Source organism: Shimia gijangensis (assembly GCF_900142085.1).
Taxonomy (GTDB): domain Bacteria; phylum Pseudomonadota; class Alphaproteobacteria; order Rhodobacterales; family Rhodobacteraceae; genus Shimia; species Shimia gijangensis.
The window spans coordinates 57,672-115,342 of the sequence record NZ_FQZQ01000002.1 but is presented as its reverse complement, the minus strand read 5'-3'; the positions used below and the strand labels follow the sequence as shown (position 1 = coordinate 115,342).

The 57,671-nt window shown below is 55.3% G+C and carries 51 protein-coding genes and 4 pseudogenes (2 of these 55 cut by a window edge); 30 read left to right on the top strand and 25 right to left on the bottom strand.

The window, feature by feature from the left end:
- Positions 1-1,417 carry the 5' portion of a trimethylamine methyltransferase family protein gene (locus BUC32_RS02045; RefSeq protein ID WP_073248899.1) on the bottom strand. It extends 137 nt beyond the left edge of the window, so the window shows 1,417 of its 1,554 coding nt (coding positions 1-1,417); the start codon lies at positions 1,415-1,417; its stop codon lies beyond the left edge, outside the window.
- Positions 1,418-1,510: 93 nt separating this feature from the next.
- Positions 1,511-2,431, bottom strand: a complete 921-nt coding sequence (locus tag BUC32_RS02040; protein WP_073248897.1) for a LysR substrate-binding domain-containing protein — start codon at positions 2,429-2,431, stop codon at positions 1,511-1,513.
- 81 nt (positions 2,432-2,512) lie between these two features.
- Here BUC32_RS02040 and BUC32_RS02035 point away from each other — a divergent pair.
- Positions 2,513-2,704, top strand: a pseudogene (locus tag BUC32_RS02035) (hypothetical protein); the annotation flags it as partial.
- A 122-nt stretch (positions 2,705-2,826) separates the two neighbouring features.
- On the opposite strand, the gene BUC32_RS02030 reads toward BUC32_RS02035, so the two are convergent.
- Together BUC32_RS02030 and BUC32_RS02025 are read right to left on the bottom strand one after the other, a co-directional pair.
- Positions 2,827-3,888 carry a Hint domain-containing protein gene (locus BUC32_RS02030; protein WP_073249226.1) on the bottom strand — a complete coding sequence of 354 codons (1,062 nt, stop codon included), beginning with the start codon at positions 3,886-3,888 and terminating at the stop codon, positions 2,827-2,829.
- 96 nt (positions 3,889-3,984) lie between these two features.
- Positions 3,985-4,938 (bottom strand): lipid A-modifier LpxR family protein, encoded by a 954-nt coding sequence (locus BUC32_RS02025; protein WP_073248895.1) that lies wholly within the window; start codon positions 4,936-4,938, stop codon positions 3,985-3,987.
- 506 nt (positions 4,939-5,444) lie between these two features.
- On the opposite strand from BUC32_RS02025, the gene BUC32_RS02020 reads away from it, so the two are divergent.
- On the top strand, positions 5,445-5,723 hold the full coding sequence (locus tag BUC32_RS02020) for a M20/M25/M40 family metallo-hydrolase (protein WP_073248893.1): 279 nt from the start codon (positions 5,445-5,447) through the stop codon (positions 5,721-5,723).
- Positions 5,724-5,906: 183 nt separating this feature from the next.
- Here BUC32_RS02020 and BUC32_RS02015 read toward each other — a convergent pair.
- The 4 genes and pseudogenes from BUC32_RS02015 to BUC32_RS02000 form a co-directional block, all read right to left on the bottom strand.
- Positions 5,907-6,053 (bottom strand): annotated as a pseudogene (locus BUC32_RS02015) (cytochrome P460 family protein); the annotation flags it as partial.
- A 159-nt stretch (positions 6,054-6,212) separates the two neighbouring features.
- Positions 6,213-6,410, bottom strand: a pseudogene (locus tag BUC32_RS20890) (IS3 family transposase); the annotation flags it as partial.
- Positions 6,411-6,630: 220 nt separating this feature from the next.
- Positions 6,631-6,774: a WGR domain-containing protein gene (locus BUC32_RS21195; protein WP_083599206.1), complete on the bottom strand. Its 144-nt coding sequence runs from the start codon at positions 6,772-6,774 to the stop codon at positions 6,631-6,633.
- Positions 6,775-6,798: 24 nt separating this feature from the next.
- On the bottom strand, positions 6,799-7,677 hold the full coding sequence (locus BUC32_RS02000; protein ID WP_073248891.1) for a LysR family transcriptional regulator: 879 nt from the start codon (positions 7,675-7,677) through the stop codon (positions 6,799-6,801).
- Positions 7,678-7,787: 110 nt separating this feature from the next.
- Between BUC32_RS02000 and BUC32_RS01995 the strand changes: the two genes are divergently transcribed.
- On the top strand, positions 7,788-8,375 hold the full coding sequence (locus BUC32_RS01995; protein ID WP_073248889.1) for a short chain dehydrogenase: 588 nt from the start codon (positions 7,788-7,790) through the stop codon (positions 8,373-8,375).
- A gap of 100 nt (positions 8,376-8,475) precedes the next feature.
- Positions 8,476-9,012 carry an ester cyclase gene (locus tag BUC32_RS01990; protein ID WP_073248887.1) on the top strand — a complete coding sequence of 179 codons (537 nt, stop codon included), beginning with the start codon at positions 8,476-8,478 and terminating at the stop codon, positions 9,010-9,012.
- 311 nt (positions 9,013-9,323) lie between these two features.
- Here the strand turns inward: BUC32_RS01990 and BUC32_RS01985 are convergent, their stop codons facing one another.
- A complete protein-coding gene (locus BUC32_RS01985) occupies positions 9,324-11,243 on the bottom strand; it encodes an acyl CoA:acetate/3-ketoacid CoA transferase (RefSeq protein WP_073248885.1) in 1,920 nt (639 codons plus the stop codon).
- Between the two features lie 254 nt (positions 11,244-11,497).
- Here BUC32_RS01985 and BUC32_RS01980 point away from each other — a divergent pair, with 254 nt between their 5' ends.
- Positions 11,498-12,331, top strand: coding sequence for a universal stress protein (locus tag BUC32_RS01980; protein WP_073249224.1), 834 nt, complete (start codon positions 11,498-11,500; stop codon positions 12,329-12,331).
- On the opposite strand, the gene BUC32_RS01975 is transcribed toward BUC32_RS01980, so the two are convergent.
- On the bottom strand, positions 12,328-12,813 hold the full coding sequence (locus BUC32_RS01975) for an SAM-dependent methyltransferase (RefSeq protein ID WP_073248883.1): 486 nt from the start codon (positions 12,811-12,813) through the stop codon (positions 12,328-12,330). The two genes, BUC32_RS01980 and BUC32_RS01975, sit on opposite strands and share 4 nt — an antisense overlap.
- A gap of 136 nt (positions 12,814-12,949) precedes the next feature.
- Positions 12,950-13,981, bottom strand: a complete 1,032-nt coding sequence (gap, locus tag BUC32_RS01970) for a type I glyceraldehyde-3-phosphate dehydrogenase (protein ID WP_073248881.1) — start codon at positions 13,979-13,981, stop codon at positions 12,950-12,952.
- A 181-nt stretch (positions 13,982-14,162) separates the two neighbouring features.
- Here gap and BUC32_RS01965 point away from each other — a divergent pair, with 181 nt between their 5' ends.
- From BUC32_RS01965 to BUC32_RS01945, 5 genes are all read left to right on the top strand, one after another.
- The gene (locus BUC32_RS01965) at positions 14,163-15,167 is read left to right on the top strand and encodes a LacI family DNA-binding transcriptional regulator (RefSeq protein ID WP_073249222.1); all 1,005 of its coding nucleotides are present in this window, start codon (positions 14,163-14,165) and stop codon (positions 15,165-15,167) included.
- A gap of 177 nt (positions 15,168-15,344) precedes the next feature.
- The gene (gene xylB, locus BUC32_RS01960; protein WP_073248879.1) at positions 15,345-16,799 is read left to right on the top strand and encodes a xylulokinase; all 1,455 of its coding nucleotides are present in this window, start codon (positions 15,345-15,347) and stop codon (positions 16,797-16,799) included.
- Positions 16,796-18,100 (top strand): xylose isomerase, encoded by a 1,305-nt coding sequence (gene xylA / locus BUC32_RS01955; protein WP_073248877.1) that lies wholly within the window; start codon positions 16,796-16,798, stop codon positions 18,098-18,100. Before xylB ends, xylA begins: the two co-directional genes overlap by 4 nt.
- The gene (locus tag BUC32_RS01950; RefSeq protein ID WP_073248875.1) at positions 18,100-19,086 is read left to right on the top strand and encodes an aldose epimerase family protein; all 987 of its coding nucleotides are present in this window, start codon (positions 18,100-18,102) and stop codon (positions 19,084-19,086) included. The genes xylA and BUC32_RS01950 overlap by 1 nt, the downstream gene beginning before the upstream one ends.
- A 20-nt stretch (positions 19,087-19,106) precedes the next feature.
- The gene (locus tag BUC32_RS01945) at positions 19,107-20,396 is read left to right on the top strand and encodes a cytochrome-c peroxidase (protein WP_175556884.1); all 1,290 of its coding nucleotides are present in this window, start codon (positions 19,107-19,109) and stop codon (positions 20,394-20,396) included.
- Here BUC32_RS01945 and BUC32_RS01940 read toward each other — a convergent pair.
- A complete protein-coding gene (locus BUC32_RS01940; protein ID WP_073248873.1) occupies positions 20,390-21,937 on the bottom strand; it encodes a CRTAC1 family protein in 1,548 nt (515 codons plus the stop codon). The genes BUC32_RS01945 and BUC32_RS01940 overlap by 7 nt on opposite strands.
- Positions 21,927-23,120 carry an ROK family transcriptional regulator gene (locus BUC32_RS01935; RefSeq protein WP_073248871.1) on the bottom strand — a complete coding sequence of 398 codons (1,194 nt, stop codon included), beginning with the start codon at positions 23,118-23,120 and terminating at the stop codon, positions 21,927-21,929. The genes BUC32_RS01940 and BUC32_RS01935 overlap by 11 nt, the downstream gene beginning before the upstream one ends.
- A gap of 204 nt (positions 23,121-23,324) precedes the next feature.
- On the opposite strand from BUC32_RS01935, the gene xylF reads away from it, so the two are divergent.
- The 4 genes from xylF (at position 23,325) to BUC32_RS01915 (ending at position 27,437) form a co-directional block, all read left to right on the top strand.
- Positions 23,325-24,353 (top strand): D-xylose ABC transporter substrate-binding protein, encoded by a 1,029-nt coding sequence (xylF, locus tag BUC32_RS01930; RefSeq protein WP_073248869.1) that lies wholly within the window; start codon positions 23,325-23,327, stop codon positions 24,351-24,353.
- Between the two features lie 84 nt (positions 24,354-24,437).
- Positions 24,438-25,736 carry a sugar ABC transporter permease gene (locus BUC32_RS01925; RefSeq protein WP_073248867.1) on the top strand — a complete coding sequence of 433 codons (1,299 nt, stop codon included), beginning with the start codon at positions 24,438-24,440 and terminating at the stop codon, positions 25,734-25,736.
- Positions 25,736-26,488 carry an ATP-binding cassette domain-containing protein gene (locus BUC32_RS01920; RefSeq protein WP_073248865.1) on the top strand — a complete coding sequence of 251 codons (753 nt, stop codon included), beginning with the start codon at positions 25,736-25,738 and terminating at the stop codon, positions 26,486-26,488. Before BUC32_RS01925 ends, BUC32_RS01920 begins: the two co-directional genes overlap by 1 nt.
- 4 nt (positions 26,489-26,492) lie before the next feature.
- A complete protein-coding gene (locus BUC32_RS01915) occupies positions 26,493-27,437 on the top strand; it encodes a glucokinase (RefSeq protein WP_073248863.1) in 945 nt (314 codons plus the stop codon).
- A gap of 3 nt (positions 27,438-27,440) precedes the next feature.
- On the opposite strand, the gene BUC32_RS01910 is transcribed toward BUC32_RS01915, so the two are convergent.
- The 5 genes and pseudogenes from BUC32_RS01910 to BUC32_RS01890 form a co-directional block, all read right to left on the bottom strand.
- Positions 27,441-28,214 (bottom strand): LamB/YcsF family protein, encoded by a 774-nt coding sequence (locus BUC32_RS01910; RefSeq protein ID WP_073248861.1) that lies wholly within the window; start codon positions 28,212-28,214, stop codon positions 27,441-27,443.
- Positions 28,211-29,236: pseudogene (locus tag BUC32_RS01905) on the bottom strand (5-oxoprolinase subunit C family protein). The gene BUC32_RS01910 and the pseudogene BUC32_RS01905 overlap by 4 nt, the downstream one beginning before the upstream one ends.
- Complete coding sequence (locus tag BUC32_RS01900; protein WP_073248859.1) at positions 29,233-29,985, bottom strand: 5-oxoprolinase subunit B family protein; 753 nt, start codon at positions 29,983-29,985, stop codon at positions 29,233-29,235. Before BUC32_RS01900 ends, BUC32_RS01905 begins: the two are co-directional and overlap by 4 nt.
- 113 nt (positions 29,986-30,098) lie before the next feature.
- Positions 30,099-31,046: an agmatinase gene (gene speB, locus BUC32_RS01895; protein ID WP_073248857.1), complete on the bottom strand. Its 948-nt coding sequence runs from the start codon at positions 31,044-31,046 to the stop codon at positions 30,099-30,101.
- Between the two features lie 119 nt (positions 31,047-31,165).
- Complete coding sequence (locus BUC32_RS01890; protein ID WP_073248855.1) at positions 31,166-32,041, bottom strand: LysR family transcriptional regulator; 876 nt, start codon at positions 32,039-32,041, stop codon at positions 31,166-31,168.
- A gap of 128 nt (positions 32,042-32,169) precedes the next feature.
- On the opposite strand from BUC32_RS01890, the gene BUC32_RS01885 reads away from it, so the two are divergent.
- Positions 32,170-33,117, top strand: coding sequence for an NAD(P)-dependent oxidoreductase (locus BUC32_RS01885; RefSeq protein WP_073248853.1), 948 nt, complete (start codon positions 32,170-32,172; stop codon positions 33,115-33,117).
- A gap of 136 nt (positions 33,118-33,253) precedes the next feature.
- Here the strand turns inward: BUC32_RS01885 and comE are convergent, their stop codons facing one another.
- Complete coding sequence (gene comE, locus BUC32_RS01880) at positions 33,254-33,808, bottom strand: sulfopyruvate decarboxylase subunit beta (RefSeq protein ID WP_073248851.1); 555 nt, start codon at positions 33,806-33,808, stop codon at positions 33,254-33,256.
- A complete protein-coding gene (locus BUC32_RS01875; RefSeq protein WP_073248850.1) occupies positions 33,805-34,311 on the bottom strand; it encodes a thiamine pyrophosphate-binding protein in 507 nt (168 codons plus the stop codon). Before BUC32_RS01875 ends, comE begins: the two co-directional genes overlap by 4 nt.
- 419 nt (positions 34,312-34,730) lie before the next feature.
- Between BUC32_RS01875 and BUC32_RS01870 the strand changes: the two genes are divergently transcribed.
- Together BUC32_RS01870 and BUC32_RS01865 are read left to right on the top strand one after the other, a co-directional pair.
- Positions 34,731-35,381: a GntR family transcriptional regulator gene (locus BUC32_RS01870; RefSeq protein ID WP_073249218.1), complete on the top strand. Its 651-nt coding sequence runs from the start codon at positions 34,731-34,733 to the stop codon at positions 35,379-35,381.
- A 17-nt stretch (positions 35,382-35,398) separates the two neighbouring features.
- Positions 35,399-35,788 (top strand): VOC family protein, encoded by a 390-nt coding sequence (locus tag BUC32_RS01865; protein ID WP_073248847.1) that lies wholly within the window; start codon positions 35,399-35,401, stop codon positions 35,786-35,788.
- Here BUC32_RS01865 and BUC32_RS01860 read toward each other — a convergent pair.
- A complete protein-coding gene (locus BUC32_RS01860) occupies positions 35,785-36,495 on the bottom strand; it encodes a type 1 glutamine amidotransferase (protein WP_073249216.1) in 711 nt (236 codons plus the stop codon). The two genes, BUC32_RS01865 and BUC32_RS01860, sit on opposite strands and share 4 nt — an antisense overlap.
- Before the next feature lie 96 nt (positions 36,496-36,591).
- Between BUC32_RS01860 and BUC32_RS01855 the strand changes: the two genes are divergently transcribed.
- The 3 genes from BUC32_RS01855 (at position 36,592) to BUC32_RS01845 (ending at position 39,557) form a co-directional block, all read left to right on the top strand.
- The gene (locus BUC32_RS01855) at positions 36,592-37,854 is read left to right on the top strand and encodes a cytochrome P450 (RefSeq protein ID WP_073248845.1); all 1,263 of its coding nucleotides are present in this window, start codon (positions 36,592-36,594) and stop codon (positions 37,852-37,854) included.
- An 11-nt stretch (positions 37,855-37,865) separates the two neighbouring features.
- Positions 37,866-39,155, top strand: a complete 1,290-nt coding sequence (locus BUC32_RS01850; RefSeq protein ID WP_073248843.1) for a type I glutamate--ammonia ligase — start codon at positions 37,866-37,868, stop codon at positions 39,153-39,155.
- A gap of 87 nt (positions 39,156-39,242) precedes the next feature.
- Entirely contained in the window at positions 39,243-39,557 is a 315-nt protein-coding gene (locus BUC32_RS01845; RefSeq protein WP_073248841.1) for a 2Fe-2S iron-sulfur cluster-binding protein, read from the top strand.
- Between the two features lie 74 nt (positions 39,558-39,631).
- Here the strand turns inward: BUC32_RS01845 and BUC32_RS01840 are convergent, their stop codons facing one another.
- Both BUC32_RS01840 and BUC32_RS01835 read right to left on the bottom strand, forming a co-directional pair.
- Positions 39,632-40,990 carry an aspartate aminotransferase family protein gene (locus BUC32_RS01840; RefSeq protein ID WP_073248838.1) on the bottom strand — a complete coding sequence of 453 codons (1,359 nt, stop codon included), beginning with the start codon at positions 40,988-40,990 and terminating at the stop codon, positions 39,632-39,634.
- An 18-nt stretch (positions 40,991-41,008) separates the two neighbouring features.
- The gene (locus BUC32_RS01835; RefSeq protein ID WP_073249214.1) at positions 41,009-41,812 is read right to left on the bottom strand and encodes an IclR family transcriptional regulator; all 804 of its coding nucleotides are present in this window, start codon (positions 41,810-41,812) and stop codon (positions 41,009-41,011) included.
- A 158-nt stretch (positions 41,813-41,970) separates the two neighbouring features.
- Between BUC32_RS01835 and BUC32_RS01830 the strand changes: the two genes are divergently transcribed.
- The 7 genes from BUC32_RS01830 (at position 41,971) to BUC32_RS01800 (ending at position 49,941) form a co-directional block, all read left to right on the top strand.
- A complete protein-coding gene (locus tag BUC32_RS01830; RefSeq protein ID WP_073248836.1) occupies positions 41,971-42,912 on the top strand; it encodes a tripartite tricarboxylate transporter substrate-binding protein in 942 nt (313 codons plus the stop codon).
- Between the two features lie 66 nt (positions 42,913-42,978).
- Positions 42,979-43,509: a tripartite tricarboxylate transporter TctB family protein gene (locus tag BUC32_RS01825; protein ID WP_073248834.1), complete on the top strand. Its 531-nt coding sequence runs from the start codon at positions 42,979-42,981 to the stop codon at positions 43,507-43,509.
- Between the two features lie 10 nt (positions 43,510-43,519).
- The gene (locus BUC32_RS01820) at positions 43,520-45,139 is read left to right on the top strand and encodes a tripartite tricarboxylate transporter permease (RefSeq protein WP_073248832.1); all 1,620 of its coding nucleotides are present in this window, start codon (positions 43,520-43,522) and stop codon (positions 45,137-45,139) included.
- The gene (locus BUC32_RS01815) at positions 45,067-46,488 is read left to right on the top strand and encodes an aldehyde dehydrogenase (RefSeq protein WP_073249212.1); all 1,422 of its coding nucleotides are present in this window, start codon (positions 45,067-45,069) and stop codon (positions 46,486-46,488) included. Before BUC32_RS01820 ends, BUC32_RS01815 begins: the two co-directional genes overlap by 73 nt.
- The gene (locus tag BUC32_RS01810) at positions 46,488-47,780 is read left to right on the top strand and encodes an aspartate aminotransferase family protein (protein ID WP_073248829.1); all 1,293 of its coding nucleotides are present in this window, start codon (positions 46,488-46,490) and stop codon (positions 47,778-47,780) included. Before BUC32_RS01815 ends, BUC32_RS01810 begins: the two co-directional genes overlap by 1 nt.
- A complete protein-coding gene (locus BUC32_RS01805) occupies positions 47,780-48,712 on the top strand; it encodes a phosphotransferase enzyme family protein (protein WP_073248827.1) in 933 nt (310 codons plus the stop codon). The genes BUC32_RS01810 and BUC32_RS01805 overlap by 1 nt, the downstream gene beginning before the upstream one ends.
- Entirely contained in the window at positions 48,709-49,941 is a 1,233-nt protein-coding gene (locus BUC32_RS01800; protein ID WP_073248825.1) for a Tm-1-like ATP-binding domain-containing protein, read from the top strand. Before BUC32_RS01805 ends, BUC32_RS01800 begins: the two co-directional genes overlap by 4 nt.
- Before the next feature lie 68 nt (positions 49,942-50,009).
- Here BUC32_RS01800 and BUC32_RS01795 read toward each other — a convergent pair whose 3' ends face one another.
- The gene (locus BUC32_RS01795) at positions 50,010-52,712 is read right to left on the bottom strand and encodes an AsmA family protein (RefSeq protein WP_073248823.1); all 2,703 of its coding nucleotides are present in this window, start codon (positions 52,710-52,712) and stop codon (positions 50,010-50,012) included.
- 180 nt (positions 52,713-52,892) lie between these two features.
- Here BUC32_RS01795 and BUC32_RS01790 point away from each other — a divergent pair, with 180 nt between their 5' ends.
- From BUC32_RS01790 to BUC32_RS01780, 3 genes are read left to right on the top strand one after another with little or no spacing between them, the layout of a single operon-like run.
- Entirely contained in the window at positions 52,893-54,440 is a 1,548-nt protein-coding gene (locus tag BUC32_RS01790) for a trimethylamine methyltransferase family protein (protein ID WP_073248821.1), read from the top strand.
- Positions 54,441-54,442: 2 nt separating this feature from the next.
- Entirely contained in the window at positions 54,443-55,372 is a 930-nt protein-coding gene (locus tag BUC32_RS01785) for a 2-hydroxyacid dehydrogenase (protein ID WP_083599204.1), read from the top strand.
- Position 55,373: 1 nt separating this feature from the next.
- A complete protein-coding gene (locus BUC32_RS01780; protein WP_073248819.1) occupies positions 55,374-56,930 on the top strand; it encodes an acetolactate synthase large subunit in 1,557 nt (518 codons plus the stop codon).
- Between the two features lie 23 nt (positions 56,931-56,953).
- On the opposite strand, the gene BUC32_RS01775 is transcribed toward BUC32_RS01780, so the two are convergent.
- Positions 56,954-57,671, bottom strand: partial view of an NAD(P)/FAD-dependent oxidoreductase gene (locus BUC32_RS01775; protein WP_175556872.1) — the 3' portion only. 596 nt of this gene lie beyond the right edge of the window; only the last 718 of its 1,314 coding nucleotides appear in the window; its start codon lies off the right edge, out of view; its stop codon occupies positions 56,954-56,956.

Here is a 57,671-nt window from a genome sequence, read left to right as displayed (position 1 = left end):
CCGCATCCCGTGCATCTCGTCCACCGGCCTCTTCCCACTCGCTGATACTGCGTCGGTCGGCGATCTCGGGGTAAAGGTAATCTGTCTTCATCCGAGCAAAGGTCTGGGGATGGCCCAGATAGTGACCTTCGCCCATCACGACGTCACAGATCACATCGAAATTCAGCGTGTCTTCGTTGACTTCGACCCCTTTGACGGTGCGTAGAATGGCGCCCAGCAGGTCGTTGTCCAATACATAACCTTCAAAGCTGGTGCCCATCAGCGATCCCTGCATTCCTGCAGATTCGTGGATCATCGAGGCCCCTGCATGAGCGGCAAGAGACACCGTATACCCCTTTTCGCCACCAGATTGCATGTCAGGCAGCTTGCTGTCCGTCATTCCAGCGGGCACTGAATTGGGTAAATCATAGAATCCCGCCATCTGTGCGCAGGCCGCAGATAATAAGGCCTGCTCGCCAGACCCGCCTGACATTGCCCCAGTGCGCAAATCGCTGACAAACGGCCAGGTGGCAAAGATACCGCGGCAGTTAGGGTCGATGATATTGCACAGGATCAATCCAGCCAAAACTTCAGCGCAGGCTTGCGCCACGGCCCCGGCCAGGGCAGCGGGTGCGGTTGCCCCGGCTTGTCCGGCGGCAACCAGAAGGATAGGCATACCGGCCTCGACAGCCGCCTCCAGAGCTTCGCAACTTTCTGTCGCAAAGCGCATGGGCGGCACCACGTGGCAACAGACTGCGGTGCAGAATGGGCGCTTGCGAAACGCGCCTTCACCACCAGCCACGGCGTCCAGCATCGGCAGCACTGCGTCAATGCTTGCGCGATCAGTGTAGCTGACGGCGATGGACTTGGTTGTTCCTGCAAGACAGGCATAGGTCGTGTTTATATCCAGATCGAGGATGGATGCTGTGTCCCGTGCCACAACTGAGCGGTGATACCAGTGGATATTGTCCAGCCGGTCAACCAACCGCGCAATGTCATAAAGGTCTGCAACCGTGCTTTCGCGGTATTTGCCGGTTTCAAAATCCAAAATCGTCGGGGCCGCCCCGCCGGTACCTGCATGCACCCGCTTCCCCCCAATTTCGATGTCATGTGTCGGATCGATGCCATGCAGGGTGAACTTGCGTCGGGTACGGGCAATCATGTCTTCGACCAGCGCACGCGGAAACCGCAGGCGGTTGTTATCATCCACCCAGCACCCGGCTTCAACCGCACGGGCTTCAAGACTGGGGGTCACCTGACTTAACCCTAAATCCTCAAGCAGCCGCAAAACAAGCGCATGAATGCGCTCTATTTCTGTCTGCGTCAGAGGTGTGTAATGCCCCCCATGCATTCCGGCTTGGACCGGTGAAACGACAGGCGCACTGCTCGTGCTTGTTCGGCTGCGACGACTGGTCCGACGGCCAGGGGATGTGGACATAACAGGACCTCAGACTAGGGTTCTGAGGCCACTCTGGCAGCAAGCACTGGCAATTCTCAAACAATCATTTCGAATGCATGACATTCCGTCAGATCATACGAAATCGGCCCCTTCCGAGACTTCTTCCATCATCCATTGAAGGAAGCTGGCAACAACAGGGTTGCCTATACGGCCCTGGGATGCGCCAACGTAATAGCTACTGTTTGTTTTCAGTGGTTCGCCAACAGGGCAGACCAGACGCCCTTCGGCCAGCAGGGGATCCGTGATGTAACTCCACCCCAATGCAATTCCTCGCCCTGCTTCGGCCCCTTGCAACACCATGGGATAGCTATTCAAACTGATGCCCCTGCGAACAGGTTGTCCGGACACACCTTGCCGCACCAGCCAAGCCTTCCAGTCAACGGCCCCCCAGATATTGCCGCCGCCCTCAAGGTGCAGAAGTGTCTGATCCAAAACATCATTGGGGCACAGCAATTCAGGGTGGTCCAGCAAATAGCCCGGGCTGCAAACAGGGTAGACCCGCTCTCCGAACAACCGCCTTGCTTCGACACCCTCCCAGCGTCCATCGCCATAAAGAACGGCAATGTCGGCGCCGCCCTTTTGCAGATCGACCTGTTGGTCCGTCGCCAGAACCCGCAGGTCAACATCGGGGTGGCGTGCCGTAAAGCGCTCAAGTCGAGGCATCAGCCAGAAATAGGAAAAAGCAACAGAAGCCGCGACTGTGATCTGTGGCGTCTCGTTGGCGTCGCGCAATTCGCCGACACAATGCGCGATCTCATCAAGCCCGCGCGTCACGGCCTCGAATAATCGACCACCCTCAGGTGTCAATTCAATTGCACGATGTTTGCGACGAAACAGGGATCGGCCCAGATTTTCTTCCAATGCCTTGATTTGGCGGCTTACAGCGCTCTGCGTCAGGCACAATTCATCAGCAGCAGCGGAAAAGCTTTCCCGCCGGGATACTGCCTCGAATGTGTGTAACTGCGACAAGGGCGGCAATGGGTATTTTCGCAAAACGACGTTCCTTCAGGTCTCTCTTGAAAATTTAATACATAGAATTCTGGATTCATGAAATCTCGAAGGGCGGCTCGGTGTATCTACGAGACTGATCAGAAGATGAAAGAGCTGCTCCCGGACAACACGCATTTGCACAACTGGCTCGACATGGCAAAAGACCGCATCGTATTTCAGGGCTTGCCTGCAAGAATCTGCTGGATTGGACTTGGGGATCACCAATCAAAACGAGGTTGGCAGAGTCCCGGACACCGGCTCGGGGTTAAATCCAACACCAATACGAAACCGACATAATACACAAAGCGGTTTTCCCATAGAGCCAGGCCACCAAAGACGAAATCGCGCTGGCCGTTAGCGGACCGGCGCGTTCTGTGGAGTTCGGTTGATTTTCCGCCTCAGGCGGCCTCGTGCATCAGAATCGCAGCCTCGCTTGCACTGAGATTACGACGCGCATAGGCGCCATAGGTGTTAGGATCATATTGCAACTCGGGCAACATCCCCAAAAGCCGATTTCGATCCGAATTTTCCAAGGTCGACAGGGCAGCATTGGCCGGGTGGAAACTCTCGGTTTCAACACCGTTCGCCCAGAGGATTTGATGACGCGTCAAAAGCAGGTGGATATAGGTCACCTCACGGCTGGTGTAATCCACAGCCACCGTTGTTCCATTCACCAACTCTCCGGCTGACACCAGAACTTCAGAAGTATTAAATAGAGCTCTCGCCGCGTGTCCCTCGATCAGCATTCTATGGTTTGGAGACACCAGCAATTCCTGATCTGGTCGTTCAATACCCAAAGCACCCGCCCGAATGCGGATAGGCCGCAATTTTGGCAATGCAAACAGCCGCGCACCGGTCATGCGGCGACTGCCAATCCAGCGAATTTCCTCAGCGCCGTTGTCCTTTGTCTGAACCCGATCGCCTTCGCGAAGCTCTTCCACAAGGCGTGGCCCATCCGGCGTGGCGATCGTCGTACCTGGGGTAAAGCAGATCACACCACCTGTCGCAGGTCCCATTGGGTTGGCCTCAACCGCATCCATTGTATGATGCACCACCCATAGGTCCGCGTTCTTAGGTGGCATATCGTTAAGGAACATCAGCAAAGGTTGGCTGCCTTCGACTTCTATCACTGTCACCGTGTAACTTTGTGCGCCATTCGTCACAATAAAACCGCCCTCAAGAAGCGGTTCATCGACGTCGACGTCATCTAATTTGGTCGCATTACTGACCGCTGCCCCAACCAACCGGCGCACCATGCGCGCCGCTCGTTTGCGGATGTTTGCCTCACCTTCCGCCTGATCCAGCCGTAATAGCTCGGACGGCCCGTCTACACGAACCGCATCTCCATGCCATGACCACACCGCGCCTGTTTCCAGCGCTTGTACTGGTGTAGCTCCAACACCGTCTATTTCTGTCTGTGACCAGGAGATGACAAACGTGCCACGAAAGCCCGTCTTCATTGCCTGATAACCTGCCATTTTATTTTTTTATTGCAAAAACGTTAACAGACCTGATTCGTTCTGAAAAGAGTCCTGTTTGGTTTTTCGGCAGCTGTGTCAGAATTTCACATCAATGTGGATGGCGCCGGTGATCTGATCGTCAGGCTGGCCAACAAATTCTTTGCCAAGCCAGGTCACCCCATAAAACATGGTCCACTTCTTACCCTGCCAATTGAGGCCGGCACGTACGCGGCTTCGGCTATCAGTCAAGCTGTAGCCCTGATCACTGGGCAGATAGGTGCTGTTCCAAACTTTTGCGATATCTGCGCCCAGCACAAAGCTTACACCATCTCTCGACCCTTTGATCCCGCTATAACGAAATCCAGTTACCGGATCTCGCACCAACATGTCGCCGCTTAGCGATAGGCCAAAAGTCAGATCAAAGCCAATCCGAGCAAAGGTTTCCACACCTGCGCGAAGTTCTCCAAAGGGCCGGAAGACACCCTGAGATCCAATAGCGGCACTCCGACCGATTTCAAACGTCGCGCTGGGCCGGACCTTATCACCAATCTGAGCTGCCAAAGTCGCGGCCGAAGGTTCTGCCATATCGAATGCCCGGTGAACCGCGGACTGAATTTGATCGATATTGGTCTGAGGTCCGATCACAACCAGGTCGCCCCCAAAACTCACCTCGTTTCGCCGCGGTGTCAGGAAATGGCTGTGCACTCCGGCCGACCAGGCCCCGGCATACCGTCGATCTCCGGCGGCTGGTGTCACAATGTCTGCGGGCTGCAGAAGCTCGCCCATGAAGCGGTACTCCAGAAGGTCACCAAAGGTATTCGGCAATTCTCCGGTCCATTCCCTGCCCCTGATCACGCTGAGATTTAGGGACGCTGTGCGCCATCGGTCCTTACCGTCACCAAGAAGGTCATTAACCAGCATATGCCCTGTGCCGAGATGAACACGGTCCGCTCCAAAGTTGGGCTCAGAAGTCTCGAAAGACGGCTCAGCCAGCCCGGCAAAAGCTGAAAAACAAAAGACAAATATATTGGTGGTAATCCGGCCAAACATGACACGTCCCCGTAATTGTCCCCCAAGGAAACGTTTAACAGTGGAAATAGTGACTTGGCTAGCACTGTGTCCCTTAAATGCAGGATTACCTTGAAAAGATCAGGTTCGAAACAGCTGGCCGCCTCAATCCGACGTATTCGGCACATTTTTTGCGAAATTCACCACATACCGCAAATCATGAGTCTGGCTAGTCATTAAATGGCCAACAGTTTTCGGGAGGTTCGCCTCGAACTCTGGGCGCCCATTCGCTCGGTTGGTGCTCTTTGGGTCGAATAGGGAGGTGGTAAAGTTGAATTTTGTCACCTGCGATATTTGACTGCGAGGTTGCTCGAGCCACCATTGGCCAACTTAACGCTCAGCCGGGAAGTCGAAATGTTATACCCGGCACAATCGAGCTCAGTGTTGACCTCAGGCCTCCGGATGAATCCACCCCTACCGAGATGAATGAGCGTCTGTGTCAGCTGGTTGGTGAACTGTAAGAATGAAAAGATTTCACGGAAATAAAAATGCGCTCGGTATGGCATTCTCCGGTTGTGGAATTTGATGCTGAACTCGTTGAAACCATCCGCAATGGAGCAATCGGATTGGGTTTAGATCATATCGACATCGTCTCGAGTGCTGGGCACGACGCACTTTTGGAAGCCCACCGCATTCCCACAGCGGTGATTTTCACCCCCTGTCGAAACGGAATCAGCCACAATGAAGCCGAACGTATTAAACCAGAACAGGCTGAGGCGGGAGCGAATGTTTTGGTGGCGGCCGTTCGGCAAGTTATTACCGAATAAATACACCGGTCTCGGCGTATTTTGTCATCGTGCTTTCTCAGCATGTTGGAAATTGTCAGGCATGTGAATGCTGCCATCCGCTCCGAAGACACCTTGCGTTTGCACAGAAAACTCCTGTTCAAAAGCAGGTAAAGGGGTGGTTAACGCAAACAGACCAAAACAAAACATCAGATTTTTCGAAAATCAGTCTCCTTGGATCGCACGCAGAACCGGGTAAAACTGCGTGAAGACGAAATCAGTGTCCGCATTAGCTTCGTGACAAGAATTGCAAGATTTCGCAGGGAAGGTCTGAGCCGTTTCTGCATATGGTTCGCCACTGTGTCCAAAGCTGTAATAGGCCCAACCATCCGGCTCATCGGCGAAGCGTGCGGTATCCTTGACAGTTAACCCAAACCAACAAACTCGCCCTCAAAAATTGTCCGTCGTCATATGAAGTGGGTAGTCAGAGCGGTTTGAGTTTTGGAGTCTCTGGATCGTTTTCGTGATTGATTATGCGGCTTGTTTTTGATGTTGCAAGCGGCGGTGTTTGATTGTCAGTTTCTTGATCTTCTCTCTTTATCGCAGGATAGCTTTGTCGCGACCGAAGCAGACATCGGCAGGTGTGACGTTGTTCAGGCTTTCATGGTAGCGCTGGTTGTTATTGTGGGCGAGGAATGCGCCGATTTGACCTTCAAAATCGCCGGGCAGTTTAGGCCGCCTTATTGGCCTGAAGGCACTGTAATCTTTATCATATAATTAAAAATAGATAGAAGATTCAGACGTTACGATAATGGCCTGTGAGCAAATTTCGGAAGCACCAAAGTCCTGACGAACGAAATACCCAATTGCCTAATTCTGGAGGAAAATGATCAACGATGCCAAGTGATTCTCCCTATTTGCAATTGAACCTTCAGAATAAAACCCGGCGCTATCCAACCGGTTGATACCCGCGCCTGAACTTGGCCTTAGAAGTTGATAAGGCGTTTTCACTTGCCTGACTTTCTGCCTCAAACAAACGAACCAATCTCTGCCCCTGCCCTACCCCAACGCGTCCCCAGCGTTGTGTAAGCAGCCAAGCTGTGGAGTAGGAGTTCGCTTACAACTCATCTGCCAATCGTGTGACCAATGCCCGAAGATTGCGGGAAAGATGGCGCGTTGGCGGATAAAACGAAAAGATCCCGATCTCCTCAGGGGTTTCCCCGGCCTTGATCTCAACTAGTTGGCCTGAAGACAGTGCGCTTTCAACAAAAAACTTCGGTAACCGGGCTATGCCAAGCCCTGCCATGGCAAATCCACTTGCCGATTGACCATCATTGACCTGAATCTGTCCCTTGAGCTTCTGACTAACAAGGCCACCCGCAGTGGAAAACTCCCATCTCGCCCCAGCACCCGGCGCCTGATCAACAATGCACTGATGCTCAGCCAGATCTTCGATGCAGCCGGGCAGCCCATTGAGTTCAAGATACCCAGGCGACGCGACAAGACATAGACGAGTGGAACTCAGCTTACGCGCAATCATCGCCGAATCCTTAGGCTTTGTGACACGCACAGCAAGGTCAAACCCCTCCGCCACAAGATCCACAAGCCTATCGCTGAAAAACAGATCCACCGATACCCCACGGTGTTCCTGCAGAAATCCAGCAATCACCGGCGCGACAAACTCGCGGCCATAGAACAACGGCGCTGCGATGCGCAGGTTGCCTGAAAGCTGCTCATGTGTGTCCAGCCCGACCTGTTCCAGTTCTCGAACATCATCAAGAACTTTCAGGCACCGGGCCAGGTACCCTTGACCCGCGTCAGTGAGACGAACATGCCGTGTTGTCCTAAAAAACAACTGAACATTCAGCCACTCTTCAAGTGCTGCGATGTACCGGCTGAGCGCGGAAGTAGAGATGTCCAGCTGACGCGCTGCGGGCGAGAACCCGCCTTCCCGGGCTACGGCCACAAAGGCCCTCATCATATCCAGTCGATCCATCAATTATCCCACCTATCGGGACAAACTTTCCCGGTTTGCAAATATTATCATCCAATACAGCTTAGTCTACATCAGGGTCAGAAAAACAAAAGACTGAAAGGAAACCCAAAATGCGAATACTCGTCATAGGTGCCAGTGGAACGATCGGCAGCGCCGTCACTGATCTGCTGTCACAAGACCACGAAGTTGTTGCGGCATCGCGCAAAGGCGAAGTGTCTGTCGACCTCAGTAATGCTGCCTCAATCCTGTCCATGTACGACAAAGTAGGCAAAGTTGATTCTGTCATCTCTACCGCAGGCAGCGGAGCATTTGGGCCGCTGGATGCGCTGAGCGACGAGGATTTCACCTTTGGCCTTGGCAACAAGCTGATGGGCCAGATCAACCTTGTTCGCTTCGGGCGCGACTATGTCCGCGACAATGGCAGTATCGTTCTGACAAGCGGCATTCTCGCGGATCACCCGAACACCAACTCGGTCCTCCTGACCACTCTTAACTCGGCCGTTGAGGGGTTTGCCCGCGCCGCGGCACTGGGATTGCCACGTGGGTTACGGGTCAACGCTGTCAGCCCGCCTCTGGTGCGCGAGACCGCGATCAAAATGGGATGGGGAAACGGCGGCGTTCCCGCATCCGAGGTCGCCAAACTCTATCAAATGGCCGCACTAGAACCGGTTTCCGGTCAAGTTGCCAAATTCGGTTAACACGCCCTGCCTTCACCGAAGGGCTCACTCTCAAAGAAAGGATACCAATATAAAACAGAAACTCCTTGGAACCCTGATCGCCGTAGCCATTGCTGGTACTGTGTCGGGTTCTGTATTTGCCGGCGGCGAAACAGTTGAAGACCTCAAGGCCCAAATTGCGACGCTGACGGCAGAGTTGGAAGCTTACCGTGCCGAAGAGGCTCTGATTGAGCACAATTTGTCACTGATGACGATGGCCGATGTGTCCATGAATGCGCGCGACTGGAAAGGCTTCAACAGCGTACATTCCCATGATGTTTGGGTGAAAAGCTCGGATGCGCCGGTCACAACGACAGACCGCGACACCCATCTGGCTGTGGTTCAAAGCTTCGTCAACGCGTTTCCCGATCACAAGATCGAACAGCCCTATGTCGCGTTCATTGGCCAAGGCGACAAGGTCTGCGCCGTGCATCAGAACGGAGGCACCTTCACGCAACCTTGGCACCTGCCGGGCACTGACATCGTGATCCCGCCGAACGGCAAGAACTACACCATGAAGATGGTGACCATTGCGATGGCGAAAGGTGACAAATTGATCGAGGAGCAAATCTTCTACGATATGGCTGACATGGCCCAGCAGTTAGGCCTAAGTCAGTAACCTTAAAAACCAAGGTCACCGGGCGCCAGACACACTAACGCCCGGTGACCTTACATCATCACCTCCGGATCGCGTGAAGGTGAAAGGCTTGTTATTGCCACACCCCGTCGCCGTGAATTGCCGATAAGACCAAAACATACGACAAAACTCTCTCAACTACAGAATTCCCTGAAGGCATTTCAAATTCCCTGTTACGAGATTTCATTTTTCTGTTCGGGCGAAAAACTCCCTGTTATCGCATTGCAGGGAATTTTACGCTGAGACCCGCTAGCTCAGGGCTGCGTCCACTGCCACTTTCCCAAATCAGATCACTACGTATCCAGGAAAGACCGCGCCTGATCTGCGGTTTCGAAAATATGGGTTCGTGCGTCCGAGAATACTTTGTGCAGCTTCATGCGCATAAAGGCGGATCCTGAGTAGCGGCTGACATTGTTATAGAATTGTTCTGTTAGCCCGGCGACCATTCGCGCCCAATCCGCCTCGAGGGCCTCGTCGATCTGAAACCCATCATAGTTCACCACAACATCAACCCGCACGCCCAGCGGCGAACAGGTCTGGCTGACCAATTGTCCAATGCGATCCACTTCGGCTTCGGTGCGCACGCGCATTTTCTCAAAGTTCAGGAACAATTGCCCGGTCTCGGTGTCCACGGCAATCCTGTCGGGCAAATCAAGATGCAACAGATCGGTGCGCAGGCCCATTTCTTTGTCACAGAAAATGCGCGCATCCATTTCACGCAACTCGTCGATCAGCGGCGGTGTGTCCATCCGGGCAAGGATATCGCGGTCCACGTCCACACCCGGCGCAATCTCAACAAGCTTCAATCCCTTGGGTGATAGTTCGAACACGCAGCGTTCCGTGACATACAAAACGGGCTGGCCCAAACGGGCCGCGCGGGCGCCGGAAAAGGTAATCTGTTCAACTGCCGTCAGGAACTTACGGGCAGACCCTTCTCTTACGATGTAGATCGCGCCATCGTGCACCGATACATCAAGCCCCGAAGTGGTGAACGTACCTGCAAAAACCACACGGCGGGCATTTTGCGAAATGTTGATAAACCCACCGGCTCCGGCCAATCGGGGGCCAAATCGTGAGACATTGACGTTGCCAGTGGCGTCAGCCTGCGCCAGCCCCAAGCAGGCCATATCCAACCCGCCGCCATCGTAGAAATCAAACTGGTTGTTTTGCGGGATCACCGCATCGGTATTGACGGCCGCGCCAAAATCCAGACCCGAGGCCGGTTGCCCGCCGATCACGCCGGGTTCCGCCGTCAGTGTCATGTGATCCAACAGCCCCTCTTCGGCACCGACCGAGGCCACACCTTCGGGCATGCCAATACCAAGGTTAACCACGCCGTTCACCGGCAATTCAAACGCGCAGCGCCGCGCAATCACTTTGCGGGCATCCAGCGCCATCGCGGGCATTTCGCCTTCGGGTGGGCGCACGCGATTGGTAAAGGCGTGACTGAACGTTGTGCGATAGGTTTGCAGGTGGTTTTCAGGTTTGGCGACCACCACTGCATCAACCAGAATACCGGGAATCTGCACATCACGAGCGGGCAAGGTATGGGCCCGCGCAATGCGTTCGACCTGTACAATCACCACGCCGCCTGCATTTTTGACGGCCATTGCCTGCGCCAGATTGTCAATGGTCAGAGCCTCACGCTCCATGGTGACATTGCCTGCCTCATCCGCCGTTGTGCCGCGCAACAGCGCAACTGTCAGCTTTTGCGCCGGATAGAACAGCATGTCTTCGCCATTGATCTGTGTGAGTTCAACCTGAGCGTCGGTGCTGATGTCGTTCACCGCGCCTCCCCCCTGACGAGGATCAACAAAAGTCTCGAGCCCGACCTTGGACAGCATCCCCGGTTTGCCCGCTGCGATGTCGCGGAAAAGCTGGCTGATGCAGCCCTGTGGCAGATTCCACCCTTGGATTTTGCCTGTCGTTGCCAGTTTCGCCACCTTGGGGATCAATCCCCAATGGCCGCCCACAACCTTTTTCAGCAGACCTTCGTGACCCAGTCGGTTGAGACCCCGATCCTTGCCGTCACCTTGCCCCGCCGCGAACACCAACGACAGATCACGCGGATGCCCGGTGTCGAGAAAACGGGCTTCGACCGCTGCCAGCAATTCGTCCGGCACGCCAATGCCGACAAAGCCAGATGTGGTGATGGTATCGCCGTCCTGAACAAGGGCAGCAGCTTCGGCGGAAGAGACAACTTTACGTTTCATGCAGCCATTGTGACGACCCCACCCCCGCCGTCAACCGAATGCATCAGCCAGCGACAGTTTTTGGACTTGAAACCCGGCTGACGTGATACGGGTACGGAATTCATCCGCACAGTGCGCCCAAAGGTATTGAGGGTGATCCAGCATAAGGCAAGGCGTCGCAGATGGGCGATTTTCGCAATGGCGTCGTTTTATTTTCATCCTGCCTCCCTATCTTTGAAAGAGCAGGCAGCATCGCCTGTCATTGGGAGGATTTCATGGATACCATTCTTGTTGCAACCGACCTTTCCGAACGTTCGGACCGGGCGATTGAACGGGCTTTGCGCATTGCTTCTGAGCAAAAGGCCAAGTGTCATGTTGTGTCGGTCGTGGACGATGCCCTTCCTGTGGAAATCTCTAACAATCTTGCGGACAGTATTTCCGAGCGTTTGCTTAGCCTTTTGGATGGCAAGGCTCCGGATGCAGATACCGAAGTGACTGTTTTGCGTGGTGAAACAATTGAGATGTTGACGCGGTTTGCTTCGTTGCACGAAGCTGACCTGATGGTTCTGGGGTTACACCGCCCCCGGATTTTCCTTGATGGGTTGCGTGAGACCACAATGGAACGTCTGGTCGCTTCAAGCATGGTACCGGTGCTTCTTGTGACGGACGCGCCGGATGCACCTTACCGAAATGTTCTGATCCCAATCAGTTTTTCACCCGCCTGCGCCGCGGCCATTCACACTGTGAAACAGCTGGCCCCTGTGGCAGATGTCACGGCCTTTCACGCCCTTCACGTCCCTTTTGCGGGCTTAACCGGAGGGGCGGACGATACCGACATGGCCCGCGCTGCGACGCAAGACGCCAGCAAGATGCGGGACCAATGGATGGCGGCAGTCACGCTTCCCGAAGGGACACCCAAGCCTAAGATCGTCACTGGGTCGGTGCGGTTTATGATGGAAGAAAAATTGTCGGAGTTGAAACCCGACCTGTTGGCAATTGGCGCCCACACCCGTTCGGGTTTCGCCATTCGTCGGCTGGGTGGCTTTGCAGCTGAACTGGTCCGTCAGCCACCTGTGGACCTGCTGATTTCACCTTTGCCCCGGCTTTAGACCTCGGCGGGCATATCAACGGTTGGAATCCATGGTTTGATATCGACAAGCGGCGTGCCATCAAAACAATCAATGGCGTCAATTTCCACGACGCCATTTTCCATGTCGATGCCGGTAATCCGCACGGCCGACATGGCCAGAGGATTCGGGCGAACAGGCGAGCGCAGAGCAAAAGTACCCCGAGTGCCTTCTACGTGCCGCGGGGCCTGCCGGATCAGATCACGACGCGCGTGGTTCATCCAGTAAATCAGGATCACACCCTGCCCAACCTCTACCCCCTCAAGGCCGGGGGCGAAATCCGGTTCAAGCTCGATCCGTGCGGATTGACCGCTTTCACGGGCCGCCCGGACGTTCTTGGGGCAATTGCCTTCGGACCATGGTGTGCGCAGCTTACCAATGAAACGCACCAAGGCGTCCTGACGTTCGGCGGGATCAAATCCCAGTTCGACCTCGCCGGGACGGGTTGCAAAACGATCTGACATGATGTGCCTCGTAAGCTGCCAACAGAGTTGGCGAAACCACAGAAGTCACCGCCAATTGCGCCGCATCAAGACGCGCATTGCACGACTTGTCAAAGGCCAGCCGCGCTTTTGGCCAATCCGTCGCAGTCCAGAAACGTTAGCTCGCCAATTTCATCGGCTGCGCCAGTGAGAGAAGCTCGCCAATCCGTCGGCCTGTGTCGATCATCCGGTTGGAAAACCCCCACTCGTTGTCATACCAGCTGACCACACGCACCAGACCATCCTTTGTCACCGTTGTCTGTGCGGCGGCAAAACAGGACGAATGCGGGTCGTGGTTGAAATCAATCGACACCATCGGGTCTTCTTCATAGGCCAGAACGCCAGCCAATTCACCTTGGGCGGCTTGCGCAATCGCGGCGTTGATTTGCGCAGTTGTCACCTGTTTTTCCGGCACAAAGCTAAGATCAACCAAAGACACATTGGGCGTGGGCACGCGAATTGCAGAGCCTTCGAGACGGCCTGCCAACTGTGGCAACACAAGTGAGATTGCCCGGGCTGCGCCGGTTGATGTCGGGATCATCGACAGGGATGCCGCCCGCGCCCGGTAAGGATCGCGGTGGCTGGTGTCATGGCTGGGCTGATCCCCAGTAAATGAGTGAATCGTCGTCATATAGCCGGTCTTAATCCCAAACGCGCGATCCAGAACCAAAGCCACCGGGGCCAGACAGTTGGTCGTACAGGAGGCATTGGACACGATGTGATCATCCGCTGTGAGATCGGCGTCATTCACCCCAAAAACCACAGTGCGGTCCACATCCTGACCGGGTGCAGAAATCAAAACCCGTTTCGATCCGTTTTTCAGATGCAAAGCTGCCTTTTCACGGGTGGTAAAAAGGCCTGTGCATTCATAGGCAATGTCCACGTCACCCCATGGCAAATTTTCGGGTTCCCGGATGGCCGTAAGACGAATGGTCTTGCCAGCAACCTGAAGACTGTCTCCGGCAACCTTAACAGAACATTTAAGACGGCCATGAACACTGTCGTATTTCAGAAGATGCGCGATTGTTTCGGCTGGCGCCAGATCATTGATCGCCACCACTTCGATGTCGTTCGCGCCGCTTTCGAGCAAAGCGCGCAAAACGCCGCGACCGATCCGTCCGAATCCATTAATTGCAATTTTAAGTGTCATTTTCTTATCTCCGCCTAACCCGCCACAAGATCAATTCCCTAGTGTGGCTGACATTTTGGTATCGCCACCGTTAGCGCTATCATAGAGTCATTCATCCGATTTTTCAACCCGCGCGAAGAATTGTTTGAAATGGGTGTGAAAATCGCTTGAAGCGCGGGCTTATGTGCAGGACGATCAAGCCATGACCAAACCCCTTGTGTTGAAAGATATCGCGCGATTGGCCGGTGTCAGTGAAATGACCGCGAGCCGGGCATTGCGCGACGCCCCGGATGTCGCCAAGGCAACGCGTGCAAAGATACAGAAAATTGCGACTGAACTGGGGTATGTACCCAATCGGATCGCGGGGTCACTGGCCTCACAATCGGTCAGACTTGTTGGCGTGGTTGTCCCTTCTCTTAGCAGTTTCGTGTTCCCCGAAGTCTTATCAGGGATCACCAAAGGGCTATCGTCAGGCCCTTTGAAGCCGGTGATCGGCGTGACAGGTTATGATCTGAATGAAGAGGAAGAGGTCATTCGCGAAATGCTGAGCTGGCGTCCCTCTGGTGTTATTGTGGCAGGGTTGGAGCACACTGACGCCGCCCGAGCAATGCTGGCTGCAGCCGCCTGCCCCGTGGTCGAGATTATGGACGTTGACGGCGACCCGGTCGCACATTGCGTTGGCATTTCTCATTTTTCGGCAGGCCGCGGAATGGCCGCCACAATACTGGGCAAAGGGTATCGCAAGATTGGCTTTATCGGCACCAAGATGGAGCAGGATTATCGCGCGAACAAACGGCTTACAGGATTTCAGGATTATCTGCAGGCCAACGGCCTCGAGGTTGCAGATCTCGAACGGTACTCCGGGCAATCGTCGATCGAAACCGGTCGCGAGCTGACGGAAACGATGTTGGCGCGGACACCCGACATTGAATGCATCTATTATTCGAGTGACCTGATGGCTGTCGGCGGAATGATGCATTGCCTTAGCAACGGTCTCTCGGTGCCCGGCGACATCGCCTTGTGCGGATTTAACAATCTGGAGCTGCTGCGCGGTCTGCCGATTGAGCTGGCCACAACAGACGCCCACAGATTCGAAATTGGGCTCAAAGCATCCGAAATCATTCTTGCGAACCAGCAATCAGACGAGACCCGGCCTGATACTGTTGTTGAGCTTCATCCCGTGGTATCCTTCGGCGCGTCGCTCTGAACGCCCCCCTGAAAACAAACCCAAAACTGTGATTTTGCGCAAATCTCAGGACATGCCGCATGAAAAGCAATTTGGGTTTTTATGACGGCCCACGATATCCTTTGATTGATTTCCTATTTAGTTTGTGTCTAAAATTTAATCCGAAGCACCTGTGAATACACAGCTGGGGGAACGAAATTGTTTATAGGACTTGATCTGGGCACATCGGGCTTGCGCGCCCTGTTGGTCGATGATGACCAGCAGACCATAGCCGTGTCTGAGGCATCGTACGACACGACCCATGCGCACTCTGGTTGGAGCGAACAAGACCCCGAAGACTGGGTGAGTGCCTCTCAAAAAGTGCTGAGAGATCTTCGTCATCGCATGCCCAGCCAGATGGGCCAGCTACGCGGTTTGGGCATTTCGGGACATATGCACGGTGCGACGTTGCTGGATAGAGATGCCTGCGTTTTACGCCCCTGCATTATGTGGAATGACACACGCAGCGCCGTTCAGGCTGCAAAGCTGGATAGCTTTGAGAGTGTTCGAGATCTGAGTGGAAATATCGTGTTTCCCGGCTTTACAGCGCCCAAACTGGCCTGGGTTGCCGAAAATGAACCGGAAATTTTTGCAAAAGTCGCAAAAGTTCTGCTGCCCAAAGATTATCTGACCTTCTGGCTCACGGGTGCGTTCACGTCTGACATGTCCGACAGTGCCGGAACCGCATGGCTTGATGTTGGCAAACGCGACTGGTCCAAAACGTTGCTTGCGGCCGGAGACATGCGCCAAGACCAGATGCCGCGATTGTTTGAAGGCACTGACCTTGTCGGGGTCATCCGATCTGATCTGGCATCGGAACTTGGGTTGCCGTCGGATGTCGCCGTTGCAGCAGGCGCCGGAGACAATGCTGCTGCCGCTTGCGGGATTGGTGCGCTCAGCGAAGGCGACGGTTTTGTTTCACTTGGAACATCTGGCGTATTGCTGGCCGCACGCGACAACTTTGCCCCGCAACCGGCCAGTGCGGTGCACACGTTTTGTCATGCCGTCCCCGGCAAATGGTACCAGATGGGGGTCATACTGGCAGCAACCGACAGCCTGAACTGGCTGTCGCGAAACCTGCAACAAAGCCCAGAGCAGTTGACGACATTGCTGGGCGATACGTTGGGCGCCCCCGGAACGGTGCATTTCTTGCCCTATCTGTCTGGTGAGCGCACCCCACATAATGACAGCGCCATTCGCGGCGCCCTGATTGGTCTGGACATCTCGAGTAATCACGCTGACCTCACCCGGGCTGTCATCGAGGGCGTAAGCTTTGCCTTGCGCGACAGCCTTGAGGCATTGAAATCAACCGGGGCGTCGCTGGACAGTGTGTTTGCCATCGGTGGCGGGTCGCAATCGCGCTATTGGTTGGAGCTGGTCGCGACTGTACTGGAAACCCCACTGCACCTGCCCGAAAAGGGCGAGTTTGGCGCCGCTTTGGGGGCCGCCCGTCTGGCCATCTGTGGTGTCACTGGCCAAAGCCCGGAGGTGGTGATGACCAAGCCACAGATTTCCACGACGATTATGCCCCGTACTGAACTGACAGGCCGCTACCAAGAGGCCTATGCCGTGTATCGAAACCTATATCCGAGCCTAAAAGGACTTTCCTCATGACCGATTTTTTCCAAGGTATGGCGCCAATTGCCTATGAAGGCCCGGACAGCACATCCCCGCTGGCGTTTCGCCACTACAACCCGGACGAGGTTGTCATGGGCAAACGCATGGAAGACCATCTGCGCTTTGCGGTCGCCTATTGGCATTCTTTTGCCTGGGAAGGTGGGGATCCCTTTGGTGGCCAAACGTTTGAGCGCCCCTGGCACCCCCAGGACGAGATTGGCCGCGCCAAAGTCAAAGCAGACGCCGCTTTTGAATTGTTCGACATTCTGGGACAGCCCTATTTTTGCTGGCATGACGCGGATATTCGGCCCGAAGGGGACAGTTTTGCCGCCTCGCTGCGCAATTTTGAAACCATCATCGACTATTTCGAAGAGAAAATGTCGACCCGCAAAACCCGTCTGTTGTGGGGGACCGCCAATATGTTCAGCCACCGGCGCTGGATGTCTGGTGCATCAACCAATCCGGACCCGGATGTCTTTGCCTATTCTGCGGCCACTGTGAAAACCTGCATGGATGCGACCCACCGGTTAAACGGTGAGAACTATGTGCTGTGGGGCGGTCGCGAAGGCTATGAAACCCTGCTTAATACCGACATGGGCCGGGAACTGGATCATATGGGTCGCTTCCTGAACATGGTGGTCGATTACAAGCACAAGATTGGCTTCAAAGGGGCTATTCTGGTGGAGCCAAAACCGCAGGAGCCGTCTAAGCATCAATATGATTATGATGCGACCACTTGCTATGGGTTTTTGCAGAAATACGGTCTCGAAAATGAGGTCAAGCTGAACCTTGAACAGGGGCATGCCATTCTGGCCGGACATTCGTTCGAGCATGAGATTGCGGCGGCGACGGCCCTTGGGGTGCTTGGATCAATTGACATGAACCGCAACGATTATCAGTCGGGTTGGGACACCGATCAGTTCCCCAACAACACACCCGAAGTTGCACTGGCCTATTATCACATCCTGAAGGACGGTGGGTTCACATCTGGCGGCACCAATTTTGACGCCAAACTAAGACGCCAATCACTAGACGCCGAAGACCTTGTGGCGGCGCATGTTGGCGGCATGGACATCTGTGCGCGTGGGCTCAAAGCTGCGGCAGCGATGTTGGAAGATGGTGGGTTGGACCAAGCGCTTGCAGCACGTTACGCAGGCTGGGACACGCCCGAAGCTCAAGCCATGCTCCAAGGTGATCTGGGTTCGATTTTTGAGCAGGTTCACACGGGCAAAGTTGATCCAAAACCTCAGTCAGGCCGACAGGAAATACTGGAGAATTACGTCAACCGATTTGTGTAATGAATCGGGTCCGGTCACCATCAGACGAAGAGGTTCGAAAACACGTGCTTTCGGACGGCGATGTGTCGGTTTCGATTTTAAATCTGGGGTGTATCACACAGGACTGGCGTGTGCCGGTTGAAGATCGCCGCATACCGGTGGTGTTGGGGTATTCTGATCCGGAATCTTACTTGCAAAACCCTTATTTCATGGGGGCTATTGTGGGCCGTGTCGCCAACCGTATTGGCAATGCCCGGTATACGTTGCACAGCCAACGTCATGACCTAAGCGCCAATGAAGGGGCGCACTGCCTGCACGGCGGTGCTGAGGGCATCGGCACGCGGTTCTGGACCATGGCGCCGGATGGGGACAAATCAGTACGTTTGCACCTGACCTCGCAGAACAGAGATCAGGGATTTCCGGGGACCGTTGCGTTTCAGGTCACAATCACATTGTCGCAAAACAGCCTGACCTATGATATGCGAGCCGATGCAGATCAACCGACACCGATCAATCTGGCCCAGCATTCCTATTACAACCTGATGGGAAAGGCTGACGTGCGCGATCATGTGGTTGATTTGAACGCGGCCCGGATCACCGCTTTGGACAAAGACAACATTGCCACAGGGCCTCTGTGCGATGTCGCCGACTCGCAGTATGATTTCACAGCGCCCAGACGATTTCGCGATGCGGATTCGGCGGGCGACGGATATGATATCAATTACGTTTTATCCCAAACCCAGCAAACGGCCGCAACGGTCACAGCCCCAAATGGTCTGCGATTGACATTGGAAACCGATCAGCCCTGTGTTCAGCTTTACACCGCGCGAAACCTGAGTGCATTGCATACACCTTTGGCCGGGCAGTTCCATGCGCCCTATTGCGGGTTCTGCCTTGAGACACAGGGGTTTCCCAATGCAGTAAACGTCCCAGCCTTTGCGTCAACAATCGTCACCCCAGAGCGCCCATACCGGCATCAGTTGAAAGTCACGATATGTCAGGACTAAGCAGAAAAATTCGCAACCTGATGGTGGCGATCTGCCTGGTTCCAAGTCTTGCCATTGCCGGACCTTTGCCAACACCCGACGCTGAATTTCCTGACTTGGACATGCGCTCTGTGCGGTTGGGTCAACAGCTGTTTTACGATCCCATTCTGAGCGGCAATCGCGATGTGTCCTGTGCGACCTGTCATCATCCTCGGTTTGGCACCTCGGACGGCGTGTCGCTTGGCATTGGGGATGGGGGCATCGGGCTTGGGCCTGATCGTCGCTTTGATCCTGACAATCCGCCGGAACAGCGCATCCCACGCAATGCACCAGCCTTGTTCAATCTGGGTGCAACTGAATTTACCCGGTTTTTCCATGATGGACGGCTTGAGCAGGACAACACCCGGCCCTCGGGCATTCGTACGCCGTTGGGCGGCGAAATGGAGAAGGGTTTCAAATCCGCCCTAGCCGCTCAGGCAATGTTTCCTGTGTTATCGGGCGACGAAATGGCCGGGCATTATTCGGAAAGTGATGTGGCCCAGGCGGTGCGTCAGGGTTTTTTGACGGGCGAAGGCGGCGCCTGGGCCATTTTGACGGCGCGGGTCACGGCCATTCCCGACTATGGGCTGGCATTTGAGGGTCTGAAATCCTCGTCTGATCCGGTTGTTTTCGCGGATATTGCAAATGTCATTGCGGATTTCATTGCCTTTGAATGGCGTGCCGATCAAAGCCTGTTTGACCTATATCTGCGCGGCGAAAACACGATGCCAGAACAAGCCATCGCAGGTATGGAATTGTTTTATGGAAAGGCAGAATGCGATACCTGTCATTCTGGAATTTTCCAAACGGATCAGCAATATCACGCGATCGCAATGCCTCAGATTGGCCCCGGAAAGGCAGCAAGGTTTGAGCGACACAATCGCGATATCGGGCGCATGCGTGTGACGGGTGATCCAGACGACGCCTATCGCTTTCGCACGCCTTCTTTGCGCAACGTGACCGAAACCGCACCCTATGGGCATAGCGGAGCATATCGCAGTCTTGAAACCGTGGTGCGCCACCATCTTGATCCTGTTGCCGCGTTGAAAGCATATGATGTCAGCCAAGCCATTTTACCCGGGCAACCCTTTGAGACCGATGATGCGCTGATGACCATCCCCGAAGAAGTTGCAGCCATCGCTGATGCCAATGAATTGGCCCCAGTGATGCTGAGCGATCAAGAGGTGCAGGATATCTTGTCATTCTTGGCAGCTTTGAGTGATCCAGTGGCCGTAGTCGGACGGCTGGGCGTTCCCGTCACTGTGCCAAGCGGGCTGCCTGTGGATCAGTAAGCCGTCACTTGCAAGGCTAGGTCAGAGCGACCAATTAATAGCCGTTGGTTTATGGATAGCCCGGTCCAATCCGAAGCCTGTCCATCCGGCCAGATCACCCGCACTTGCACCTGTTTGGCTTTGGCCAGACCAAAATGTTCGGGGCCTGCTACGCCGCCCGCGTGACCTCCGCCCACTGTGATTTCGCGCACCATCGTTTTGTCACCGACACGCAGTTCAATGAACGCGCCAACGGCGTTCACGTTGGGCGCATCTTGGCGAAGTTGCAGCGACAGCCAGTTGCCAGTGTCGGTTGACACATTGCGATAGACCTCAAGCGCGGAACGACGGTTGACCACCGCAAGGTCCAGTAGCCCATCCTTATTGAAATCAACCATGGCTGCGCCGCGACCTCGATGCAGGCTGGCAACACCCGCCAGATTTCCCGCTTCGGTGAATGATCCGTCAGCGTTTTGCAGCAATAGATTATTGGGGTCTTCCATAGCGCTGTCAGGCATCTGTTCCACATTGCCCTTGGCAATGAATACGTCATCCAGCCCGTCATTTTGCACGTCGCCAAAGCTCACATGCCACCCAGTCGAAGGCCGCCCGTCGTCCCCGACATAAGGCCGATGCGCCGTCGATCCCATTTCATAGGGCACGTCTTCCCACATCGGCACCCGCTGCCCGGACATCCTCTGCAGTCTCTGATCTCCCATGGACGATAAGAAGACTTCAGGCAGCCCATCAAAATTCAGATCCCGCGAGGCGATGCCCATGCCCCAAAGGCGATACAGTTTCCAGCCTTCCTCTGGACTAAACAGCCGGGGCGCCGAGGCCATTTGCCAAAGCTGCTCTTCGCCACCGGAAACATAGTAGTGACGATCATTGCTGATGCGCAGATCAGCGCGCCCTGTGCGGCTCCAATCGCTGAACAGCATAGACAACGGGCAAAAAGCCGGTGCCAGTTCACCGCGAACGTAGGATAGCCCGGAAGGGCGAAACAGATAATTGCGATCACAACTGCCAAAGGGGCCTTTGGGATCGTCACGATCAACATAGTTCCCAAACGCCAAAGTAGGCCAGTTTTGCTCCGCTTCCCAAGTCGCTGAGAACGCCGTGGTCCAGCCAGCGCCGCCCAGAAACCCATTCGGCGCATAGGGTTCAAAGGCGCAATTGCCCAGACCACGAAACAGTTGATTGTCACCAACCCGCAAAACCGCAAGATCCATGTGACCATCACTGTCGATATCCAGCGGATAAGCCCCCGTTGCACCGCTCATCGCAAGGTGCCTGGGCGTGTGAGATTCAAAGCGCAATGGCCCGCCAACCTCAGAATAGTTGCGCAGCAATTGCACCGGATTGCTGCCTCCGGCGACGAACATCTCGGGGAGGGCATCGCCGTCGCAGTCAAATACCGCCACACCTCCGCCGACAAAATGTTCCCATCCTCCGTCATAAACATGCATGGGGACAGATTCGGGCAGAAACAAGGGATCAGCGCTGGTCGCCCCCGCCCAGACCAAAGCAGACATCACACAGACCCTGAAATCAAACTGCATTCGGCTTAATTCCTGAAACGGCAAGTTCCGACACCTCGTCCAGCGCATAAGCCGCCGCACCCTGCGCCCACATCAGGTCGCCCCATTGGTGCACCACCACTTCAGGGCCGGCCTTGTCGATCTGCACAACTGATTTGCGCATCGCTTCGATGACGTCTTCTGCATAAAGATGATCTGATTGCATCTGCTCACCGGACAGGATGATCAGTTCGGGGTCAAATATATTGACGATGTTAGACAGCCCCATGGCGAACATGCGCCCAGCCCGATCCACAATGGATTTGGCCAGAGGATCACCGTGCCGTGCTGCACCAAGCAAGTTTTCAACCTTGTCATCAGCTGGGTTGCCGCCAGCAACGGTCGCCTCGCGCAGCAGCGCATAATCGGCGACATAAGCCTCAAGACAACCACGTTGGCCGCAGCGGCACAGGGCCCCATCGAGTTGCACTTTGGTATGACCAAATTCGGCACCGCAGCCGCGATTGCCACGGTATAGTTCATTGCCAATGACAATTCCCATGCCGACACCGCTTTCGATCGTCACAACAATAAAGTCCGAATGTTCCTGCCCCAGCCCAAAAGAACGCTCGGCGACGGCCACCAGATTGGCATCGTTGTCAATAAAAACCGGAACTCCAAGGTGATCCTTTAACACCTGACCCAGCGCCAGATTTCGGTCGACTAACGAGGGCGACCAATAAACAAACCCCTGCAATGCATCGACCGTACCCGCGATTCCAACCCCCACGCCCGAAATATCCTCAGCATCTAGTCCGGCCTTGTCGACCAGGCCGGCAATGACTTCAGCCAGTTTTTCAGCCAGCTCATTTGCACCAAAAACACTTTTCTCAAGTGCCAGGTCGTGGTCTGCAATTTGCGCGCCTTCAAAGTCATGCAGCACGGTTGAAATCGTTTTATTGGCGACCTTAATGCCGACAACATGCCGCGCTGCTCCCCGAATTTTGAGATCAACCTTGGGACGTCCGCGGCGGTTGTCTTTGCCAGTTACGTCTTCTCGCACCTCTTCGATCAGCCCTTCTTTCAGAAGATCGGCAGTAATGGTCGTCACCGTTGCACGACTGATACCCGTCCGTTCAGCTAGGTCAATGCGCGGAATCCGCTTATTACGTCGGATTTCCGCCAGCAGGGCGCGCCGACCATTATTGCGAATCTCTCCAGCCATTATTTCAAATATTCCCGTATCTTAGCGCAACCACACCCGTGATTGTGATGTGTCGCCTTGTGGTATTCAGAGTGCCGCGAAGAGTCCCTTTTTGCTAGCTTATTCGATTTAATTTGATTTGCAAATTTAATCAGGTAACATCTAAGCAGCACGCGTTTCATCCTTGGATGGAACGATGAGCATTGAATATGAGGGAGAAGAATCATGAAACTATTTACAACTGCTGCTGCAATTGTCGCGAGCACGTTTATGGGTGCTGCGGCTTTTGCGGATGATCTGATCGTCGGCGTGAGCTGGTCGAATTTTCAGGAAGAACGCTGGAAAACCGATGAGGCCGCCATCAAAGCAGCGCTTGACGCCGCAGGTGCAAAATACATCTCGTCAGATGCACAAAGCTCATCGGCCAAGCAGCTTTCGGATGTGGAAAGCCTGATTGCGCAGGGAGCAGATGCGCTGATCATTCTGGCACAGGATGCGCAGGCCATTGGTCCTGCGGTTCAGGCCGCTGCCGACGAAGGCGTGGCCGTTGTAGGCTATGACCGCCTAATCGAAGACCCACGTGCGTTTTACCTGACGTTTGACAACGTTGAAGTGGGCCGCATGCAAGCACGTGCCGTGTTCGCCGAGATGCCAAAAGGCCGGTATGTCATGATCAAGGGCTCGCCCACCGATCCAAACGCAGACTTCCTGCGCGGTGGCCAGCAAGAGATCATTCAAGCCGCAGTTGACGCGGGTGACATTGAGATTGTGGCCGAGGCCTATACCGATGGCTGGCTGCCTGCCAATGCCCAACGCAACATGGAGCAAATCCTGACAGCCGCCGATAACGGTGTCGACGCTGTTGTGGCCTCAAATGACGGCACAGCCGGTGGTGTTGTGGCAGCATTGACAGCCCAAGGCATGGAAGGCATTCCGGTATCAGGTCAGGATGGCGACCACGCGGCGTTGAACCGTGTGGCCAAGGGTCATCAAACCGTGTCTGTCTGGAAAGACGCGCGTGAATTGGGCAAAGCGGCTGGCGAAATTGCTGTCGCGTTGGCCGGTGGATCGGCCATGGTTGACGTGGACGGCGCGGGCAGCTGGACATCTCCGGCTGGCACGGAAATGACAGCCAAGTTTCTGGCACCGGTTCCGGTCACCAAAGACAATCTGACTGTGGTTGTTGACGCGGGCTGGATTGCAAAAGACGCCCTGTGTCAGGGTGTCAGCGGCGGCCCTGCCCCCTGTAACTAAGCCACACCAATTGCAGTCGCCCGCATCTCGGATGGGCGGCTGCTACTTCAGCCTTTTGACCCAGGCTTTTCACAAGGTTTTCCCATGCCCCAACATGATACCAACGCGTTGCCGACGGCGCAGAAACGCGGATTTTTTCAAACGCTCGAGATCGACCTTCGATTACTTGGCATGGTTGGCGCGTTTGTCATCCTGTGCATCGGGTTTGATTTCGCGACTGGCGGACGGTTTCTGACCCCCCGCAACATCTTTAACCTGACGATCCAGACCGTTTCCGTAGCCATCATGGCAACCGGCATGGTGTTTGTGATCGTCACCCGCCACATCGACCTGAGCGTTGGCGCTTTGCTGGCCACTTGCTCGGCGATTATGGCGATGACACAAACTCAGTTCCTTCCACAAGTTTTGGGGCTTGGGTTCGACCACGCGCTCACCCCTTGGATCACCATTGTTATCGGCGTGATCGCGGGCACAGCAATTGGTGCCTTTCACGGTTTTCTTGTGGGATACCTGACCATCCCAGCCTTTATCGTGACCCTTGGCGGGTTATTGGTCTGGCGCAACGTTGCGTGGTACATGACCAGCGGTAAAACCATCGGTCCATTGGACACAACCTTTCAGAAATTCGGCGGCATCAATGGCACTTTGGGCGCTTCGGGGTCCTGGATCGTGGGCGCCTTGGCCACTGCGGCCGCCCTGTTTGGTCTGCTCAACGCACGTCGCAACAAGCTAAAGCATGGTTTTGCGGTCAAGCCCTTGTGGGCCGAATATGTATTGGGCGGCATTGCGGCCAGCGCGATCCTGGGATTTGTCGCAACGTTGAATGCCTATGACGTGCCAACCCGCAAGCTACAGCGATTGTTTGACGCCAGAGGCGAGGTTATGCCTGAGGGGTTCACGCAATCTTATGGCATCCCCATCTCGGTTCTGGTGTTGATTGCCATTGCCATCGGCATGACCATTCTGGCGCGCCGCACCCGGTTGGGACGATACATCTTTGCCACCGGGGGCAACCCGGATGCGGCAGAGCTGTCGGGCATCAACACCCGATTGCTCACAGTCAAGATTTTCGCCCTGATGGGCGCCTTGTGTGCGATCTCGGCAATTGTCGCGTCGGCCCGGTTGACCAACCACTCTAACGACATCGGCACGCTGGACGAATTGCGGGTGATTGCCGCCGCAGTGATTGGCGGAACAGCCCTTGCCGGAGGTGTGGGCACCATTCACGGTGCAATCCTTGGCGCGCTGATTATGCAATCTTTGCAATCGGGCATGGCCATGGTTGGCGTTGACGCGCCGTTGCAAAACATCGTGGTCGGAGCGGTTCTGGTTCTGGCTGTCCTGATCGACATCATCTATCGCAAACGCACTGGAGGTGCCTGATGACCACTCCTCTCGTAGAAATGCGCGACATCTGTATCTCGTTTGGTGGGGTACATGCCGTGGACCACGTCAGCGTCGACCTTCATCCCGGAGAAGTAGTGGGCCTGTTGGGTCACAACGGGGCGGGGAAATCCACTCTGATCAAGATTTTGTCCGGGGCCTATCAGGCCGACAGCGGCGAAATCCTGATCAATGGCGAAAAGGTTGAGATTCACAATCCGCGCGACGCGCGATCTCATCAGATCGAAACAATCTATCAAACGTTGGCTTTGGCCGACAATCTGGATGCCGCATCAAACCTGTTTCTTGGACGCGAACTGGTGACGCCTTTTGGGTTGGTGGACGACGACGCAATGGAGGCCGAAACCCGCAAGATCATGGCGCGGCTTAACCCGAACTTTCAAAAGTTCAGCGAACCAGTTTCGGCGCTTTCAGGTGGGCAACGTCAGTCTGTGGCCATCGCCCGGGCGGTTTACTTCAATGCCCGCATCCTGATTATGGATGAACCGACCGCCGCCCTTGGGCCGCATGAGACCCAAATGGTGGCCGAGCTTATTCAGCAGCTCAAGGCGGATGGTATCGGGATTTTTCTGATCAGCCATGACATTCACGACGTGATGGAATTGTGCGACCGCGCCAGTGTGATGAAGAACGGCAAACTGGTTGGCGTGGTTGATGTCGATGATGTTACAGACGACGATCTTTTGGGCATGATCATCCTTGGCAAAAAACCAGAAGGCGTGGATTGCTAGGTTGATGAAATATCTGGTTGGCGACATAGGCGGCACCAATACGCGTCTGGCTTTGGCAGACCCATCAGGTGTGAACTCTCGAACGCAGCGGCACTACCAAAACGATCTGTTTGGCACGTTTGATGAAGTGCTCGAGCAGTTTCGCGACGATGCCGGCGCCACCGGGATCGATGCGGCCTGCTTGGCAATTGCGGGACCCGTGGGGGCCGCAGCGGCACGCCTGACAAACCGAGACTGGACGTTTGATGCTGCCCGTATTGGCAAGGCCCTGAAAACCGATTCAGTCGTTTTCATCAACGATCTGGCGGCTCTTAGTTATGCGCTTTCCGAGTTAAACCCAACTCGGCTTTACGGCCCCAAGTCGACACCGGACGAAGTGCAAAGTCTGATAGTGGGCATGGGCACCGGGTTCAATGTTAGCCTCTCCAAGCGCACATCAGAGAGCAGTACAGTTGCCTTTGAAGCCGAGTTGGGGCATGCGGCACTGCCCAGCCCAATTGCGAACATGCTGGCGGATCACCTTGGCTGTTCGATCTCGAACACCCCTCGCGTTGAGGATTGGATGTGTGGATCGGGACTTGAGCGGATTTACCAATTGATGTCGGGCGAGTCGTTGCCCAGCCGGGAAATCATGCAACGTTTCGAGGTAAATTCAGATCAGAACGCCACCCAGTCCGTTGAAGTTTTTGCACAGGTACTTGGCAAGCTCGGGCGGCAAATGGTCTATCAATACATGCCCCGAGCGGGTTTGTTCTTTGCTGGCAGCGTAGCGCGCAGCGTTTTGAAATCCGACGGTTTTGTGCACTTTGAACGGGCGTTTTCCAGCGGAGATTTGGGTGTTGTAGATGTCGCGAAAATTTCAGTTTCTCTTATTGAGGAAGATGCCGCGGCCCTTCAAGGATGTGTTCAGGTCCTTTTAGACGTAACTCAGACCACGCAACCCGGCTGACAGTTAAATACGCGTACCGGAGAATTGTTCCACAGAGATGCCATTGGCTTGCAATGCGCGGCGCGTGGATTTGGCGATATCCACGGCTTCTGGCGTATCCCCGTGCAGGCATATCGTGTCGATCCGGGTTGGAATGTGTTTGCCACTTTCGGTGATAATGGCCCCGACCTGCAACATCTCGACCATCCGGCGACCCGCCAGTTCCGGATCATGGATCACAGCGCCGGGCAATTTTCGATCCACCAGAGTGGCATCATCATTGTAAGCGCGGTCTGCAAAAATCTCGCAAGCCGCATGGCATCCCAGCTCGTGAACCGCGGCTTGTTGCGCGGTACCAGCCAGAACCATGATGATGATATCCGGGTCGACCGCAAGCGCCGCCTGATAACATGTAAGCGCCATCGCCTTGTCTTCCGCCGCCAAGTTGGCCATTGCGCCATGTAGCTTCAGATGGCGAACCTTGGCATCATTTGCACGCGCCACCGCCAAAGCCGCCCCCAGTTGATACTGCACCATATTCGCAAGGGTTTCAGCAGGCAAAGACATGCGCTGACGACCAAATCCCTGAAGGTCAGCAAAGCCCGGATGCGCCCCAATTCCAACGTCTCGCCTGTTGGCGGCACGCATGGTTTTCGCCATCACGTCGGGATCACCCGCATGAAACCCACAGGCAATATTGGCCGAGCTGATTACATCCAACAAAGCCAGATCATCACCCATGGTCCATGGACCAAAGCTTTCGCCCATATCCGCATTCAAATCGACGGTTTTGCTCATGGAATGTCCTTTTCAAGATCGTCGCCAGCGGTTGTTCCACTGATCAATTGATAAGATAGCAGATCTGAGATCGAATGGGGATCGCGGATCAGAGGGCGCAGGTGATTGCGCAGGGTCTTTTACCGGGTGGCCTCGCGTCGCTCAGCTTCAACCGCTTGTTCCAGCGTCACAAACCGAAACCGCAGAGCCGCGCCTCGTCCGGCCTGAGCCACACGAGGCAAATCCGTCGGCAGAACCGATCCAATCCTGGGATAGCCGCCGGTGGTCTGGCATTCGCTCAGCAATACGAAAGGGGTTCCGTCGCCAGTGATCTGAACATCCCCGGGCACTATCACTTCGGACAGGATCGTAAGGCCCGCCTCTGTATGAAACCCTTCGCCCTGAGGCACAATACGCACCCCCATGCGGTTAGCTCGATTGTCGCGCAGAAACTCGGTCGCTTCAAATCGCGTGATTTCCCTGGCGTCGAAGAATTCGGTTTGCAGGCTGGGGACAAGACGAATTGTTCCGCCGTCAAATCGCGTATCCCGGTCCAGTGTCAGACCTGTTGTCGCCAGATCATCCGGGCCAACAGGCAATCTGTCTGCGGCCTGCACAGTGGCTCCAATTCCGGCGGCCAGATGTGTACTTTGTGCGCCCAACTGTTCGGGCAGATGTAACCCTCCGCCAAGATGCAGATAGCCGTAACTGCCGACCTCTGCCGCACCAATTGACAAACGCGCGCCTTTTGGAAGGATATGACTGGCGTTCCACACAGCCCGGGCGCCATCAATCGTGGCTTTCATCGGTGCCCCGGTCAAAGCAATACGCATTTCTTCGCTGGCTTCGAACTCTCCTCCCATGCCTGCCAGCTCCAAGGCCGCATTGGACACGTCCTGCTGCAAAAGCGTAGCACCTTCAATCAACGCCAGCCGATCAGCCGCCCCGCCCCGCGACAGGCCAAAAGCCAGATATCCTGAGCGGCCCAGATCCTGCACGGTTACCCCCGGCCCCGCGCGATGAACAATCAAGGCGCGGTTCACGAAATGGCCTCGGACAGAGCACCGCCATCAACGTCTTTGTTCATCACAGTCAGTTTTTCGGGGGTCGTAGGTTCAAACAACACTTCGTCACCGGGTCGCAAAACAAACGGATGATCTGCTTCGGGACGAAACAGGCGAAATGCGGTTTGCCCGATCTGGCGCCACCCGGTTGGCGTGGCCACGGGAAACAGAACCAATTGACGTAAGGCCACACAAAGTCCTGCGGCGGACACTTGCGCCGTCAGCCCTGTTTGACGCGGAATGTTCCAGTCAGCAGGCAATTCCCCCAAATACGGCATTCCGGGCGCAAAACCAATGGTTTGAACTCGCACCCGAGACGACGAGATTGATGTGATGGCCTGCGCCGGGGTCATGCCAGCGGCGCGCGCTGCCTCTTCAAGTTGCGGCGCAAGGTCGGTTCCAAAGACTGTTGGAACCCGCCAAAGCTTGCGCCCGGCAGGCAGCGCAGCATCAAACCAATTCTGCCTGTTCAACAGATTGTACAATCCGCTACGGATGGCAGCGTGGTCCAAACAAAGCGCGTCAATCCGAAGGTAGGTAGAGACAAGCGAAGTAGACGTTTCCTCGATCCCGGGCATGCCAGACTGTTCCAGCGCATCGCGAAAAGCCAAGGCCGCGCGATTTGCAGGCTCGCTCAGCCGATCAGCAAAACTGATCAGAAAGCCCTTGTACCCGGCCGTTCTGATCCGTGGCCAATGCGGCGTATCGGTAGGCGTCATTTCTGCCATCGGCCTGTTGGCTCCTTTTGCGTGACAGTAGTGCGGTGCGTTTGGTGGCTTCAAGAAAAATTGCGATAGACGTCACATGCGTATTGCTCAAATCGTCTAAAACAGCGGCCGCATTACCCCCGAGGTTTCACACCCGGCAAAACACAAAGCATTTCGAAAAGGATATTGGCCGCCAGATTGGCCGTTGCCCCGGTGTGGTCATATGGCGGCGACACCTCAACCAGATCACAGCCCACAATATTAAGGCCTGCCAGCCCCCGGATCAGTTCGATCCCCTGATGAGACGTCAGCCCGCCCGGTTCGGTTGTGCCCGTACCAGGAGCATAGGCTGGATCAAAGCTGTCGATGTCAAAGGTCACATAAACCGGACCATCGCCCATCTGCGCGCGCACTTCTTCCATCAAAGGGGCCAGCGATTTGTACCAGATTTCTTCGGCCTGAACGACGCGCCAGCCTTGCTCGCGCGGCCAGTCAAAATCGCTTGCCTCATAGCCCGTGGCCCGCAAACCGATCTGACACACACGCGACGGGTCTAACAATTGATCCTCATGAGAGCGGCGAAACGGCGTGCCATGGGCAATTTTTTCGCCAAACATCAGGTCATTGATATCGGCGTGCGCATCGACATGGATCAACCCAACTGGTCCGTGCTTTTTGGCAATCGCTTTGAGCACCGGATAGCTCAGTGTGTGATCGCCACCCAACGTCAGGGGGATCACACCATGGCTCAGAATCTCGTCATAGGCTTCCTCAATGATCTGCACCGATCGTTTCAGATCAAACGTATCAATGGCCACGTCGCCAATGTCGGCAATCTGAAGCGAATCGAACGGCGACACTTTGGTCCACATATTGTAGGGGCGGATCATGGCGCTTTCGGCGCGTATCTGGCGTGGCCCAAAACGTGTGCCCGAGCGATGCGAGGTGCCAATGTCCATCGGAATGCCCACAAAGCAGGCATCCAGACCGGCAGCATTGTCTTGAAATGGCAGGCGCATCATAGTGGGCAAGCCACCAAACCGTGGCATATCGTTTCCACCAAGCGGTTGATTAAAAGTCATTTTCACACCTCTGTTTCATTTAACATTCTGGCATTCCAAGTTTTGGCAGTCATTTCTTACAAGGTATCTTTCGATTTTGGCAAAAGTCGAGGCTTAGAGAACGTGTTGGCCTTGATGCTTCACTGAAAAATCTCCTCGACCCAGGCCTCAAACAATTGCTTGGACGTATCGTTTACTTCCGGAGCAGAGCCTACGATCAGATAGTGGCTTTGATTGAAGGGGATCGGCTCGCCGACGATGGTTATTGGATGGCCGAATTCAACTGCATAATTGGCGAACCGCTCTAAAACGACAGCATATCCCCCCCCGGCCGCAACAATCTCAATGGCGGCAATCGTCGTATCCACCGAAAAGGGCGAGGTTTGCTCGGACAGGATCACGTCATGGGCGGAGAGATAGAGTTGTGACATATCTTCGTAGCCAAGAATTTGAACCATTGGCCCCTGTTTCAACACATCTATCACGGCCTGCTGAGAGCCAATCGAAGTCGCCGCAATCGGCACAATTTTTTCGGAAGAAATTTTGCGAGACACAAAATCGTCCCATCCCCCTGTCCCAAGGCGCAATTCGACGTCCACATCTTCGTGCCCGATTGATTCTGCCCAGATATTTGAGACAAGCTTGATGGTGATCCCCGGGTGGCGTTCAACAAATTCTGGCAATCGACGCGACAGCCACAGAGTGGCAGTGGATATTGGTGCCCGCACCGTCAGCACCTGCGCGCTGCCTGCGCCAAACAGGCTGGAGGTTGAGAGCGCAATATCCCCAAGCGCACGTCGTAACGAAAAGGCATAGGCCTGCCCCACTTCGGTCAACGCCAGTTTGCGTGCGGCGCGCGTAAACAGCTTGCAGCCCAATTTGGCTTCCAGCGAGCGCACATGCAGGCTGAGCGCGTTTTGGGTGATCCCCAGCTCCCCGGCAGCAGCGGTGAAACTAAGATGGCGGGCTGCGCATTCGAAAGACCGCAACCAGACAAGACTTGGTAGTTTACTCAATTTATCACCAAAATATTTTTGTGATTATCCGTATTATTACTCATTTTACAACCTGCTTACCACTCACATATTGCTATCCGCAGGAACATCTTTTCGGCCTGTAGGCCTCGCATGACTGGAGAATAGAAATGAAAGTTGGATTTATTGGCCTCGGCAATGTCGGCGGCAAACTGTCGGGTTCGCTTTTGCGCAATGGCATTGACCTGACTGTGCACGATCTGAACGAAGACCTGATGGCGAACTTTGTAGAACGCGGCGCCAAAAAGGCCGACAGCCCTGCAGAGTTGATGCGTAACTGCGACGCCGTCATCACCTGCCTGCCCTCTCCCGCGGCCTCGGATGCTGTGATGACCCAAATGCTGCCCGAAGTGACCAAAGGCAAAATCTGGATGGAAATGTCCACCACGGATGAAGCCGAAGTACGTCGTCTGGGCGCGATGGTCATGGAAGCCGGTGGTGCTGCCGTGGATTGTCCGGTTTCGGGTGGCTGTCACCGTGCGGACACTGGCAACATTTCGATCTTTGCCGGCTGCGACCGCGCCACTTTCGAAAGCATTGCGCCCTTCCTGAAAACCATGGGTCGGCGCATTTTGCACACCGGTGAGTTGGGTTCAGCTTCGATCCTCAAAGTTGTCACCAACTACCTTGCCACAGCCAACCTCGTCACCTGCTGCGAAGCTCTGGTGACGGCCAAAGCCGCTGGCATGGACCTGAACACCACCTATGAGGCGATGAAAATCTCGTCAGGTACATCGTTCGTACACGAAACTGAAAGCCAGGTGATCCTGAACGGATCGCGTGATATCTCTTTCACCATGGACTTGGTAAAAAAGGACGCTGGCCTGTTTCAGGAAGTCGCCGACCGCAACAACGTACCACTCGAGATTTCACCCATGCTGGTCAAAATCTTTGAAGATGGTATCGAGCGTTATGGCGACCGCGAATTGTCACCTAACATCATCCGCCGCCTGGAAGAAGCCACCGGTCTGGACATCCGTGCCCCCGGGTTCCCATCAGAAATGCTGGATGATGAGCCCGAAGAGGCCGGCTATGAGGTGATCCCGACCGGTCTTTGAGAAAAGTAGAACACTCAATTCCAAAACGGTGACCTTTCTTAAAAAGGTCGCCGCTTTTCTTTGGCCGGCTATTTCGTCCAACTGCTTCCGCCGATATCCACTGGCGGACCTAAAGGCTGTGCAGCGGGCGTCATTGTTACGCCTGTACCGCTTTCATGAAGCGATCCCGGATCACCACGGGGTCCATTGTGATCACCGGTAGTTTGATGTTGCCGCTGTCGCATTTGCAGACAATCACGGTCATCTTTTTGCTGTCGATGGCCGATTGCAAAACCGGACCAAGGTCTTTGTCCTGCACTTCGATCACAGTGTCACAACCGCAAGCCGTTGCCACCGCCGACAGCGAGGTTTTCTTGCCCGCATAGGTTGGTTGATCCCCGGTTGAGCCGTACGATCCGTTATCGATGATCAGCAGGATATAGTTGTCGGTTTCATTGTTGGCGATGGTCGGCAGGGTGCCAAGATTGGTCAGAACCGAACCATCTCCGTCGATTGAGATCACGGTTTTGTCTTGGGCCAGTGCCAACCCAAATCCGATCGATGACGACAGCCCCATGGTGCCCAACATATAAAAGTTGGTGGGTTGGTCGTCGATCATATGCAGTTCCTGGCTTGGCAGGCCAATATTACAAACGACCAGATGATCCCGCAGGATCGGGGCAATCTCTTTGAGGATTTCAGAACGTATCATTGGTCTCCGTAGCCTCCCCAAAAGTTGGCGTCGGTCAGGATGGCGACCGGTTTGTTGCACATGAAGGTGTATTTCAGGATCGCATCCAACTCCTCCACATCCTTTTGATGATGAAAGTGGTAAGTGGGAATTTTCATTTCGGCCAAGAGCGCCTTGGTGTGCACGGCCATTTCCACCTGGCAGGCGACAGGTTCACGCAGCTCGCCACGGTAGGAAATCAACATCGGCAGCGGCATCCGGTAGTATTGGATCAGCGTCGCAAGCGTGTTGATCGTGACTCCAATGGCGGTGTTCTGCATGATGATCGCCGGGCGTTTGCCGCCCATAAAGGCCCCGGCACAAAGCCCCATACCTTCGTCTTCTTTGTTTGAGGGGATGTGAAAAATCTCGTCGCGCGCATCGATCTCATCGATCACCCCGGCCAGCTGCTTGCAAGGCACGGTGGTGACAAATGAGACGTCGTTGGCGACAAGATCATCGGTGATCTTCTTGTCGATGTTCATCGGGATAGGCCTTTCATTTTACTCAGCCGCCTTGGTCTTGGTCGTTGAAGCCATCAACCACAGTTCAAATACGGCTGTCCAAGACAATTCAGACAATTTTGGTATTTGAACGTCTCTTTTTGCCTTCCTGAACATTGGCGACATCTTCTGCCTGAATGAGAAGCGAAACGACACCTTCCAGTGTTTCCGTGGACACCCTCAAAGCCACCCAGCAGACTTCACCAAAGGCGAGCGGGATGAACGATTACCCCCCATTCAGACTGCAAAATGGCAACACCCGGATCAGGCGCGCAGAACGGCATCAAAGCTCAAACTTTGCCAAGCTGCCCGGATCACGCAAGACGGTGGCCAAATGGCTCTGGTCGACTTGCGCTGAATTGGGCTGGACAATTGCCGGTCTTGCCACGGATAAAGACCTTATGGCAGGCCAGACCGAAACAATTATTTCCGCAATCCTAAACGATATCGAAGCCGGTATCCTCAACCCCGGTGACGGAATTGACGAGGCTGCAATGGCCAAGCGTCTGGCCGTGTCCCGCACCCCTTTGCGCGAAGCCATGATCCAGTTGGAAACCGCAGGGCTTGTCACCCGACTACCCCGCAAAGGGGTGGTGGTGTTCAAACCCACGCTGGAAGAATTCCTCGCGATTCTCGAAGTGCACGCCAAGCTGGAAGGTCAGGCCGCAGGTTTGGCAGCGCGGCGCCTGTCAACGCAGGATGCGCATCAGCTTGAAAAGGTTGTCACAGCTTGTGAAAAGCATGCGGCCGAAAAAGGTGATGCCGATCCGGACGGCTATTATCAGCTCAATATGCGCTTTCACGAGATCGTCGCCATCGCAGCCGGAAATCCGTTCCTTCTTGAGATGATCAAAACCAATGCACGCAAGCTGATGGCCTACTACCGCGCCCGTTATCAATACGTCGGCGCGATTGCTGCAAGCGCCAGCGAACACCGTGAGATTGCCACATTGATCACTGCCCGCGACGCCGAAGCCGCCGAAAACCGCATGGCGCGACATGTGCAGTTTGACCAGGTCACGGCCATGGATTTGCTCGCCGTCCTCAGCTGAAGAGAAAGCCCCGTAAAATGCAGCCTGCCGAAACCGAGATACATCCGCTCCACAGCATGACCCCGTATTTCACCGTCCAAGACGCGGACCTATTGATCAGATTTCTAACGCAGGCTTTTCATGCCAAAGTGATCAGAGAAAGCCGATACGATGATGGACGTATCCAACACGCACGCCTTTTGGTTGGAGATTCAATCTTGATGCTCAACCAGAGCTCGTCTGATTACCAAGCAAATGTGTCGCAGATTCACCTGTACGTAAACAATGTCGACACAACCTTTTCGACAGCTCTGTCGCTGGGGGCTCAGTCCCTTATGGAACCCAACGACAGGCCACACGGGGATCGCATGGCGGGGTTGACAGACCCTTGCGGCAATATCTGGTGGATTGCCGCGCCTCTGGATTAATCGCGCCTTGCCCACTCAAAAAATTGCACGATCTGACGTCCAAAATCATCCCGATCCGCCGTGGTTTTTAGTGACTCGCGCGCAGCTTGCGTGACTTCATCCCCGACATAATCCGCCGTAAACTCCACGAGGTCTGCAATGAATGCATCCGTCATTTCAGGATGATACTGAGTCGTAAAAATATGGCGCCCCTTCAGATAGCCCCCCACCGCGCATCCCGGACCAGAGGCCACAACCTCAGCACCTTTGGGCAACGTCGTCACCTGCTCAATATGGCTCGCATAGAGACCGACCTGATTGGGTCGTTCGTCAAACGGCAATTCACCAACCGATTCGGTCATTGCCAACCCATGCACCCACCCATCTGGGTTGCGTTCAACGATTCCGCCCAATGCCACGGCGATCGCCTGGTGACCAAAACACGCGCCAAAGACAGGCAGTTCAGATGCATCCATCGCGCGGATCAGGTCGAACAATCGCCCAACCCATAGTGCGTCATCATACACCGACGCCGGGCTCCCGGTGATCATCGCCCCATCAAACGCCTGAATATCCTCAGGAAAGTCGCCATCCTTAACCGAGAAAGTCACACACTCCCAGTCCGGACGTTGTTCCTGCACCAAAACCGAGAACTTCTCGCCGTCCTTTGGTCGCGCTTGGGCAAAGGCGCTCTCATCCGTGTTTGTCATCAGGATCGCAAGTTTCATATCCACAGTCCGCGCATTTTTCATTTTGCATATTTATGATCTGCATATATATACATAACAAAGCAAGTAAACAAGCCAGCAAGGGAGGCGGCTCGTATGACTGTCTGGACACCCACCGATGACGGCTTTGCCGATCTGACAAGCCATGACACTTTTTCTAATGGCGCGCCGCACAAAACCTTTCAGCGTTTGCGCAACGAAGACCCGGTCAGCTGGACAGATTGGGACCAGGGTGAAGGGTTCTGGTCGATCACCCGGCATCAGGACATCACCGAGATGAACCGTAACTTTGAGGTTTTTTCTTCGGCGCGGGGAATCCGGATGGAGGATCAGACCTACGAAGAATACCTAGCCCGGCGCACTTTTCAGGAAACCGATCCGCCAGATCACATGAAAACCCGCATCAAAGTCGCCAAGGCGTTTTCCAAACCGGTTGTCGCTGGATTTGAACAGGATTTGCGGGATCTCTCGAATCAGATCCTTGATGAGGCTTTATCGACCATTGAATTCGACGCAACCAAAGCCATCGCCCGCCAATTGCCCATGCTCATGCTTGGACGTATTCTTGGCACACCGGAAGAAGACCTGCCTTGGCTGGTCGAAAAAGGCGATGCGTTGATCGCCAACACGGATCCGGATTTCACTGATCATGTGCTCGACAAAATGACTACGGACGAGTTCCGCATGATGCCATTCAACTCTCCGGCCGGGGCCGAATTATTTCAATATGCCAAAGAGTTGATGGCCCACAAGAACGCCACCGGCGACACCAACGGCGTACTGCATCTGATCCTGCAACCCGACAAAGATGGCAACACCATTTCCGAAGAAGAGTTCCGCAATTTCTTTTGCCTTTTGGTCGCTGCGGGCAACGATACCACCCGCTATTCAATAGCAGCGGGCCTTCAGGCCATGTGTCACCAGCCGGAACTTCTTGGTCAGATGCAGGCCGGAGGTGACGACCTGTGGGAACTCGCCCCCGATGAAATCATCCGATGGGCCACGCCTGCTCTGTATTTCCGCCGCACACTGACCCGCGATTTCGAAGCCCATGGCAAAATCATGAAAGAAGGCGACAAAGCGCTGTTCTGGTGGATTTCTGCCAATCGCGATGAAACGGTTCTTGAAGACCCGATGCGCGTAAATCTGATGCGCAGCCCAAACAAGCATTTATCCTTTGGTCAATCCGGCCCGCATCTGTGTTTGGGCATGTGGCTGGCACGACTGGAAGTGCGTGTACTGTTCCAAGAGCTTTGCAAACGCCTGAAAAGCATAGAAGCTAATGGCGAACACAAATTTCTGCGTTCTAACTTTGTCGGCGGCATCAAAGAATTGCCCGTCCGCGTGCAACTGAAATAAGGAAGCCTCAGATGAAAGATCGCCTACGCGCTGTATTCTGCGACCACCTGTCCATCATACGGGGAAAATATCTGCCGGCCTCGAAACTGGCAGATTCGGAAACCCGTTTTTGCCGCTCGACCTTTGGTGTTCACTACGACAAGGACCTGCTGCCCGCTCCCGGCGCGATGATGATGGAGGGCCTTCCCGATATGGAGCTGCGCTGGAAGCATGACGACATCCGCGATAGCTGGGATCCACACACCAAAATTGTGATTGGTGATCTTTATGATGACCGCGGCGAAGCTCTGCCGTTGTGTCCGCGCGGCACCCTGAAACGTGCCGTTGCCGCCTGGGAGGCTAAGGGCCTCACCCCCAAAGTTGGCATCGAGCTGGAAGCCTTTGCAATGCAGGCGGATCAGGATGGCAACCTGCGCCCTTATGATACGCCGGGGGCTGTGGTCTATGGCACCGGGCCAATGACTGACCCGATGCGGTTTAACGATGCGATCTGGGAAAAAGCCGACGAGCTGGGCTTTCACCTTGATATGATCACAGCTGAATTTGACGCGCCTCAGTTTGAATACACCCTGACATTTGATAGCGCCGTTCAGGCGGTGGACGACATCGTTTTGTTCCGCCTGATGGCCAAGGAAATCGCGCTGGAACATGGCATCATCCTGACCTTTATGCCCAAACCACTTGCCGAAGCCGGTGGGTCAGGCATGCACATCAACTTTTCATTTACCGACACCTCGGGCGGCAACGCCGTGTCTTCTGGCCCGCGCAATATGCCCGAAACGCTGAATGACCTGTCCAAGGGCTGCCTTGCCGGTCTGCTGTATCATCACAAAGCGCTGGCCGGTCTGATCGCGCCAACCGCCAATAGCTATCAGCGCCTGCAACCGGGCTCACTGTCGGGCTTTTGGAAAAATTGGGGCGGCGATCACCGCAATGTCACCACACGGATCAGCTCTGAAGGGGGGCCCAAATCGCGACTAGAACACCGGATGGCAGACGGCACCGCAAACCCTTATACTGCTGTGGCTGCAGTACTTCAGGCGTCATTGCTTGGGGTCGAGAACAGCTATCCACTGCAACCGATTGAAACCGGTGACGGGTTTGAGAACAACGACGCCAAGGAAAGCTGCGCCATGGACCTGGCCGGGGCAGTTTCTGATCTCAAGTCCGACACTGTTCTGAGCGACGCTGTGGGCCGCATGTTGGTCGACAACCACGTTTTCATGAAAGAAAAGGAAGTCAAGAAAACGAAGAACCTCGAAGGCGATGCCTTGCGTGATTTCTACGTCTACTTTGTCTGATCCTCATCTTTCAGTATTTCAAGAATACTCCCGCCGGAGGCTCCCGCACTCTGTCCCGACGCACCCTTGGCTCAAGGAGCACAAATTATGAAAGCCACCTGGAAACTGTCTGATGGCAGCGAAATCACTGCCGAAATCGCAAACGGCACCAACATGATGCAAGCGGCTGTGGACAACAATGTCCCCGGAGTGGTCGGCGAATGTGGCGGCTGCCTCAGCTGTGCTACCTGCCATGTTTACGTTGATGCAAACTGGATCGCACAATCCGGGTCCGTGGACGATTTTGAAGATGCCATGCTGGATGTCGCCGAGGCCGAACGAACCGACGCCAGTCGCCTCAGCTGTCAAATTGAGGCCAGCGACGCCCTCGACGGCATTGTTCTGCTGGTTCCACAACCGTAACGCCCGCCCCGAAAAACGACAAAAAAAATGGCGCCCGTCAACGGCGCCATTTCCTGTTCCAGACTTTGATTGGTTTATTGTGCCGCCGCTTCCAGACCCGCATCCAGACTGGACAAGATCACCTGCACATCTTCCGAGGTCAGCACCAAAGGGGGAGACAGGATAATGTTGGGCCCGGAAATGCGTACAATCGCACCGCTGCGATAGGCCACGTCCTGAACCACGCCCCCAGATTTTTTGTCGATTGGCGTTTTGCTGGCGCGATCGCTGACCAGTTCAATCGCGCACATCAGCCCATGCCCACCACGCACATCGCCAATCAGTTCGTGTTTCTCTTGCAAGGCTAGCAACCCCGCATACATCTCAGCGCCACGCGCCGCGGCATTCTCGTTGACTTTCAGGCGTTTGGTTTCGGCCAGACAGGCCAAAGCCGCCGCTGCCCCAACCGGGTGTCCGGAATAGGTGTAACCATGGCCGATGGCCGCCTTGCCACTGGTGTCGCTCTCAAACACTTCAACCACCTTGTCGGCGATCATCACCGCGCCGAATGGAAAGTATCCGTTTGTGATAGCCTTGGCGGTGGCCATCATATCGGGCTGAACACCCCAATGGCGTGAGCCAGTCCAGCTCCCGGTGCGGCCGAAGGCCGTGATTACCTCATCAGCAATCAACAGGATACCGTTCTTGGTACAGATATCGCGCACGCCGGGCATAAAGCTTTCGTGTGGTGGGATCACGCCCCCTGCCCCGAGGATCGGCTCCATAATCATCGCGGCAATTGTGCCAGCCCCCTGAAACGCTATCTCGTCCTGCAGGGCCTGCAAACACAGTGCGGCCAGCTTTTCCGGATCGGTCTCGTTAAATGGGTTGCGGTAGGTATATGGCGCGGGGATATGAAAACAGCCCGGCAAAAGCGGCTCGTACTGCGTGCGGAAGTTGGCATTACCATTGACCGAAGCTCCGCCCATATGCGTGCCATGATAACCCTTTTTCAGGCTCAAAAACTTGGTACGCCCCTCATCACCCCGAATTTTGTGGTACTGGCGCGCCAATCGCAACGCAGTCTCCACCGAGTCCGAGCCACCAGATGTATAAAATGCGCGGGTCAGGCCGTCTGGCTCGTAAAAGTCACGAAGTTCTTCGGACAATTCAATAACCGCATCATTGGTGGTACCACGAAAAGTCGAATAATACGGCAACACGTCCAATTGGCGGGCAATGGCGTCTTTGACTGGCTGGCATGAAAAGCCAAGGTTCACATTCCAAAGCCCGCCAACACCATCTACTACTTCGTGGCCGTCCACATCCGAAATTCGTACGCCTTGGGCGCTAGTGATAATGGCCGGCGGATTCGCCAGACTATCTGCCGGATGTGTCATCGGATGCCACAAAGAGCGGGCGTTTTTCTCTTTCAGGAAATTGCTGTCTTTCATCGGTTCAGGCCTTTCGGATCATGCGTTGGCGGTTTCTGCCTCAAACGCGGTCAGCTTTAATTTGAATTCTTCGGGGATAAATCCGCCCAACAAGCGGGTCATTTCAAGCGACGCAAGCATGAGTTCGCGCCGGATAGTGTGCCTTAACTCTGGTGTCATACGCGCAACAGGGGCAGCAACGGCGACCGCGCCATAGCAATTTTGCTGTGCATCAAAAATTGGGCAGGCATGAGAATGCACATCCATTTCATGGCCACTTATCGATTCTGCGAAACCTTGAATGCGCGTCTCTCTAAGGCGCTGCCGGATCACATCCGGGTCAGTTTCGGTGAGATCCGTTTTCTTTTCCAAGGGGCGTCCCAGCACATCGTCCACCAGTGATGACGCCCCAAAAGCCAGCACCGCATGCCCTGAGCTTGTCGAATGAAACGTGATTTGCTCAGCGTCTTCCATTGTCACCCGTGTGCCGTGCAATGGGCTGTAACAATAGCTGACAACCGTCAATCGATCCCCCTGATGGATCGACATATGGGCCGTTTCTCCGGTGGCCTCGCTAAGACGTCTCAGAAGGTTTTGCACCACTTCACGCATGGGAACGGCCGCTTCGCGCAACGCAGCAAGTCGGGGGAAAACCGGCCCCAAACGATATTCTCGACCTGTGCCAATCTGCTCAACGAATCCCTGTTCAGCCAATTCTGTCATCAATCGGTACACTGTCGCCTTGTTCATCCCAGACAGGCGCGTCATCTCGCTCAGGCCAATTTTGGCACGAGAACGAGAAAAATAACCCAGCAATGACAAACCCTTAGAAACCGTCCCCATCGATACTCCACATTCTCCGCAAGCGCTTTCCGCGATATGAAACCAAATGATTTGGCCCATACGTTCTAAAAGTGTTGACAGAAATATAGTTAACCTGTCAATCTATTTTCGAACCCTTGGTTTGTTTAGTGAACCACAGGACGCACAGGGAGACAACAATGAAATTCAAAACACTTATCGGCGGCACGCTCGCCTTGGCCATGACCTCCGTTTCCGGAGCTGCCTTGGCAGAATACCCCGAAAAGCCCGTCAGCTTTATCGTTCCGTGGCCCCCCGGAGATCTCGAAGACGTGCTAACCCGTATGATTGCCGAAGACTTTCAGGCGGCATATGGCGTCTCGGCAGCGGTGGTAAACAAACCCGGAGGCGGCGGCGGCCCCTTCCCCGGTGCGATCGAAGTTGCAACAGCTCCAGCTGACGGCTATACCATCGGTTCCTTTGTCCCAGCGGTGCCCGTCATCGGCCACGAGATTGGCATTGATGAGCTGGCAGGCGAAGTGTTTGAGCCGGTCGGAATTTTCCTGACCTACCCATTCGTGATCGCCACCTCAGCAGACGCGCCGTACTCATCGATGGCGGAACTGGCGGAACATGCCAAATCCAATGACGTTGCACTGGGTCACTTTGGTCAGGTTCTGACGCCAACCCAAGTCACCATGGCCTATGCCGTTAATGCAGGCTTTGAGTGGGGTTCAGACGCGGCTTTTGACGCGCTCGACTGCAACACATTGGCTTCGGGCGATGCGGACGTGATCAACACCACGCTGCAATTGATCCTGCCTTGTCTGGACAAGGTCAAGGTTTTGACCACGATCACTGGCGAGCGTATTCCTCTGGTACCTGATGCGCCTACCATTGGCGAATTGGACGCGTCACTGGACATCGCACTTTGGAACGGCCTGTTTGTTCACAAGGACACACCGGCCGATGTTCGCGAGAAACTGGCTGCTGTTGCGTCGAAAACAGTGATGAGCGACCGCGCACAGGCGATTGCCAAGGAAACCGGTGCTCAGGTCTATTGGGCTGATGCGGCTGCTTCAGCCGAGATCATTGCCAAAGACAAGGCCACTGGTGCCGTGATCTCGGGTATCCTCGAGTAATATAAAAAATGCGGGCCGGAGGTGCAAATGCCTCCGGCCTTTTTCTGTATTCAGAGGCCCGGCAACATGAGCTCACTCGAAGAAAAACGCTTTAAAGGCCCTCTGCGAGGGCAGCTTTTGTTTGCTATCGTGTTTCTTGTCGCGGCACTGTTGCTGCTGTCGCAGTTGGGCGACCAGACCAAATGGGTAAAACGCACCAAGTTCTTTGCTCAGCCGCGTTTCTGGCCTGCGGTCTCAATCATCGGCATGGTCCTGTTTGGCGGCCTGCACCTTTGGAAATTGCCACGTCGCAAGTTCGATCGCGCCGACTTTGTCGAATGGCGCGTGTGGCTTTTTACGATCGAATGGGTGCTATGGTTCCTGATCTACGTCATCCTCGTACCAATCATCGGTTATCTGCCCGTAACGATGGTCTTCATGCCGATCCTGATGTGGCGCATGGGGTATCGCAGCAAGAAAATGCTCTGGATATCCGTGTTCTTTGGCGTGGCCGTTGTGATCCTTTTCAAGGCTTTGCTGGACGTTAAAATTCCAGGCGGTGCCACCTATGAATACCTGCCCGGTGCGCTGCGCAGCTTTTTTATCCTGAACTTCTAGGGCACGCCTGATGGACCTTATTCTTTCCTCAATCGACATTTTGGCCCGCTGGGATGTCTTGCTGGCGCTTTTGGCCGGTTCTGTCGGCGGTGTCTTGATCGGCGCGATTCCCGGCGTAGGCCCTGCCGTGGCCATTGCGATCCTTTTGCCCGCCACGTTTTCGATGGACCCGATTGTGGGTCTTACTGTGTTGCTGGGTATCTACGGATCCTCAATGTATGGCGGCTCAATCCCAGCCATCCTAATCAATACGCCGGGCACGGCCGTGAACGCGCTGACCACTTATGATGGTTACCCAATGACCACGCGCGGCGAGGCGCGGCGTGCCTTGTCTCTGGCCTATAGCGCATCCTTCTTTGGCGGTATCTTTTCAGTCATCTGCCTGATCCTTTTTGCCCCGATCCTCGCTAAAATCGCACCGATGTTTGGCAGCCGCGAGATATTCCTAGCGGCCTTGCTCGGCCTGATACTTGTGGTCGTTGCCCATCGTGGTCAGACCTTGATTGCTGCGGCCTTGGCTTGCTTTGGTATCTTCCTCAACACGGTGGGGCTCGAGCCTGTAAAGTATTCAAAACGCTTCACCTTTGACCAAAGCTGGCTGTCTGGTGGTGTGAACCTGATTGTGGTTGTGCTCGGCCTGTTTGCTTTGTCACAAGCGTTTTACCTGTTGCAGGGCGAAGATGAGAAAACCCGCCTGACCAAATTGCGCGGCGGCATGTTTCAAGGCCTGCGAGAGCTGATACGCCACCCGCGCGTGGCTGGTGTTTCGGGCACGTTTGGCGTGCTGATGGGCATGATCCCCGGCGTTGGCGAATTTACCGCGCAATTCCTGAGTTACACCTACGCGCAAAAAAGCTCAAAGCGACCGCAGGATTTTGGCCATGGCTCATCTGAAGGGCTGATCGCTGCCGAAACCTCCAACAACGCCGTACCCGCCGCAGCCATGGTGCCGCTTTTGGCTTTGGGTATTCCTGGCGAAGCGCTGACCGCGATGATGCTGTCTGTGTTTTATGTGCACAACGTGGTGCCCGGACCGCAGCTGTTTCAAAACGACATGGACTTTGTGGTCGCGCTCTATCTGGCGCTGCTCATTTTGAACGTGCTGGTTTTGGTCTTCCTATTGTTCGCCACCAATCAGCTGATCAAAGTGGTGAATATTCCAAACCGCTTCTTGGGCGCCTGTATCCTCGTGCTGTCTTTTGTCGGCGTTTACAGCTTGCGAAATTCTTTCACCGACTGCCTGATCGCTGCCTGTTTCGGTATCTTCGGCTTTGTGTTGAAACGTCTGTCCATACCCGCTGTGCCGATCATCCTTGGCATGGTTCTGGGCGGGATCATGGAGGTCAAGCTGCGCGCAGGTATGGCGCGGGTGAAGACACCATTCGACTTTATCGACCGCCCCATCGCCATGATTCTATTTTTGATGATCGTGGGCGTTCTTATCATCCATTTCCTGCGCGTCTGGCAGGATCATAAAGAACTCAAGGAGGCCAAATGGTCGACCAAGCACGCGTCAACAAACTTCGGAATGCACATGTCCCGCCGCAAGGATTATTTATTGAGGGAGCGTGGCAGGAAGGTTCGGGAGAAACACTTGAAGTACAATCCCCGATCGACGGACAAACGCTAACCACCATTGCCCGTGCCACTCTTGCGGATGCGGATCGCGCGATAGCTTCGGCGCGCGCTGCTTTTGACGATGGCCGGTGGAGTCGTATGGCCCCTGCGGAACGCAAAAAGGTACTTCACAAGCTCGCCGACCTGATCGAGAAAAACGCCCTTGAACTGGCAGTTCTGGGCGTGCGCGACAACGGCACCGAGCTGAACATGGCTATCAAAGCCGAAAGTGGATCCGCCGCTGGTACCTTCCGCTATTACGCCGAAGCGCTGGATAAAGTGTACGGTGAGATTGCCCCGACCGACCCCAACTTCCTTGGGATGATCCACAAGGAACCGGTTGGCGTCGTGGGCGCCATCGTGCCTTGGAACTTCCCGCTGATGATCGGCTCATGGAAACTGGCGCCCGCACTAGCAATGGGCAATTCGGTCATCCTGAAACCTGCGGAAACCGCCTCGCTTTCCTTGCTGAAACTCGCTGAACTGGCCTCTGAGGCTGGCCTGCCGGACGGCGTGCTGAACGTCGTCACCGGACAAGGATCCGTTGTGGGTGAGGCCATCGCGCTGTCAATGGATGTCGATATTCTGGTCTTTACTGGCTCTGGCGGCGTAGGCCGCCGCCTGCTGGAATACTCGGCCCGTTCCAACATGAAACGCTGCTATCTCGAACTTGGCGGCAAGTCCCCCAATCTGATCTTTGCCGACGCCCCCAATCTGGATGAGGCCGCCAAGGTCTCGGCCATGGGCATCTTCCGCAATTCAGGCCAGGTCTGCGTGTCGGGCTCACGCCTTCTGATTGAAGCGTCGATCCACGACGATTTCGTCGCACAGGTCGCCAAATACGCCGCCGCGCTTAAGGTTGGCGATCCGCTGGATCTGGGCAATGACGTGGGTGCGGTGAACTCGCTGACCCAGCTACAGGGCAACCTTGGCTTCATCGACAGCGCGCATGCCGATGGCAACACCATCTATCTGGGTGGCAATCGCATCCTCGAAGACACCGGCGGCTACTATATGGAACCCACCATTGTCACCGACGTCAAACCCACCGACCGGCTGGCACAGGAAGAGGTGTTCGGCCCGGTGCTCGGCGTGCTTCCATTCTCGTCAGATGACGAGGCCATCGCGCTTGCCAACAACTCGATCTATGGCCTCGCGGGCGGTGTGTGGACTTCAAACCTTAGCCGCGCGCACAAGATGATCCGCGGTATCCGCACCGGCGTTGTGCATGTGAACACCTATGGCGGGCCGGACAATACGGTACCGTTAGGTGGCGTCAAACAATCCGGCAACGGCCACGACAAATCCCTGCACGCGATGGAAAAATACGTCGACCTCAAAACCACTTGGATCAAACTTTGATGCAAGACAGCCAAACCCTGATTGATCGGCGAGCCCAGCTTTTGGGGCCCAACGTCAGCACGTTTTACGAAGACCCAGTGCATCTCGTCAAAGGCGACGGTGTCTGGGTCTGGGATGCGGACGGGCGCAAATACCTTGATTGCTACAACAACGTGCCACACGTCGGCCATTGCCATCCCAAAGTGGTCGAGGCGATCTGTCAGCAGGCCGGCACGCTCAACACCCATACGCGCTATCTGCACGCAGGCATCCTTGATTATGTTGAGGCCCTGACCGACACGTTCGCCGATCCGCTGAACACCGCGATCATGACTTGCACCGGGTCCGAGGCCAACGACATCGCCTTACGCATGGCACAAGCCGTCACTGGCAACACCGGCGTCATCGCCAGCGACCACACCTATCACGGCAACACCATGGCCGTGTCGCAGCTGAGCTGTACCAACCCACCGCCCAACCGCTGGGACAACGTGGCTTATGTGCCCGCCCCCGACAGCTATCGCCCGCTTGGTGGCGAAGCGGGTGCCGCCCACGCACGCGCTTTTGCGGCTGAAGTTGAGCGCGCTATCGCAGAGCTGGCGGCACGCGGCCACGGGCTTTCGGCCCTCATCATCTGCCCCTATTTCGCCAACGAAGGCTTCCCGGACCTGCCCGCAGGCTGGCTGCAATCCGCCATCGACGCAGTGCGCAAAGCGGGCGGTATCATCATCGCGGACGAAGTTCAGCCCGGCTTTGGCCGCCTTGGCACGCATTTCTGGGGCCATCAAAAGGCGGGCTTCCTGCCTGACGTGGTCACCTTGGGCAAACCCATGGCCAACGGTCACCCGGTTGGCGGCGTGGTCACCTGCCTCGAGACGATGACCGCCTTTCGCCAGAACTTTCGCTACTTCAATACCTTTGGCGGCAACCCTGTGTCCGCCGCCGCAGCCCTCGCCACACTAAAGGTCGTGCAGGACGAAGACCTGATGGAGAATGCCGCAGAGGTTGGCAATTATGCCCGCGAAGGCCTGCGCCAACTGGCTAGCCACCACGCCTGTATCGGCGACATCCGCGGCTCCGGCCTGTTCTTTGGTGCCGAGATGGTGCTGGACCCCGACGCAAAAAACCCTGCCACGAATTTCACCAAACGCATCGCCAACGCCATGCGCAACAAGGGCGTGCTGCTGAACTTCCTTGGCATCCACTACAACGCCCTGAAAATCCGTCCGCCGCTGCCGTTTTCCAAGTCCAATGCCGACCACATGCTGGAAAGATTGAATGAGGCACTAAGCGAAACACCGTTGGAACCGTGATGAACGCGCACGTGCAAAAGGCTCTGGCTTTCTGGGACATGGAGGGCGCAATCACGATCCTGGCGGCCCAGCGCGAAAACCACGTTTACCGCGTGGATCACAACGGCGCGACCTGCGCCCTGCGCTTTCACCGCCCCGGCTATCGCACCGAAGATGAGTTGCTGTCGGAACTGCACTGGTGCCAACACCTCGCGGATCAGGGCCTGACCGTCCCACGCCCCCAGCCTGACAGGACAGGAGCCCTCCTGCGCCAAATTGGTGAAACATACGTCAGCGTATTGCCGTGGCTCTCTGGCGTTCCAATCGGCGAAGGCTCCGAGATCACGGGGGATCCCCAGCAGCTTGCGCGTCAGGTTGGACAGGAAATGGCCCGCCTACACCAGATCACCGACCTCTGGCAGCGCCCCGCCACCTTCACTCGCCCCGACTGGGCCATGGATGCACTTGTCGGCGACACTCCCCTCTGGGGACCGTTTTGGGAGCACCCCGACCTCACGTCGGATCAGGTCGCACTGCTACAACAGGCCCGCGCTGCTGCCCGGCGTGACAGTGCCCTCCTCGACCATGACACCGGCCTGATCCATGCCGACATGCTGGCCGAAAATCTGCTGGTCGATGGCGATCGTCTGGGCCTGCTGGACTTTGACGACAGCGTCACAGGCTACCGCGCCTTTGAACTCGCAACCTTCCTGCTGCGCTATAGCGAGCGTCCTGACTTCGCCGACCTTTGCGCAGCACTCACCGACGGCTATGCCGCACGTCGCCGTATTGACGCACCCGAACTTGACCTCGCCCTGCTGCTACGAGCCCTGACTTACGTCGGCTGGATCATCCCACGCCGCAAGGAACCCGGTGGCGACGTCAGATCAAAACGCATGATTGCCCACGCCACGCGGCTTGCCCAATCCTATCTCGAACGGAGTCCCTCATGACCCAGGACAAAACCATCCTCGTTGTCGGAACCTATGACACCAAAGACGACGAACTGAACTACATGTGTGACTGCATCCAGGGCCAGGGCGGCAATGTCTTGTCGATGGATATCAGCGTGCTGGGCGACCCGTCCGAGCCGACAGATTACTCCAAACACGCCGTCGCCGAAGAGGGCGGCTCTTCCATTCAGGAGGCCATCGACTCAGGCGACGAAAACCACGCCATGCAGATCATGGCCCGTGGTGGTGCGCTGCTGGCCTTGCGTTTGCACAGAGAGGGCAAAGTGGACGGAGTCGTGGTTCTTGGCGGCACGATGGGCACCGACGTGGCGCTGGACATCTGTCAGGCGCTGCCGCTGGGCGTGCCAAAATATGTGGCCTCGACTGTCAGCTTCTCACATCTTCTGCCCCCCGAGCGACTGGCGGCAGATATCCAGATGATCCTCTGGGCGGGCGGGCTCTATGGCCTGAACTCGGTCTGCAAATCCTCTCTCAGCCAAGCGGCTGGCGCCGTTCTGGGGGCCGCCCGTGCTGTTGAAAGGCCTGCGGGTGACAAGCCACTGATCGGTATGACCTCTTTTGGTAAAACCATCCTGCACTACATGGTCACTCTGAAACCCGCACTGGAAGAACGCGGCTTTGAAGTTGCCGTGTTCCACGCCACCGGCATGGGCGGGCGGGCGTTTGAATCTCTGGCCGCCGAAGGGGCCTTTGCCTGCGTGATGGATTTCGCTACGCAAGAGGTCGGCAACCATCTGATGGGGGGCCTCTCAGCCGGGGCAGATCGCCTGACTAACGCGGGCGCCACTGCGACGCCCCAAATCGTGGCACCTGCCTGCTATGACTTGGTCGATTTGGTCGGTTGGAAGCCCTTGCCACAGCGCATGGCTGGCAAACCCACCCACGACCATAACCGCCTGTTGAAAGCTGTTGTTTTGGATGCCGACGAACGACGCGAGGTTGCCCGTGCACATGCGGATAAGCTGAGCCAGGCCGAAGGTCCTACAGTGTTCATTATGCCGAAGGGCGGGTGCAATGAGTGGGATCGCCCCAATGCTGACCTGCACGACGCCGACGGTCTTGCGGCCTTTGTCGACGAAATTGAACGCCGGATGCCGGACAATGTGAATTACATCCCCCTAGACTGTCACATCAACGACGCCGAGTTTTGTGACAGGGTTCTTGCAACCTTTGATGCGTGGGTCGCAGAAGGCATTGTCAAATCCTAGCCGGCAATGCGGTCATCTGGCTTTGCCGTAGAGTTGCGGGCCAGATGGTCGCCGATGGCTATTGGGCCCTATTTCAACTGCAAAATATCAGCGATGCACAGCTTGCGCTGCGCGGGCATGGTCGAGGCCCCGTCCTTGCGTTTGACTCTGCGTGGACCGTCTTTGACTTTGACTTTCGGATCAGCCAGCGCGCCTGAAACAGAAAACGGCCATGGGCTACGCGACAGAGGCTTGCCAATACGGCGGGGCTGACCATGGATATCCAACGTTTTCTTACCGAGATTGACGTCACCGTAAACGACGATCTGAACCATGTCGGTTTCAACCACAATCTCCTTTGAGGACACCCTGCCATTGGAAACATGCATAGGGGCGCGCAAACAAACGATTGGCGCCCGGTCGCCTTTGCCCTTGGAAAACAACCAAGGCAGAACGCCAAGCCCGGCGATATCCAATAGTTGCGTTTCGATACTACCTTTGCGCATCGATACCGTCGCCCAACCTTGCGCGGTTTTCATGAAATCTTGTACCGACGCATGATCCCCCGACAGTTCAAGGTTGGCGTTTAGAATTCCACTGACACCTTTTTTGAATTTCAACGACTGCATGATTTTTCCCAAATCCCAGCCACCCGTCGACCCTGCGATCTGTAATATCTCCGGATTTTCCTTAAGATCCACTTTGCCTGTCAGGTTAAACTGGCCTCCGCCATAGGCAAATTCCACTGGCCCCAGCTGGGCTTTGCTGCCATCCAGCAAAAGATCGCTTTTAAGGCTGGTCGAGCCTTTGTCGCCTTCGATTTTCTTCAGATCAATTCCGATGGCCAAGTCCATCCCCGACAACAAGATGGCCCGCCCCAGAGGCTGCAAAGTCACGTCGCGAAACGGCCCACTGCCCGAGGTCACCGGCCCCGCTTGATCTTCGTTGCCGTCCGCATCGGCGGCTTGTTTCGACTGGCTTTCAATATCACCTAGCCGACCAATCTGAAGTACCGCGGCCACGATATCGCGGATATGGTTCACTTGGATCAGGTCACTTGTCACGCTGCCCCGCACGATCGGATTGGGGATTGCGGCATCCAGTGACACATCAAAAATCAATTCCGAGTCAGAAACTGCAACAGTTGCCAACGCGTCCCAGTCGGCTTCCTGACTGACAAGGCTGGCGTCAATTTTCACAGCCCCGGTATCAATCGGTTCGAGTTCCAAAGCGGTCAGTAAGTCAGACCCCGAAGGTACTCTGGCTGTCACCTGAACATTGATATCATTCAATGTGAGTATGTCGCCAACTGACCCACTGACATCGAAATGCCAAAGATCGGCATCACCTGAATCACCTTTCAAATCCGAAAGAACAAGCATGTCTCTGCTGCCAGTCAGCCGAAACCCCCCGGAAACCTGCCCAAGCACGCCTGACTCCTGAAATATTTCAGGAGACAGCAAGCTGGCCAGAGGTAAGGTTAAGTCCCCTTCAACATCAACCTGAGCCATCTGAAGCGCGTCATTGACGGCCCCTTGCAGGACCAAAAAGGGTGCATCCGTTGGGCCGATCCGAAACACCACATCCCCAAGGCGAAGCAATCCATCCTGACTGCGTGAAACATCCGAAACTGTGATGGGTGGGGGGCCAACCCCAGCGGTGTCGATCACCATCCCATTTGTTGCGATGACCATTTTTCGCAAAGGAACATCATCAATGCGATTAGCAAGCTGCATATAGATGCTGACCAACTTCAAGTCCCGACGTACGGTTGTTGCGGGTGGCTCATTGTCTTCTGGGAAAAGCCGTATTGTCGTGTCCAAAGTAGCATCGCCCGGACCGCCTGATGGGCCCAAAGTGCGTGCCAGAACAACGCTTTGTCCGCCGATCAGAGATATCAGCGCATCGGCATTGCCAACGAACAGCTTCCCGTCTTCATAGACAATTTCCGCATTGGCATGCGCCGTACCTTCCAGAACATCATCGAGCAGCAGGATTTTTTGCAACTGCTGCAAGTCATCGATCGATGCGTTTATTGCTGTTCGGAAACCGGCCTCGTACCCCTGCTGATCCGGAGTTCCTGTGGCATCAATCTGGATACTTTCAAAAGACAGCTGGCCTTTGAAAGGTGCGTTTGGCGAAAATTCCCCGCTCAGATCAAGAGCCTGACCGTTCAGCATGCCAGTTGCTTTCAGATCAATCGGTGCTGACGCCGATTGCCTGCTAAGGCCAAGGTCCGTCAAACGTAAATCAAATTCAAATCCAGACTTTGCATCACGGAAACTGATGCCCGAGTTGAACATCTGAAGTCTATGATCTGAAAGAATGTTGGATAGGGCAGCGCCGGGATTTAGTGCGCCAGTTTGCTTGTATTTCTCCGCCATGTCCTGAGGTTGTTGGGCAATTGGCCAGGACGGAGTTCCGTCTTTGTCGACCGAAAGCATGATATCAGCACCATCCAACACAACCTGGCTTAGCTGTAGATCACCCATGACTAATTCGCTCAACGCGACATCGAAATCCAGAGATGTGACATTGGCCAGATCATCGTCCACACCCATTTTGCCGGGCACTCTCAGACCTTTTGCGGACACGCGCACAATCGACCCCAGATCGATAGAAACACCACCGTTGATTTCGATTGTCTGACCGGTTTCACGGCTGATCAACCACTCTGTCAGGGTGGCGCGTGGTCCGGCCAAAACCGAAGACGAAAGTAATAGCCACGCCACACAGAACGCAGCCGCCAGAAGGCCAGCCACCCAAAAAATCAGCTTTTTCAAAATACTCATGAGACAAGGATGCCATTCTCCTTGTGTAAGAGCAATGTCGAACCCACGGTGCCCCCAAATCCAAGCCGGGACTAACCTGCTCCCGTCGCTCGTAACTTCACGTTACGCTAAGCCGCAAGTATTAGTGACGTTGTGGCCAGACCCGTAACCAGAAAGGATGGCACCATAGGGAGAAATCATATGGCAGACCCAGTTAAACCCCGCAGCAAGCGTTCCGGAAGGAGTGGCGGCGCTGCTGCCCGACGTGAATCCCGCCTTCGGGGGCCGGTTGTTTATTTGCCAAATGCGATCAGAAATATCCCGACTTATGAAATCCTTAAGCAAGACGGGCTGGAGGCAATTGACGATCACGCCATGGGGATTTTGGAAACAATTGGTGTTGAGTTTCGCGACGACATCTCAGCCAAAATCTGGGCAGATGCCGGTGCGGATGTCGACGGCCATCGGGTACGCATTCCGCGCGAGTTGATCCGCAAGCTAATCGCTACAGTGCCGTCAGAATTTGATTATCATGCGCACAACCCGGATCGTTCGGTCAAAGTGGGCGGCCGAAACATGATCTTTGGCCCCGCCTATGGCACCCCCAATCTGATTGACCTGAACGGGGTTCGCCGTCAGGCCACAGCCGACGACATGCGCACCATCATGAAGTTGCATCAGGTCAATCCAGCGATCCACTACAACGGTGGCTACACGCTGGAACCAATGGACGTTGATGTGCCGGTTCGCCATCTGCATATGGTCGAATCCAGCTTTAACACCACAGACAAGCCAATCATGGGATCGCCGCAATCCGCCTATCAGGCGCGTGATAGCCTGGAGATGGCAAAGATTGTTTTTGGTAAGGACTATTTGGATAAGAACGTCGCCATGACGGCGATATTCAACTGCAATTCGCCTTTGGTTTGGGATCAGACTCAGCTTGAGGCGCTTCGGATCTACGCCGCCCACAACCAAGCGATGCTTTTATCGCCGTTCGTTCTTTATGGCGCCTCAAGCCCGGTTCATATCTTGGCAGGAACCGCCCAGATTGTCGCCGAAGCGCTCGCGGGCGTGGCCTTTACGCAAATTATCCGTCCCGGTTCGCGCGCTGTGATGGGGGTGGCCCCAATGGGCGTCTACATGAAAACCGGATCGCCGACCTTTGGCTCTCCTGAGGTGGCTTTGACCATGTATGTCTACGGTCAAATGGCGCGCTACTATGGCATTCCATGGCGCACTAACGGGGCAAAGACCGGCGCAAAACAAGAGGACCTTTATGCCGGTTACGACTCGATCCTCAAGGTTTATCCGGCCATTTTGGGTGGGTGCAATCTACTCACTCATTGCGGTGGCACTCTGGAAGGGTCGTTGTGTGTGTCGCTGGGCAAGCTGGCCGCCGATGGCCAACAATTGCAAAGTTTTTACACCATGCTCAAAGGTGTCAGATTTGATGACATGGATCTTGTGCTGGACGATTTGGCCAAGATTGGGCCCGGTGGACATTTCTTTAACGAGGATTACACCCGCGAAAATCTGCCCTTTCTGGACGAAGTGCAAGACAATGAACGCTTTGAAAGCTGGATCGCAACCGGGTCCAAGACTGTCGGTGAACGTGGTCGCGACTGGTGCCGCTCAATGCTGGATCGCTATGAGCAAGAGCCACCGACCCTTGATGAGGCCAAACGCGAAGAGTTGCGCAGTTTTGTCGGCCGTCGCGAAACAGAGATCAACGCAGGGCAGTTTTGACAATGGACATTCTATTTGTCTGGGAAGGCGGCGATACGAACCGTTGGGCCGCAGATTTGGCCAAGCATCTGGGCGACGTGAAGTTTCATGTATACCCCAACGTCCCGAACAAAGCGGACATAGACTATGCGCTGGTTTGGTTGCCTCCGCTGGGAGAGTTACAGACGTACCCGAACCTCAAAGGGATCATTTCCATCGGGGCCGGTGCTTCGCATATTCTGCGTGACCCTGATCTGCCCGCAGCTGTACCTGTGGTGCGCTTGGTAGATGACGTCTCGGTTCAGGATATGTGGCTTTATGCCTGTTACTGGGTTCTGCATTATCACCGCCATTTTGATCTCTACCGCATCCATCAGGTGCAACATACATGGGACAGACAAACTGTTCTGACGCCAGCCCAGCGCAAAGTCAGTATTTTGGGGCTGGGGGCCATTGGCGGTCAAATTGCATTGAAATTGGCGGGCATGGGATTTGATGTCGCCGGTTGGAGTCGCTCGCCCAAAAACCTCGTCGATGTGAAATGCTTTCATGGCTCAGAGGGACTCGATCAGGTGCTGAACCGGTCGGAAATCCTCATCAATATGTTACCCGCAACCAATGAAACTGCTGGCCTTTTGGACGCCGAAAACCTGGCAATGCTGCCCACGGGCGCAGCGCTGATCAACATGGGCCGCGGAGATGTGTTGGACAATGACGCCCTGATCGCTGCTTTGGATAGCGGCAGAATGGCCGGAGCGACGCTGGATGTGTTCAACACTGAGCCCCTGCCCCTGGACGATCCCTTTTGGAATCACCCCAAAATCAACATGACGCCTCATGCTGCGGGCCCCACAAATCAGGACAGCGCACCGCGGCAAATCGCCAACGACATCTTGCGACTGGAACAAGGCGATGTTCCGGCGCACAGTGTGAATGTGCAAGCAGGATACTAACATGACAAAGCAAACCGGTTCTCATTTGATGTTGGACGCCTTGCTCGAGGCAGGTGTGGACACGATTTTTGGAAATCCTGGAACCTCCGAGATGCACCTGACAGCGGCCATAGCGGACTATCCCGAAATCGAAAAAGTACTTTGCCTGTTTGAAGGCGGTGCCACGGGGGCCGCTGATGGCTACGGGCGGATGAAGGGCAAACCAGCGGCCACCTTGCTGCATCTTGGGCCCGGATTGGCCAATGGTCTGGCCAACATTCACAACGCCAAAAAGGCGGGCACACCAATGATCAACGTCATCGGCGACCACACCACGTTTCACAAGCAATATGACGCCCCCCTGAACTCTGACATCGAAGGGACCGCAGCACCCTATTCCCAGTGGATCCGGACGGTGGCAGAGCCGACCTCTCTTGGCACGGACACCAGCGAGGCGATTTCAGCTGCCGTTTCGCATGGTGGTCAGATCAGTTCTTTGATTGTCCCCGCAGATATTGCCTGGAGCGATCGCAAGGGCAAAACGCCTGCCTTTTCGGTCGAGCGGGAAAAGGTCAATCCGGCAATTCTTGATGCCGCAATAGGGGTTATGAAAAATGGCCGCAAAACCGGCCTCATTGTCGGACGCGAAGCTCTTTATGGTGAAGGATTGAAACTCGCCGGGCAAATCGCTGCGGCCACAGGGGCCACATTGTTTTTCCCCTATGCCTCGGCCCGGGTTCAGCGCGGCGCTGGCTTGCCAGCGACAAAGCGCATTCCTTTCCCTGTCGAAGCCGCAGTTGAGATGCTGGCCTCCTATGAACAATTGCTGATGATTGGCGCGGTCGAACCGGTCGCATTTTTCGCCTATCCCGGCAAGCCAAGCTGCGTGGTGCCGGAAACGGCAGATCTTTTGAATGTAGTAACTCCAAGAGAGGATGTCTTGGCCGCATTACACTACATCGCAGACCAGACTGGCGGCGATGCCATTGTCGAAGACCCCACCCCGGTCCCCGACCCCGCATCCGGGCCACTGACCACAGATACTTTGATGCGAACGGTCGCCAACGCAATGCAGGAAGGGATGATACTTGCCGAAGAGGGCGTCACCACAACACGCGCGCTCTTGGCCACAATCGGCGGGTGCCCACAACATGACTATCTCACCAATGTTGGTGGATCCATCGGAGCAGGCCTGCCTCTGGCACTTGGTGCCGCGATTGCCTGCCCTGATCGCCCCGTTCTGTGTATCAGCGGCGACGGAAGCGCATCTTACACCCATCAAGTACTGTGGAGCATGGCCCGCCACAAATTGAATGTGACCATCGTGATATGTGCGAACCACAGCTATCAGATTCTAAAGGGTGAAATGTACCGCGTTGGCGCAATGAAGCCAGACGGGCCAAGGAATCCGCTTTTGGAACTGGATGATCCTCGTTTGGATTGGGTGTCTCTGGCAAAAGGCTATGGCGTTGACAGTTTGCGCTGCGAAACAGCCGAGGAACTGGACTTCGAATTGCGCAAAGGGCTGGCGACACCCGGCCCGGTTCTGATCGAAGCCGCATTGCAACCGGTTGACTAAATCTGGAGCGCGAATGGGATTTCCTAGAATTCCTGTTTGGCGACCCAGCGCAGTTTGGCCCGTTCATAAGCGATTCCGACATCCAGAAATGGACGTGGTGGCAGGCGTTTGGCTTCATCTATACCAAGCTGGAGTTGCAGCAGATCACTGTCACGCCCTTCCATGTAGTCCGCCAGCAGCCGACCGCTGGCTGTGCCACGCGTCATCGGTGACACGTCGTTGGTCAAGACCGCAAAAATACCCGAGTCAACTTCTCCAAAAATGGCGCCATCGTTCCAGGTAAAGGCCATTATGCCGCCCCAGCTGTGCTCAAAGGGCACGTCCGCCAGCCCCGGCCAGCGTGCGGCCATAGAGCGACGATGCATATCGGCAATGGGCCCCAGAACCGTTCCCCCAGGTAGCGATTTTTTGGGGGCATGGTGGAAATGGTTGCGCACGAACAACCGTCGATCCTTCATAAGCCGGATTGTGGCGCCATACTCGGAGCCACCCAGCAAGCCAAATGGCTCGGATGTTCCTATCTGCGCCAATTGCTCATCCGTCAAAGGGCCGGTGAGGCTGCCATAAGTTGCCATCGGCACATAGCGGCCTTTGGCCACCCCAAAGTGACGCAGGAAAACGCCGGTCGCTAGAACCACCCGATCGCAAGTCACAACACCCTTGGGCGTGGTCACGACAAACCCGTCCCCCCGTCGAGCAATAGACTGAGCAGGTGTTTCTTCGAACATCGTCACATTGCGC

What these genes read in the sequence shown, in the direction of transcription:
- BUC32_RS02030 (WP_073249226.1), bottom strand. Translation starts at nt 3,888, where the DNA reads ATGAAGACGGGCTTTCGTGGCACGTTTGTCATCTCCTGGTCACAGACA.
- BUC32_RS02025 (WP_073248895.1), bottom strand. Translation starts at nt 4,938, where the DNA reads ATGTTTGGCCGGATTACCACCAATATATTTGTCTTTTGTTTTTCAGCT.
- BUC32_RS02020 (WP_073248893.1), top strand. Translation starts at nt 5,445, where the DNA reads ATGCGCTCGGTATGGCATTCTCCGGTTGTGGAATTTGATGCTGAACTC.
- BUC32_RS02000 (WP_073248891.1), bottom strand. Translation starts at nt 7,677, where the DNA reads ATGGATCGACTGGATATGATGAGGGCCTTTGTGGCCGTAGCCCGGGAA.
- BUC32_RS01995 (WP_073248889.1), top strand. Translation starts at nt 7,788, where the DNA reads ATGCGAATACTCGTCATAGGTGCCAGTGGAACGATCGGCAGCGCCGTC.
- BUC32_RS01985 (WP_073248885.1), bottom strand. Translation starts at nt 11,243, where the DNA reads ATGAAACGTAAAGTTGTCTCTTCCGCCGAAGCTGCTGCCCTTGTTCAG.
- BUC32_RS01980 (WP_073249224.1), top strand. Translation starts at nt 11,498, where the DNA reads ATGGATACCATTCTTGTTGCAACCGACCTTTCCGAACGTTCGGACCGG.
- BUC32_RS01975 (WP_073248883.1), bottom strand. Translation starts at nt 12,813, where the DNA reads ATGTCAGATCGTTTTGCAACCCGTCCCGGCGAGGTCGAACTGGGATTT.
- gap (WP_073248881.1), bottom strand. Translation starts at nt 13,981, where the DNA reads ATGACACTTAAAATTGCAATTAATGGATTCGGACGGATCGGTCGCGGC.
- BUC32_RS01965 (WP_073249222.1), top strand. Translation starts at nt 14,163, where the DNA reads ATGACCAAACCCCTTGTGTTGAAAGATATCGCGCGATTGGCCGGTGTC.
- xylA (WP_073248877.1), top strand. Translation starts at nt 16,796, where the DNA reads ATGACCGATTTTTTCCAAGGTATGGCGCCAATTGCCTATGAAGGCCCG.
- BUC32_RS01950 (WP_073248875.1), top strand. Translation starts at nt 18,100, where the DNA reads ATGAATCGGGTCCGGTCACCATCAGACGAAGAGGTTCGAAAACACGTG.
- BUC32_RS01945 (WP_175556884.1), top strand. Translation starts at nt 19,107, where the DNA reads ATGGTGGCGATCTGCCTGGTTCCAAGTCTTGCCATTGCCGGACCTTTG.
- BUC32_RS01940 (WP_073248873.1), bottom strand. Translation starts at nt 21,937, where the DNA reads ATGCAGTTTGATTTCAGGGTCTGTGTGATGTCTGCTTTGGTCTGGGCG.
- BUC32_RS01935 (WP_073248871.1), bottom strand. Translation starts at nt 23,120, where the DNA reads ATGGCTGGAGAGATTCGCAATAATGGTCGGCGCGCCCTGCTGGCGGAA.
- xylF (WP_073248869.1), top strand. Translation starts at nt 23,325, where the DNA reads ATGAAACTATTTACAACTGCTGCTGCAATTGTCGCGAGCACGTTTATG.
- BUC32_RS01925 (WP_073248867.1), top strand. Translation starts at nt 24,438, where the DNA reads ATGCCCCAACATGATACCAACGCGTTGCCGACGGCGCAGAAACGCGGA.
- BUC32_RS01920 (WP_073248865.1), top strand. Translation starts at nt 25,736, where the DNA reads ATGACCACTCCTCTCGTAGAAATGCGCGACATCTGTATCTCGTTTGGT.
- BUC32_RS01915 (WP_073248863.1), top strand. Translation starts at nt 26,493, where the DNA reads ATGAAATATCTGGTTGGCGACATAGGCGGCACCAATACGCGTCTGGCT.
- BUC32_RS01910 (WP_073248861.1), bottom strand. Translation starts at nt 28,214, where the DNA reads ATGAGCAAAACCGTCGATTTGAATGCGGATATGGGCGAAAGCTTTGGT.
- BUC32_RS01900 (WP_073248859.1), bottom strand. Translation starts at nt 29,985, where the DNA reads ATGGCAGAAATGACGCCTACCGATACGCCGCATTGGCCACGGATCAGA.
- speB (WP_073248857.1), bottom strand. Translation starts at nt 31,046, where the DNA reads ATGACTTTTAATCAACCGCTTGGTGGAAACGATATGCCACGGTTTGGT.
- BUC32_RS01885 (WP_073248853.1), top strand. Translation starts at nt 32,170, where the DNA reads ATGAAAGTTGGATTTATTGGCCTCGGCAATGTCGGCGGCAAACTGTCG.
- comE (WP_073248851.1), bottom strand. Translation starts at nt 33,808, where the DNA reads ATGATACGTTCTGAAATCCTCAAAGAGATTGCCCCGATCCTGCGGGAT.
- BUC32_RS01875 (WP_073248850.1), bottom strand. Translation starts at nt 34,311, where the DNA reads ATGAACATCGACAAGAAGATCACCGATGATCTTGTCGCCAACGACGTC.
- BUC32_RS01870 (WP_073249218.1), top strand. Translation starts at nt 34,731, where the DNA reads ATGGCAGGCCAGACCGAAACAATTATTTCCGCAATCCTAAACGATATC.
- BUC32_RS01865 (WP_073248847.1), top strand. Translation starts at nt 35,399, where the DNA reads ATGCAGCCTGCCGAAACCGAGATACATCCGCTCCACAGCATGACCCCG.
- BUC32_RS01860 (WP_073249216.1), bottom strand. Translation starts at nt 36,495, where the DNA reads ATGAAACTTGCGATCCTGATGACAAACACGGATGAGAGCGCCTTTGCC.
- BUC32_RS01855 (WP_073248845.1), top strand. Translation starts at nt 36,592, where the DNA reads ATGACTGTCTGGACACCCACCGATGACGGCTTTGCCGATCTGACAAGC.
- BUC32_RS01850 (WP_073248843.1), top strand. Translation starts at nt 37,866, where the DNA reads ATGAAAGATCGCCTACGCGCTGTATTCTGCGACCACCTGTCCATCATA.
- BUC32_RS01845 (WP_073248841.1), top strand. Translation starts at nt 39,243, where the DNA reads ATGAAAGCCACCTGGAAACTGTCTGATGGCAGCGAAATCACTGCCGAA.
- BUC32_RS01840 (WP_073248838.1), bottom strand. Translation starts at nt 40,990, where the DNA reads ATGAAAGACAGCAATTTCCTGAAAGAGAAAAACGCCCGCTCTTTGTGG.
- BUC32_RS01835 (WP_073249214.1), bottom strand. Translation starts at nt 41,812, where the DNA reads ATGGGGACGGTTTCTAAGGGTTTGTCATTGCTGGGTTATTTTTCTCGT.
- BUC32_RS01830 (WP_073248836.1), top strand. Translation starts at nt 41,971, where the DNA reads ATGAAATTCAAAACACTTATCGGCGGCACGCTCGCCTTGGCCATGACC.
- BUC32_RS01825 (WP_073248834.1), top strand. Translation starts at nt 42,979, where the DNA reads ATGAGCTCACTCGAAGAAAAACGCTTTAAAGGCCCTCTGCGAGGGCAG.
- BUC32_RS01820 (WP_073248832.1), top strand. Translation starts at nt 43,520, where the DNA reads ATGGACCTTATTCTTTCCTCAATCGACATTTTGGCCCGCTGGGATGTC.
- BUC32_RS01810 (WP_073248829.1), top strand. Translation starts at nt 46,488, where the DNA reads ATGCAAGACAGCCAAACCCTGATTGATCGGCGAGCCCAGCTTTTGGGG.
- BUC32_RS01805 (WP_073248827.1), top strand. Translation starts at nt 47,780, where the DNA reads ATGAACGCGCACGTGCAAAAGGCTCTGGCTTTCTGGGACATGGAGGGC.
- BUC32_RS01800 (WP_073248825.1), top strand. Translation starts at nt 48,709, where the DNA reads ATGACCCAGGACAAAACCATCCTCGTTGTCGGAACCTATGACACCAAA.
- BUC32_RS01795 (WP_073248823.1), bottom strand. Translation starts at nt 52,712, where the DNA reads ATGAGTATTTTGAAAAAGCTGATTTTTTGGGTGGCTGGCCTTCTGGCG.
- BUC32_RS01790 (WP_073248821.1), top strand. Translation starts at nt 52,893, where the DNA reads ATGGCAGACCCAGTTAAACCCCGCAGCAAGCGTTCCGGAAGGAGTGGC.
- BUC32_RS01785 (WP_083599204.1), top strand. Translation starts at nt 54,443, where the DNA reads ATGGACATTCTATTTGTCTGGGAAGGCGGCGATACGAACCGTTGGGCC.
- BUC32_RS01780 (WP_073248819.1), top strand. Translation starts at nt 55,374, where the DNA reads ATGACAAAGCAAACCGGTTCTCATTTGATGTTGGACGCCTTGCTCGAG.